At 69.9% G+C, this 46,671-nt stretch carries 57 protein-coding genes, 1 tRNA gene and 2 pseudogenes; 45 read left to right on the top strand and 15 right to left on the bottom strand.

Translation table 11 applies throughout. The annotated features are described in order from the left end of the window. Nucleotides 1–200 precede the first annotated feature (200 nt). The 11 genes and pseudogenes from ACFHYO_RS02610 to rplP all read left to right on the top strand — a co-directional run bounded on the left by ACFHYO_RS02610 (nt 201) and on the right by rplP (nt 5,982). Nucleotides 201–443 (top strand): AbrB/MazE/SpoVT family DNA-binding domain-containing protein, encoded by a 243-nt coding sequence (locus ACFHYO_RS02610; protein ID WP_394318169.1) that lies wholly within the window; start codon nt 201–203, stop codon nt 441–443. Between the two features lie 22 nt (nt 444–465). After that, nucleotides 466–765, top strand: coding sequence for an endoribonuclease MazF (gene mazF / locus ACFHYO_RS02605; RefSeq protein WP_394318167.1), 300 nt, complete (start codon nt 466–468; stop codon nt 763–765). A 230-nt stretch (nt 766–995) separates the two neighbouring features. Next, nucleotides 996–1,304, top strand: a complete 309-nt coding sequence (gene rpsJ / locus ACFHYO_RS02600; RefSeq protein WP_036704922.1) for a 30S ribosomal protein S10 — start codon at nt 996–998, stop codon at nt 1,302–1,304. 10 nt (nt 1,305–1,314) lie between these two features. Further along, a complete protein-coding gene (gene rplC / locus ACFHYO_RS02595) occupies nt 1,315–2,202 on the top strand; it encodes a 50S ribosomal protein L3 (RefSeq protein ID WP_036704921.1) in 888 nt (295 codons plus the stop codon). After that, nucleotides 2,199–2,819 (top strand): 50S ribosomal protein L4, encoded by a 621-nt coding sequence (rplD, locus tag ACFHYO_RS02590; RefSeq protein WP_036704919.1) that lies wholly within the window; start codon nt 2,199–2,201, stop codon nt 2,817–2,819. Before rplC ends, rplD begins: the two co-directional genes overlap by 4 nt. Further along, complete coding sequence (locus tag ACFHYO_RS02585; RefSeq protein ID WP_036704918.1) at nt 2,816–3,130, top strand: 50S ribosomal protein L23; 315 nt, start codon at nt 2,816–2,818, stop codon at nt 3,128–3,130. Before rplD ends, ACFHYO_RS02585 begins: the two co-directional genes overlap by 4 nt. A 91-nt stretch (nt 3,131–3,221) precedes the next feature. Continuing rightward, entirely contained in the window at nt 3,222–4,061 is an 840-nt protein-coding gene (gene rplB / locus ACFHYO_RS02580; protein WP_036704916.1) for a 50S ribosomal protein L2, read from the top strand. Between the two features lie 3 nt (nt 4,062–4,064). Continuing rightward, nucleotides 4,065–4,343 (top strand): 30S ribosomal protein S19, encoded by a 279-nt coding sequence (gene rpsS / locus ACFHYO_RS02575; protein ID WP_036704913.1) that lies wholly within the window; start codon nt 4,065–4,067, stop codon nt 4,341–4,343. 5 nt (nt 4,344–4,348) lie between these two features. Continuing rightward, a pseudogene (gene rplV / locus ACFHYO_RS02570) lies at nt 4,349–4,726 on the top strand (50S ribosomal protein L22); the annotation flags it as partial. A 104-nt stretch (nt 4,727–4,830) separates the two neighbouring features. Continuing rightward, nucleotides 4,831–5,556: a 30S ribosomal protein S3 gene (rpsC, locus tag ACFHYO_RS02565; RefSeq protein ID WP_036704909.1), complete on the top strand. Its 726-nt coding sequence runs from the start codon at nt 4,831–4,833 to the stop codon at nt 5,554–5,556. 12 nt (nt 5,557–5,568) lie between these two features. Beyond that, a complete protein-coding gene (gene rplP, locus ACFHYO_RS02560; RefSeq protein ID WP_036704908.1) occupies nt 5,569–5,982 on the top strand; it encodes a 50S ribosomal protein L16 in 414 nt (137 codons plus the stop codon). A gap of 146 nt (nt 5,983–6,128) precedes the next feature. Here rplP and ACFHYO_RS02555 read toward each other — a convergent pair whose 3' ends face one another. After that, the gene (locus ACFHYO_RS02555; protein WP_394318163.1) at nt 6,129–7,349 is read right to left on the bottom strand and encodes a Hint domain-containing protein; all 1,221 of its coding nucleotides are present in this window, start codon (nt 7,347–7,349) and stop codon (nt 6,129–6,131) included. Between the two features lie 445 nt (nt 7,350–7,794). Between ACFHYO_RS02555 and rpmC the strand changes: the two genes are divergently transcribed. From rpmC to ACFHYO_RS02495, 12 genes are all read left to right on the top strand, one after another. Beyond that, nucleotides 7,795–8,001, top strand: a complete 207-nt coding sequence (gene rpmC / locus ACFHYO_RS02550; RefSeq protein ID WP_036703728.1) for a 50S ribosomal protein L29 — start codon at nt 7,795–7,797, stop codon at nt 7,999–8,001. Nucleotides 8,002–8,013: 12 nt separating this feature from the next. Next, nucleotides 8,014–8,274: a 30S ribosomal protein S17 gene (gene rpsQ, locus ACFHYO_RS02545; RefSeq protein WP_036703726.1), complete on the top strand. Its 261-nt coding sequence runs from the start codon at nt 8,014–8,016 to the stop codon at nt 8,272–8,274. Between the two features lie 102 nt (nt 8,275–8,376). Beyond that, entirely contained in the window at nt 8,377–8,745 is a 369-nt protein-coding gene (gene rplN / locus ACFHYO_RS02540) for a 50S ribosomal protein L14 (RefSeq protein ID WP_036703723.1), read from the top strand. Next, the gene (gene rplX, locus ACFHYO_RS02535) at nt 8,745–9,050 is read left to right on the top strand and encodes a 50S ribosomal protein L24 (protein ID WP_394318160.1); all 306 of its coding nucleotides are present in this window, start codon (nt 8,745–8,747) and stop codon (nt 9,048–9,050) included. Before rplN ends, rplX begins: the two co-directional genes overlap by 1 nt. Continuing rightward, a complete protein-coding gene (gene rplE / locus ACFHYO_RS02530; RefSeq protein ID WP_036703721.1) occupies nt 9,050–9,610 on the top strand; it encodes a 50S ribosomal protein L5 in 561 nt (186 codons plus the stop codon). The genes rplX and rplE overlap by 1 nt, the downstream gene beginning before the upstream one ends. Nucleotides 9,611–9,628: 18 nt before the next feature. Then, on the top strand, nt 9,629–9,934 hold the full coding sequence (gene rpsN / locus ACFHYO_RS02525) for a 30S ribosomal protein S14 (RefSeq protein WP_036703720.1): 306 nt from the start codon (nt 9,629–9,631) through the stop codon (nt 9,932–9,934). A 10-nt stretch (nt 9,935–9,944) separates the two neighbouring features. After that, nucleotides 9,945–10,343, top strand: a complete 399-nt coding sequence (gene rpsH, locus ACFHYO_RS02520) for a 30S ribosomal protein S8 (protein WP_036703719.1) — start codon at nt 9,945–9,947, stop codon at nt 10,341–10,343. Between the two features lie 10 nt (nt 10,344–10,353). Beyond that, nucleotides 10,354–10,887 (top strand): 50S ribosomal protein L6, encoded by a 534-nt coding sequence (gene rplF, locus ACFHYO_RS02515; protein WP_168783893.1) that lies wholly within the window; start codon nt 10,354–10,356, stop codon nt 10,885–10,887. Nucleotides 10,888–10,898: 11 nt separating this feature from the next. Continuing rightward, nucleotides 10,899–11,258 (top strand): 50S ribosomal protein L18, encoded by a 360-nt coding sequence (gene rplR, locus ACFHYO_RS02510; RefSeq protein ID WP_036707527.1) that lies wholly within the window; start codon nt 10,899–10,901, stop codon nt 11,256–11,258. A gap of 118 nt (nt 11,259–11,376) precedes the next feature. Next, nucleotides 11,377–11,994: a 30S ribosomal protein S5 gene (rpsE, locus tag ACFHYO_RS02505; RefSeq protein WP_394318157.1), complete on the top strand. Its 618-nt coding sequence runs from the start codon at nt 11,377–11,379 to the stop codon at nt 11,992–11,994. 4 nt (nt 11,995–11,998) lie between these two features. Beyond that, nucleotides 11,999–12,184, top strand: coding sequence for a 50S ribosomal protein L30 (gene rpmD, locus ACFHYO_RS02500; protein ID WP_036707523.1), 186 nt, complete (start codon nt 11,999–12,001; stop codon nt 12,182–12,184). Between the two features lie 226 nt (nt 12,185–12,410). Next, nucleotides 12,411–12,698 carry an I78 family peptidase inhibitor gene (locus ACFHYO_RS02495; RefSeq protein ID WP_394318155.1) on the top strand — a complete coding sequence of 96 codons (288 nt, stop codon included), beginning with the start codon at nt 12,411–12,413 and terminating at the stop codon, nt 12,696–12,698. A gap of 76 nt (nt 12,699–12,774) precedes the next feature. Here ACFHYO_RS02495 and ACFHYO_RS02490 read toward each other — a convergent pair whose 3' ends face one another. Beyond that, complete coding sequence (locus ACFHYO_RS02490; protein WP_036707519.1) at nt 12,775–13,434, bottom strand: peroxiredoxin; 660 nt, start codon at nt 13,432–13,434, stop codon at nt 12,775–12,777. 215 nt (nt 13,435–13,649) lie between these two features. Between ACFHYO_RS02490 and ACFHYO_RS02485 the strand changes: the two genes are divergently transcribed. Together ACFHYO_RS02485 and ACFHYO_RS02480 are read left to right on the top strand one after the other, a co-directional pair. Next, nucleotides 13,650–15,101, top strand: a complete 1,452-nt coding sequence (locus ACFHYO_RS02485; RefSeq protein ID WP_394318153.1) for an aldehyde dehydrogenase family protein — start codon at nt 13,650–13,652, stop codon at nt 15,099–15,101. 60 nt (nt 15,102–15,161) lie between these two features. Then, a complete protein-coding gene (locus ACFHYO_RS02480) occupies nt 15,162–16,094 on the top strand; it encodes a DMT family transporter (RefSeq protein ID WP_394318151.1) in 933 nt (310 codons plus the stop codon). Here the strand turns inward: ACFHYO_RS02480 and ACFHYO_RS02475 are convergent. After that, nucleotides 16,091–16,258, bottom strand: a complete 168-nt coding sequence (locus tag ACFHYO_RS02475) for a hypothetical protein (RefSeq protein WP_156113502.1) — start codon at nt 16,256–16,258, stop codon at nt 16,091–16,093. The genes ACFHYO_RS02480 and ACFHYO_RS02475 overlap by 4 nt on opposite strands. Further along, nucleotides 16,248–17,978: a long-chain fatty acid--CoA ligase gene (locus ACFHYO_RS02470; RefSeq protein WP_394318149.1), complete on the bottom strand. Its 1,731-nt coding sequence runs from the start codon at nt 17,976–17,978 to the stop codon at nt 16,248–16,250. Before ACFHYO_RS02470 ends, ACFHYO_RS02475 begins: the two co-directional genes overlap by 11 nt. A 204-nt stretch (nt 17,979–18,182) precedes the next feature. On the opposite strand from ACFHYO_RS02470, the gene ACFHYO_RS02465 reads away from it, so the two are divergent. The 3 genes from ACFHYO_RS02465 to ACFHYO_RS02455 all read left to right on the top strand — a co-directional run bounded on the left by ACFHYO_RS02465 (nt 18,183) and on the right by ACFHYO_RS02455 (nt 20,349). Continuing rightward, nucleotides 18,183–19,034, top strand: coding sequence for an ureidoglycolate lyase (locus ACFHYO_RS02465; RefSeq protein ID WP_394318147.1), 852 nt, complete (start codon nt 18,183–18,185; stop codon nt 19,032–19,034). 232 nt (nt 19,035–19,266) lie between these two features. Further along, the gene (locus tag ACFHYO_RS02460; protein ID WP_394318146.1) at nt 19,267–19,767 is read left to right on the top strand and encodes a type 2 periplasmic-binding domain-containing protein; all 501 of its coding nucleotides are present in this window, start codon (nt 19,267–19,269) and stop codon (nt 19,765–19,767) included. A gap of 21 nt (nt 19,768–19,788) precedes the next feature. Next, a complete protein-coding gene (locus ACFHYO_RS02455; RefSeq protein ID WP_394318144.1) occupies nt 19,789–20,349 on the top strand; it encodes a PfkB family carbohydrate kinase in 561 nt (186 codons plus the stop codon). On the opposite strand, the gene ACFHYO_RS02450 is transcribed toward ACFHYO_RS02455, so the two are convergent. The 5 genes from ACFHYO_RS02450 to ACFHYO_RS02430 form a co-directional block, all read right to left on the bottom strand. Next, nucleotides 20,346–21,257 carry a DMT family transporter gene (locus ACFHYO_RS02450; RefSeq protein WP_394318142.1) on the bottom strand — a complete coding sequence of 304 codons (912 nt, stop codon included), beginning with the start codon at nt 21,255–21,257 and terminating at the stop codon, nt 20,346–20,348. The two genes, ACFHYO_RS02455 and ACFHYO_RS02450, sit on opposite strands and share 4 nt — an antisense overlap. Beyond that, nucleotides 21,254–22,258 (bottom strand): tRNA epoxyqueuosine(34) reductase QueG, encoded by a 1,005-nt coding sequence (gene queG / locus ACFHYO_RS02445; protein WP_394318171.1) that lies wholly within the window; start codon nt 22,256–22,258, stop codon nt 21,254–21,256. Before queG ends, ACFHYO_RS02450 begins: the two co-directional genes overlap by 4 nt. 85 nt (nt 22,259–22,343) lie before the next feature. Beyond that, nucleotides 22,344–23,024: an FtsZ-binding protein FzlA gene (gene fzlA / locus ACFHYO_RS02440; protein ID WP_394318140.1), complete on the bottom strand. Its 681-nt coding sequence runs from the start codon at nt 23,022–23,024 to the stop codon at nt 22,344–22,346. A 105-nt stretch (nt 23,025–23,129) separates the two neighbouring features. Beyond that, nucleotides 23,130–23,840: a monofunctional biosynthetic peptidoglycan transglycosylase gene (gene mtgA / locus ACFHYO_RS02435; protein ID WP_394318138.1), complete on the bottom strand. Its 711-nt coding sequence runs from the start codon at nt 23,838–23,840 to the stop codon at nt 23,130–23,132. Between the two features lie 110 nt (nt 23,841–23,950). Continuing rightward, the gene (locus ACFHYO_RS02430) at nt 23,951–24,595 is read right to left on the bottom strand and encodes a DUF1269 domain-containing protein (protein ID WP_081969515.1); all 645 of its coding nucleotides are present in this window, start codon (nt 24,593–24,595) and stop codon (nt 23,951–23,953) included. 181 nt (nt 24,596–24,776) lie between these two features. Here ACFHYO_RS02430 and ACFHYO_RS02425 point away from each other — a divergent pair, with 181 nt between their 5' ends. Next, nucleotides 24,777–25,226: a YaiI/YqxD family protein gene (locus ACFHYO_RS02425; RefSeq protein WP_394318136.1), complete on the top strand. Its 450-nt coding sequence runs from the start codon at nt 24,777–24,779 to the stop codon at nt 25,224–25,226. A gap of 76 nt (nt 25,227–25,302) precedes the next feature. Here the strand turns inward: ACFHYO_RS02425 and ACFHYO_RS02420 are convergent. Next, a tRNA-Leu gene (locus ACFHYO_RS02420) sits at nt 25,303–25,387 on the bottom strand. 243 nt (nt 25,388–25,630) lie between these two features. Between ACFHYO_RS02420 and ACFHYO_RS02415 the strand changes: the two genes are divergently transcribed. The 14 genes from ACFHYO_RS02415 to lptB all read left to right on the top strand — a co-directional run bounded on the left by ACFHYO_RS02415 (nt 25,631) and on the right by lptB (nt 41,209). Further along, on the top strand, nt 25,631–26,617 hold the full coding sequence (locus ACFHYO_RS02415; RefSeq protein WP_043133303.1) for a complex I NDUFA9 subunit family protein: 987 nt from the start codon (nt 25,631–25,633) through the stop codon (nt 26,615–26,617). An 18-nt stretch (nt 26,618–26,635) separates the two neighbouring features. Then, nucleotides 26,636–27,436, top strand: a complete 801-nt coding sequence (locus ACFHYO_RS02410; RefSeq protein WP_394318134.1) for an undecaprenyl-diphosphate phosphatase — start codon at nt 26,636–26,638, stop codon at nt 27,434–27,436. A gap of 181 nt (nt 27,437–27,617) precedes the next feature. Beyond that, nucleotides 27,618–29,177 (top strand): NAD(P)-dependent oxidoreductase, encoded by a 1,560-nt coding sequence (locus ACFHYO_RS02405; RefSeq protein WP_394318132.1) that lies wholly within the window; start codon nt 27,618–27,620, stop codon nt 29,175–29,177. A gap of 47 nt (nt 29,178–29,224) precedes the next feature. Then, on the top strand, nt 29,225–29,965 hold the full coding sequence (locus ACFHYO_RS02400) for a hypothetical protein (RefSeq protein ID WP_394318130.1): 741 nt from the start codon (nt 29,225–29,227) through the stop codon (nt 29,963–29,965). Then, entirely contained in the window at nt 29,958–30,221 is a 264-nt protein-coding gene (locus ACFHYO_RS02395; protein WP_394318128.1) for a DUF1272 domain-containing protein, read from the top strand. The genes ACFHYO_RS02400 and ACFHYO_RS02395 overlap by 8 nt, the downstream gene beginning before the upstream one ends. After that, entirely contained in the window at nt 30,218–30,643 is a 426-nt protein-coding gene (locus ACFHYO_RS02390; RefSeq protein WP_394318126.1) for a GFA family protein, read from the top strand. The genes ACFHYO_RS02395 and ACFHYO_RS02390 overlap by 4 nt, the downstream gene beginning before the upstream one ends. Further along, nucleotides 30,640–35,184, top strand: coding sequence for a glutamate synthase large subunit (gene gltB, locus ACFHYO_RS02385; protein ID WP_394318124.1), 4,545 nt, complete (start codon nt 30,640–30,642; stop codon nt 35,182–35,184). The genes ACFHYO_RS02390 and gltB overlap by 4 nt, the downstream gene beginning before the upstream one ends. A gap of 179 nt (nt 35,185–35,363) precedes the next feature. After that, nucleotides 35,364–36,443 carry an AI-2E family transporter gene (locus tag ACFHYO_RS02380; RefSeq protein WP_394318122.1) on the top strand — a complete coding sequence of 360 codons (1,080 nt, stop codon included), beginning with the start codon at nt 35,364–35,366 and terminating at the stop codon, nt 36,441–36,443. A 90-nt stretch (nt 36,444–36,533) separates the two neighbouring features. After that, on the top strand, nt 36,534–37,457 hold the full coding sequence (locus ACFHYO_RS02375) for an SDR family oxidoreductase (RefSeq protein ID WP_394318120.1): 924 nt from the start codon (nt 36,534–36,536) through the stop codon (nt 37,455–37,457). A gap of 172 nt (nt 37,458–37,629) precedes the next feature. After that, on the top strand, nt 37,630–38,244 hold the full coding sequence (locus tag ACFHYO_RS02370) for a ribonuclease D (RefSeq protein ID WP_036705129.1): 615 nt from the start codon (nt 37,630–37,632) through the stop codon (nt 38,242–38,244). Between the two features lie 9 nt (nt 38,245–38,253). Next, complete coding sequence (locus tag ACFHYO_RS02365) at nt 38,254–39,213, top strand: KpsF/GutQ family sugar-phosphate isomerase (RefSeq protein ID WP_394318118.1); 960 nt, start codon at nt 38,254–38,256, stop codon at nt 39,211–39,213. A 1-nt stretch (nt 39,214) separates the two neighbouring features. Further along, entirely contained in the window at nt 39,215–39,796 is a 582-nt protein-coding gene (locus ACFHYO_RS02360; RefSeq protein ID WP_394318116.1) for a hypothetical protein, read from the top strand. 73 nt (nt 39,797–39,869) lie between these two features. Continuing rightward, a complete protein-coding gene (lptA, locus tag ACFHYO_RS02355) occupies nt 39,870–40,391 on the top strand; it encodes a lipopolysaccharide transport periplasmic protein LptA (RefSeq protein WP_394318114.1) in 522 nt (173 codons plus the stop codon). 71 nt (nt 40,392–40,462) lie between these two features. After that, entirely contained in the window at nt 40,463–41,209 is a 747-nt protein-coding gene (lptB, locus tag ACFHYO_RS02350; RefSeq protein ID WP_036733552.1) for an LPS export ABC transporter ATP-binding protein, read from the top strand. A gap of 67 nt (nt 41,210–41,276) precedes the next feature. On the opposite strand, the gene ACFHYO_RS02345 is transcribed toward lptB, so the two are convergent. Then, nucleotides 41,277–42,233 (bottom strand): hypothetical protein, encoded by a 957-nt coding sequence (locus ACFHYO_RS02345; protein WP_394318112.1) that lies wholly within the window; start codon nt 42,231–42,233, stop codon nt 41,277–41,279. A gap of 289 nt (nt 42,234–42,522) precedes the next feature. Here ACFHYO_RS02345 and hpf point away from each other — a divergent pair, with 289 nt between their 5' ends. Together hpf and ACFHYO_RS02335 are read left to right on the top strand one after the other, a co-directional pair. Further along, nucleotides 42,523–43,104 (top strand): ribosome hibernation-promoting factor, HPF/YfiA family, encoded by a 582-nt coding sequence (hpf, locus tag ACFHYO_RS02340; protein ID WP_036704273.1) that lies wholly within the window; start codon nt 42,523–42,525, stop codon nt 43,102–43,104. Nucleotides 43,105–43,257: 153 nt separating this feature from the next. Next, nucleotides 43,258–43,722 (top strand): PTS sugar transporter subunit IIA, encoded by a 465-nt coding sequence (locus tag ACFHYO_RS02335; RefSeq protein WP_036709739.1) that lies wholly within the window; start codon nt 43,258–43,260, stop codon nt 43,720–43,722. A 3-nt stretch (nt 43,723–43,725) separates the two neighbouring features. Here ACFHYO_RS02335 and ACFHYO_RS02330 read toward each other — a convergent pair whose 3' ends face one another. The 4 genes and pseudogenes from ACFHYO_RS02330 to ACFHYO_RS02315 form a co-directional block, all read right to left on the bottom strand. Further along, nucleotides 43,726–44,451: an SDR family oxidoreductase gene (locus ACFHYO_RS02330; protein ID WP_394318109.1), complete on the bottom strand. Its 726-nt coding sequence runs from the start codon at nt 44,449–44,451 to the stop codon at nt 43,726–43,728. Then, nucleotides 44,439–45,191, bottom strand: a complete 753-nt coding sequence (locus ACFHYO_RS02325; RefSeq protein WP_394318107.1) for a glycerophosphodiester phosphodiesterase family protein — start codon at nt 45,189–45,191, stop codon at nt 44,439–44,441. The genes ACFHYO_RS02330 and ACFHYO_RS02325 overlap by 13 nt, the downstream gene beginning before the upstream one ends. Further along, nucleotides 45,191–45,646 (bottom strand): RidA family protein, encoded by a 456-nt coding sequence (locus tag ACFHYO_RS02320; RefSeq protein ID WP_036704281.1) that lies wholly within the window; start codon nt 45,644–45,646, stop codon nt 45,191–45,193. Before ACFHYO_RS02320 ends, ACFHYO_RS02325 begins: the two co-directional genes overlap by 1 nt. A gap of 137 nt (nt 45,647–45,783) precedes the next feature. Continuing rightward, nucleotides 45,784–46,671: pseudogene (locus ACFHYO_RS02315) on the bottom strand (chromosome segregation protein SMC); the annotation flags it as partial.

Genomic DNA, 46,671 nt, shown 5'->3' with positions numbered 1-46,671 from the left:
CGCCATCCGCGAAGGCGGCCGCACCGTCGGCGCCGGCGTGGTCTCGAAGATCCTCGCGTAAGGGTCGCGGGTCGGGGTGCGTGCGAGCACGCACCCGACGCCGAGCCAACCACACGAAAGCCCGCTCCCGAAAGGGGGCGGGTTTTTCGTTGCAGGAGGAAACGCCGCAGAGTAGATACAGAGTATCTACGGGGGTCGTCATGAACGTCACGGTCAAGAAATGGGGCAACAGCGCGGCGCTGCGCATTCCGGCAGCGTTGCTGGATGCGGCCGGGCTTGCGGTCGATCAGCCGGTCTCGCTTCACGAGGAGAACGGGCGTCTCATCATCGAGGCGATCCGGCCGGAAACCTACGATCTCGAGCAGTTGCTGGCCGGGATCACTTCCGACAACCGACACGAGGGCGTGGAGTTCGGCGCTGCGGTGGGTCGTGAGGCCTTCTGAATTCGTTCCCGATGCCGGCGACGTGGTCTGGCTGCAGTTCTCGCCGCAAGCCGGGCACGAGCAAGCCGGGCACAGGCCCGCCGTCGTGCTGTCGCCCGCCGCCTATAACCGCCACGGCCTGATGCTCTGCTGCCCGCTGACCACCCAGGCCAAGGGCTATCCCTTCGAGGTGGCCCTCGGCGATGAGCGGGGCAGCGTCGCACTGGCCGATCAGGTCAAGTCGGTCGACTGGCGTGCACGACAGGCGCAGGAGAAGGGAAAGGTCGCTGACAAGGTGCTGGCCGAAATTAGGGGAAAGGCGAGGGCACTGATCGGCGGGTGATCGGCGGAGGCGCGACCTGCGGCAAGCGCACCGAGCATCTGCCTTGACACCCAGCCCCCCAGCCGCCATAAGCCCCCATCGCCTCCGGTCACATCGAATCGGAGGCACCCGCGCAGGCCGCCCGCCAAGGGGGCGGCCTTGCGGTTTTTATACTGCCACGGTCCGACGCTGGCCCCGCGTGGTGCGCGGTCAGCCTCTCGACTGAAATCCCCGTCACGAGGGATGCTTTGATGCAAAGCCAGACCATCCGTATCCGGCTCAAGGCGTTTGACTATCGTGTGCTGGACGCCAGCACGCTCGAGATCGTCAACACCGCCAAGCGGACCGGCGCGCAGGTGCGCGGCCCGATCCCGCTGCCGAACAAGATCGAGAAATTCACCGTTCTGCGCGGCCCGCACATCGACAAGAAATCCCGCGACCAGTGGGAGATCCGCACCCACAAGCGCCTGCTGGACATCGTCGATCCGACCCCGCAGACCGTGGACGCCCTGATGAAGCTCGACCTCGCCGCCGGCGTGGACGTCGAGATCAAGGTCTGAGGGGGCGACCATGCTGCGTACTGGTGTTATCGCCAAGAAACTGGGCATGACCCGTCTGTTCCTCGAGGACGGGCGGCAGGTGCCGGTGACCGTGCTGCAACTCGACAACCTCCAGGTCGTCGCGCAGCGCACCAATGAGACCGACGGCTACGTCGCCGTCCAGCTGGGCGCGGGCGAGGCCAAGGCCAAGCGCGTGTCGGCGCCGATGCGTGGCCACTTCGCCAAGGCGAACGTGGCCCCGAAGAAGAAGATCGTCGAGTTCCGCGTCGCCGAGGAAAACCTCATCCCGGTCGGCGAGGAAATCATCGCCGCCCATTACTTTGCCGGTCAGTTCGTGGACATCGCGGGCACCTCGATCGGTAAGGGCTTCGCGGGCGCGATGAAGCGGCACAACTTCGGCGGTCTGCGCGCCTCGCACGGCGTGTCGATCAGCCACCGCTCGCACGGCTCGACCGGCCAGTGCCAGGACCCCGGCAAGGTGTTCAAGGGCAAGAAGATGGCCGGCCACATGGGTGCGGTGCGTGTCACCACCCAGAACCTGCAGGTCGTCAAGACCGACGCCGACCGTGGCCTGATCATGGTCAAGGGTTCGGTGCCGGGCTCGAAGGGCGGCTGGGTCACGATCAAGGACGCGGTGAAGAAGCCGATGTCCGACGCGACCATCTATCCGGCCGCGCTGCGCTCGGCCGAGCGTGAGGCCAAGCGCCTGGCCGAGGAAGCTGCCGCCGCGGCCGCCGCCGAGGAAGAAGCCGCGCGTCTCGCCGCGGCCGAAGCCGAAGCCGCCGCGCAGGAAGCTGCGCTGGCCGAGGCCGCCGCGTCGATCGAGGCCGACAAGGCCGCGGCCGATCCGAACGCCGACGCCGCCCCCGAAGCCCCCGAAGGAGACGAGAGCAAATGAAACTCGACGTGATCTCGCTCGCCTCCGGCAAGGCCGGGGACATCGAGCTGGCCGACGACATCTTCGGCCTCGAGCCGCGGGCGGACATCCTGCACCGCGTGGTCCGCTGGCAGCGCGCCAAGGCGCAGCAGGGCACCCACGCGACGCTGGGCAAGTCCGACGTCAGCTACTCGACCAAGAAGATCTATCGCCAGAAGGGCACGGGCGGCGCTCGCCACGGCTCGCGCAAGGCGCCGATCTTCCGCAAGGGTGGCGTCTACAAGGGTCCGGTTCCGCGCAGCCATGCGTTCGACCTGCCCAAGAAGGTCCGTGCCCTCGGGCTCAAGCACGCGCTGTCGGCGAAAGCCTCGCGCGGGAAGCTGGTGATCCTCGAGAACCTGGATCTCGCCGAAGCCAAGACCTCTGCCGTCGCCAAGGCGCTGGCCGAGAACGGCTGGAAGCGCGTCCTGGTGATCGACGGGGCCGAGGTGAACGAGAACTTCGCCCGCGCCGCCCGCAACCTGGACGGCATCGATGTGCTGCCCTCGATGGGCGCCAACGTCTATGACATCCTCAAGCGCGACACGCTGGTGATCACGCGCGCGGGTGTCGAAGCTCTGGAGGCTCGCCTGAAATGAGCAAGAGTGAAACCAGCGCCAAGCCGGAGCACTATGACGTGATCCGCAAGCCGATCATCACCGAAAAGGCCACGATGGCGGGCGAACTGTCCAACGCCGTGACCTTCGAGGTGGCGAAGTCGGCCAGCAAGCCCGAGATCAAGTCGGCGGTCGAGGCGCTGTTCGGCGTCAAGGTGAAGGCCGTCAACACGACGATCACCAAGGGCAAGGTCAAGCGCTTCCGCGGCCGCCCCGGCGTCCGCTCGGACGTGAAGAAGGCCTATGTGATGCTCGAGGCTGGCAACAGCATCGACGTCAACACCGGCCTCTGATCCCAAGGGGGGCGGTCCCGGCGACGGGCCCGCCCTTCGACAATTCGACTGAAACGGACCTTTGGTCCAAGGCAAACGGAAGACAGAAACCATGGCACTCAAGTCGTATAAACCGACGACGCCTGGCCAGCGCGGGCTGGTACTGATCGACCGTTCGGAGCTTTGGAAAGGCCGCCCCGTCAAGACCCTGACCGAGGGTCTGACCAAGACGGGTGGCCGGAACAACACCGGGCGCGTCACCATGTGGCACAAGGGCGGCGGGGCCAAGCGGCTCTACCGCATCGTCGATTTCCGCCGCACCAAGTTCGACGTCCCGGCGACCGTCGAGCGGATCGAATACGATCCGAACCGCACCGCCTTCATCGCGCTGGTGAAGTACGAGGACGGCGAGCAGGCCTACATCCTCGCGCCGCAGCGCCTGGCGATCGGTGACCGCGTGGTCGCCTCGCAGAAGGCCGACATCAAGCCGGGCAACGCGATGCCGTTCTCGGGGATGCCGATCGGCACGATCGTCCACAACGTCGAGCTGAAGCCCGGCAAGGGCGGCCAGCTGGCCCGTTCGGCCGGTACCTACGCGCAGTTCGTGGGCCGTGACGGCGGCTACGCGCAGATCCGCCTTTCCTCGGGCGAGCTGCGTCTGGTGCGTCAGGAATGCATGGCCACCATCGGTGCCGTGTCGAACCCCGACCACTCGAACCAGAACCTCGGCAAGGCCGGGCGCAAGCGGCACATGGGCGTTCGCCCGACCGTCCGCGGCGTCGCGATGAACCCGATCGACCACCCGCACGGCGGTGGTGAGGGCCGGACCTCGGGCGGCCGTCACCCGGTGACGCCGTGGGGCAAGCCGACCAAGGGCAAGCGCACCCGTTCCAACAAGTCGACCGACAAGTACATCCTGCGGTCGCGCCACGCCAAGAAGAAGGGGCGTTAATCCATGGCACGTTCTATCTGGAAAGGCCCCTTCGTCGACGCCTACGTCCTGAAGAAGGCGGAAAAGGCGCGCGACTCGGGTCGCTCGGACGTCATCAAGATCTGGTCGCGCCGCTCGACCATCCTGCCGCAGTTCGTCGGCCTGACCTTCGGCGTCTACAACGGCCACAAGCACATCCCGGTCAACGTGTCCGAGGAGATGATCGGCCAGAAGTTCGGTGAGTACTCGCCGACGCGGACCTATTATGGTCACGCCGCCGACAAGAAAGCGAAAAGGAAGTAATCGTCATGGGTAAGGAACAAAATCCGCGCCGCGTGGCGGAGAACGAAGCGATGGCGAAGACCAAGATGCTTCGCACCTCGCCGCAGAAGCTGAACCTGGTGGCCGCGATGATCCGCGGCAAGAAGGTGGACAAGGCTCTGGCCGACCTGACCTTCTCGAAGCGCCGCATCGCCGGCGACGTCAAGAAGTGCCTGCAGTCGGCGATCGCCAACGCCGAGAACAACCACAATCTCGACGTGGACAGCCTGATCGTGGCCGAGGCCTGGGTCGGCAAGAACATGGTGATGAAGCGCGGACGTCCGCGGGCGCGTGGCCGGTTCGGCAAGATCATGAAGCCGTTCTCGGAAATCACCATCACGGTGCGCGAGATCGACGTGGCTGCGGCCGAAGCGGCGAAGAAGGCCGCGAAGGCACAGAAGCGCACGGCCTCGAACCGTCAGGCCGAAGCCACCACCACCCCTGAAGCCGCCGCCGAGGAGCTCGCGTAATGGGTCAGAAGGTCAACCCCATCGGGATGCGTCTGCAGGTCAACCGCACCTGGGACAGCCGCTGGTTCGCGGACAGCAAGGACTATGGCAACCTGCTGCTCGAGGATCTGAAGATCCGCGAGTTCATCCACGAGGAAGCCAAGCAGGCCGGCGTGAGCCGCGTCATCATCGAGCGTCCGCACAAGAAGTGCCGCGTGACGATCCATGCCGCCCGCCCGGGCGTCATCATCGGCCGCAAGGGCGCCGACATCGAGACGCTCAAGAAGAAGCTGGCGAACTTCACCGACTCGGAACTGCACCTCAACATCGTCGAGGTCCGCAAGCCCGAGCTGGACGCCCAGCTGGTGGCCGAGTCGATCGCCCAGCAGCTCGAGCGCCGGGTCTCGTTCCGCCGCGCCATGAAGCGCGCGGTGCAGAACGCGATGCGGATGGGTGCGTTGGGGATCCGCGTGAACGTCGCCGGCCGTCTGGGTGGCGCCGAGATCGCCCGGACCGAGTGGTACCGCGAAGGCCGCGTGCCGCTGCACACGCTGCGTGCCGACATCGACTATGCGCTGTCGGAGGCCTCGACCCCCTACGGGATCATCGGCGTGAAGGTCTGGATCTTCAAGGGCGAGATCATGGAACACGACCCGCAGGCGCGGGACCGCAAGGCCGCCGAGGCCCAGGACGGCCCGTCGCCGCGCGGCCCGCGCCGCGATCGCGACGATCGCCACGCGCGCTAAGGAGACAGGGAAATGCTGCAACCGAAACGGACCAAGTTCCGCAAGCAGTTCAAGGGGCGGATTCATGGCGAGGCCAAGGGCGGCTTCAACCTGAACTTCGGCTCCTATGCACTCAAGGCGACGGAACCCGAGCGGGTCACCGCGCGCCAGATCGAGGCGGCCCGCCGCGCGATCACCCGCCACATGAAGCGTCAGGGCCGGGTCTGGATCCGGATCTTCCCGGACGTTCCGGTCTCGTCCAAGCCGACCGAAGTGCGGATGGGTAAGGGCAAGGGCTCGGTCGACTACTGGGCGGCCCGCGTCCACCCCGGCCGGATCATGTTCGAGATCGACGGCGTCGAGGACGACATCGCCCGCGAGGCCCTGCGCCTCGGCGCGCAGAAGCTGCCGGTCCTGACCCGCATCGTGCACCGCGAAGACTGGTAATCCCGGTCCCGGAAGAGACGACGAGAACCCCGCCGGAGACGGCGGGGTTTTTCGTTGCGGTGGGGGTAAGGGGGGCCGCCAGGGGTGAAAACGAGAAGGGGCGGACCGTGCGGCCCGCCCCTTTGATCGTCCTTTCGTCTTTCAGATCAGACGAGCGGCTTGTCGTTCTGCGCGTGGCGCACGGCCAGCTTGCGGCCGAGCCGCCCCGAGGCGAGCACCCGCGCCGGCTCGGGCAGCGCGTCCTCGGCCAGCTCGGGGAACAGCGCGAGGATTTCCTCGCGCGCCTGCGGGCGCAGCGTCTTCAGCGCCTCGGGGCCGGTATAGAGGCTCTCGCTTTCAGCGCCGTTCGCATAGACGATCTCGTGCCGGTCGAAGATGAAGTGGACGTAAACCACCTCGTCCAGGTCATCGGCAATGTCGATCCCGTCGATCTGCAGGAGCTGCTTGGCCGCGACGAGCACCTCGTCGGTGCCGAACATCCGCTGCGCGATGGCCGAGCGGACCAGCATCCGGTGCTGCGGGCTGACCAGCAGATCCGATTCCGGCAGGTTGCCCCCAATAGCGCCGGCGCGAATGCGGACCGGCGCGAGGCGACTGCCCGCCCGCAGTGTGCGGCGGGTCGAGTCGATCCAGCGCACCGGCTGGGCGCCATTGTCGCGGGTCATGACCAGGTCACCGACATTGAGGGTCTCGACGGCGACGTCGCCACGGTTGGTCAGGATCATCGTGCCGGCAGCGAAGCAGAGCGCCGATGACGGAGTGAAGCCGAAGTTCCCAAGGTACACGTTCGACGTGCCGCCCGACGCATGCGTCATGGTAAAGCTATCGACCGGCCCGACAAAGCTGATCAGCGCCGAACTCAATGCCACGTTGTTCGGCTGGTGTGCTGATGTGCCGGTGATGGTTACCGATCCATCATCGTTATAATCAACCTTGTAGCTCGCGGGGCTCGATGCCGTGACGATGATTTCTACGGGTTCGTTCTTCGCGTTGAACGCGCTCAGCGTCACTTGATCGGTGTAGCCCGCGGTGCCCCCGCTGGAATCGATGTCAAAGATTCTGAACGTCAGGTTTTCGACGGTGTTCACCGTGCCTGCCACGGTCGCGTCGTCATTGAACGTAAAGGTCGTGGTGGTCGGTACGCCCTCTTGGCTGTGAGATAATAGCGTTCGTTGAGTAGAAGGAATGCCGGTATACGTCCCGCCGGCAGTGGTCGTGCCAACATATGACGCTTTGTAGTTACCCGGAGACGACGTAACAGTGACAAGCGTTCCGCCCGTGTCGATCGACGTCCCCGAAGGTAGGACGCCTCCGGTGTTGGTAACGTTGGTCCAGTTCAGCGTTTCGTTCGGAAACGTCTCGGCCATTTCTCTTCTCCTATCGCGCCACCCTCGGGCGGACGTTACAGACAGGGATGCCGCTCATGCGGCGTCCGGAACGCTGCCGCTGGGCAGCGGCAACGGGGAAGGGGATCAGGAGAATGTCAAAGGGTTGGCGCAAGGCGCGGCGTCGTGACCTCGGTGACAGACTCGGGATACCCCAAATCGAAAGGTCCGCGCGGCTCGGTGGTCGATGCGCGAAACTGAGGCACTCATACCGCAACCGGGCGCAAAAGGAAACCCGGGCGCTGTCATTTGATAATTCGCCTGCCAAACCGGCGTCCGCGAGCCGCACCCCACGGCCCACCGCCCACAACAGGGTTGCGCCTTGCAGCGTTTGCGCGTATGGGACGGCCTTCATCTCGAACTCCACCGGGAATCAGGGTCTCCCTGCGCGACAGGGGCCCTCCGGTGATGTTGAAAGGACAACGGCATGAAAGCCGCGGAACTGAAAGACAAGACGCCCGAGCAGCTGCGCGAGCAGCTGGTCGCGCTCAAGAAGGAAGCCTTCAACCTGCGCTTCCAGCAGGCCACCGGCCAGATGGAATCGACCGCGCGGATGCGCGCCGTCCGCCGCGACGTCGCCCGCATCAAGACCGTCATGAACCAGAAGGCCGCTGCCGCGGCCGCCGCGAACTAAGGGGGCCGGATCATGCCGAAGCGCATCCTTCAGGGCAAAGTCACCAGCGACAAGAACGAACAGACCGTCACGGTTCTGGTCGAGCGCCGCTTCAAGCACCCGCTGCTGCACAAGACCGTGCGTTCGTCCAAGAAGTACCGGGCGCACGACGAGAACAACCAGTTCAAGGTCGGGGACACCGTCCGCATCATCGAATGCGCGCCGATCTCGAAGACCAAGCGCTGGACCGTCCTCGTGGACGACACCGCCGGCGCCGAAGCCGCGCAGGCCTGACGCCATCCCGGCGGGCCGCCACGATCCGATCGGGCAGCCCGCTGACATATCGAAACCCTGGGGCCGGGACTGCAACCGGTCCCCAAAGGTCGGGAGCATATCATGATCCAGATGCAGACCAATCTGGATGTCGCTGACAACTCCGGCGCACGCCGGGTGCAGTGCATCAAGGTTCTGGGCGGATCGCACCGGCGCTATGCGTCGGTCGGCGACATCATCGTCGTCTCCGTCAAGGAAGCCATTCCGCGCGGTCGCGTGAAGAAGGGCGACGTCCGCAAGGCCGTCGTCGTGCGCACCGCCAAAGAAGTGAAGCGCGAGGATGGCACGTCCATCCGCTTCGACCAGAACGCCGCCGTCATCCTGAACAACCAGGGCGAGCCCGTGGGCACCCGGATCTTCGGGCCGGTCGTGCGCGAGCTGCGTGCGAAGAACTTCATGAAGATCATCTCGCTTGCGCCGGAGGTGCTGTGATGGCCGCCAAGCTCAAGAAGGGTGATACCGTCGTCGTCCTGACCGGCAAGGACAAGGGCAAGACGGGCGAGATCACCGCCGTGTTTCCGAAAGAGAACAAGGCCACCGTCGACGGCGTGAACATCGCGCTGCGCCACACCCGGCAGTCGCAGACCAGCCAGGGCGGCCGCGTGCCCAAGAACATGCCGATCGAACTCTCGAACCTGGCCCTGACCGACAAGAACGGCAAGGCGACCCGGGTCGGCTTCCGCATGGAAGACGGCAAGAAGGTCCGTTTTGCCAAGACCACGGGGGACGTGATCTGATGCTGGACGACGCGAAATACACGCCCCGCCTCAAGGCGGTCTATCAGGACCAGATCCGGGCCGCGCTCAAGGAAGAGTTCGGCTACAAGAACGACATGCAGATCCCGCGTCTGGACAAGATCGTCCTGAACATGGGGATCGGCGAGGCCGTCAAGGACACCAAGAAGGTCAAGCAGGGCGCCGACGAGTTGTCGCTGATCGCCGGGCAGAAGGCCGTCATCACCAAGGCCAAGAAGTCGATCGCCGGCTTCCGGGTCCGTGAAGAGATGCCGCTGGGTGCCAAGGTCACGCTGCGTGGCGACCGGATGTACGAATTCCTCGACCGGCTCATCAACATCGCGCTGCCGCGCGTCCGCGACTTCCGCGGCGTCAAGGGCACGGCGTTCGACGGCCGCGGCAACTATGCCATGGGCCTGAAAGAGCACATCGTTTTCCCCGAAATCAACTTCGACAAGGTCGATGAGGTTCTGGGGATGGACATCATCATCGCGACCACGGCGAACACCGACGCCGAGGCGAAGGCGCTGTTGAAGCACTTCAACATGCCCTTCAACAGCTGATCGCGCGAGGAACCTGATATGGCAAAGAAATCCATGATCGAACGTCAGAAGAAGCGCGAGCGGATGGTGGCGAAATACGCCGCCAAGCGCGCGGCTCTGAACGACGTCATCAACGACCAGTCCAAGCCGATGGAAGAGCGGTTCAAGGCGACGCTGAAGCTTGCCGAACTGCCGCGCAACTCGTCGGCCACCCGGCTGAACAACCGCTGCGAGCTGACCGGGCGTCCGCGCGCCTATTACCGCAAGCTGAAACTGTCGCGGATCATGCTGCGCGAGCTGGGCTCTTTCGGCCAGATCCCCGGCATGGTGAAATCGAGCTGGTAAGGGGGCACTCATGTCGATGAACGATCCGCTCGGCGATATGCTGACCCGCATCCGCAACGCGCAAATGCGCGGCAAATCCACCGTCCGCACCCCGTCGAGCAAGCTGCGCGCCTGGGTTCTGGACGTCCTCAAGGCCGAGGGCTACATCCGCGGCTACGAGGCGGTGACGACCGACGCCGGTCACGCCGAACTGGAAATCTCGCTCAAGTACTTCGAAGGCGCTCCGGTGATCCGCGAGCTGGCCCGGGTCTCGAAACCCGGCCGCCGCGTCTATGCCGGCGCCCGTGAGCTGCCCTCGGTCCGCAACGGCCTGGGCGTCTCCATCGTCTCGACGCCGAAAGGCGTGATGTCGGACGCAGCGGCTCGCAACGCCAATGTCGGCGGCGAAGTCCTCTGCACCGTGTTCTAAGGAGGGCATGATGTCTCGTATTGGCAAGAAGCCGGTCGAACTGCCCTCGGGCGTCACGGCCGAGATCAAGGGCCAGACCATTTCGGTCAAGGGTCCGAAGGGCACCCGGTCGTTCACCGCGACCGACGACGTGGATCTGTTGCTGGACAACGGCGCCGTCACCGTCAAGCCGCGCGGCATGTCGAAGCGCGCCCGCCAGCAGTGGGGGATGTCGCGGTCGATGGTCGCGAACCTCGTCACCGGCGTCACCGAGGGTTTCAAGCGCGAGCTGGAAATCCAGGGCGTCGGCTACCGCGCCTCGATGCAGGGCAAGACGCTGAAGCTCGCGCTCGGCTACTCGCACGACGTGAACTTCGAGGCGCCCGAGGGCGTCACGGTCAACGCCCCCAAGCAGACCGAGATCGTCGTCGAGGGCATCGACCAGCAAGCCGTCGGCCAGACCGCCGCGAACATCCGCGAGTGGAAGAAACCCGAGCCCTACAAGGGCAAGGGCATCCGCTACAAGGGTGAGCAGGTCTTCCGCAAGGAAGGCAAGAAGAAGTAAGGATCACGCACATGGCACTGAACAAACGAGAGCTGTTCCAGAAGCGCCGTCTGCGCGTCCGGAACAAACTGCGCGAGATGGCGAACGGCCGTCCGCGCCTGTCCGTCCACCGTTCGTCCAAGAACATCAGCGTCCAGCTGATCGACGACGCGAACGGGGTGACGCTGGCCTCGGCCTCGACCCTCGAGAAGGATCTGGGCGTCGTCGGCAAGAACAACGTCGAGGCGGCTGCCAAGATCGGTTCGGCGATTGCCGAGCGCGCCAAGGCCAAGGGTGTCGAAGAGGTCGTGTTCGACCGCGGCGGCTTCCTGTTCCACGGCAAGATCAAGGCTCTGGCCGACGCGGCGCGCGAAGGCGGGCTGAAGTTCTGATGATGCGGGCGGCGGGTCCTCTGCCGCCCCGATGATCCGGGGGCTGCCCCTCAGCGGGCGGCCCACCTGGATCGGATCCAACGGGCGCGGACACGCGCCGGATGAAAAGGAATGCCGCATGGCAGAACGTGAACAGCGCCGTGACCGCCGCGACGACCGTCGCCGCGACGAGCGCGAGGAAACCCCGGAATTCGCCGACCGCCTGGTGGCGATCAACCGCGTGTCCAAGACCGTGAAGGGCGGCAAGCGCTTCGGCTTTGCCGCGCTCGTGGTGGTCGGTGACCAGCGCGGCCGCGTCGGATTCGGCAAGGGCAAGGCCAAGGAAGTGCCCGAGGCGATCCGCAAGGCGACCGAGCAGGCCAAGCGCGGCCTGATCCGCGTCCCGCTGCGCGACGGCCGCACCCTGCACCACGACATCGAGGGCCGTCATGGCGCCGGCAAGGTCGTGATGCGGACCGCCGTTCCGGGGACCGGGATCATCGCCGGTGGCCCGATGCGCGCCGTCTTCGAGATGCTGGGCGTGCAGGACGTGGTGGCCAAGTCGCTGGGGTCGCAGAACCCCTACAACATGATCCGCTCCACCATCGACGGCCTCAAGGCCGAGGCTTCGCCGCGTTCGGTCGCCTCGCGCCGCGGCAAGAAGGTCGCCGAGATCCTGCCGGCCCACGACCACAAGCCGGAATCGCAGAAGGGCACGGACGCGACCGTGACCTCGGCGCAGATGCAGGAGGCCTGATCCCATGGCAACCATCGTCGTCAAGCAGATCGGCTCGCCGATCCGCCGGCCCAAGGAACAGCGCGCGACGCTGAAGGGGCTCGGCCTGAACAAGATGCACCGCACCCGCGAGCTCGAGGACACCCCCTCGGTCCGCGGCATGGTGAACGCGATCCCGCACCTGGTGCAGATCGTCGAAGAAAAGAACTGATCCCCTCGGGATCGACGAACGAAGGGCCGGGGCAACCCGGCCCTTTTTTCATGTCCGCCCGCGGGGGCACCGGGGCCGGGGGCCTGCATCGCCCCTCCTCCCGTGCAACTGGCCCTCACACAGCCGCCGCTCGCGGCCATGTGTCTGTCCGGCAAGGGGAAAGGCGGAACCGGGGGCGGTCGATCGTGGTTGCCGGGGCATGAAGCCTGCAACCTAGGAGCCTGCCATGCGCCTTCCCCTGCTCCTCGCCGCTGTCGGCGGCACGACGCTGCTCGCCGCCTGCCAGCCGATGCCGCCCTCGACCACCGTCGTCGTCACCCCGCCCGCCAACGAGTGCATCGCCGACCGCTTCCAGCAGTTCGTGGGCCAGAAGTCGCCCGCCATCACCGTGCCCGCTGGCACCGTCGTGCGCCACTACCGCACCGGCGACCCCGTCACGATGGACCTGAACCCGTCGCGGCTGAACTTCGAATACGACCGCACCGGCAAGCTGGTGAAGGTCACCTGCGGCTGACACCCGCCCCCTTCGGAAACGAGAAACGCCCCGGATCGCTCCGGGGCGTTTTGCATTTGCGCGGGGGCGCTCTCGCTCAGGCGCGCTCGGGCTGCTTGACGTAGCGCAGGTAGGGCAGCTTGCGGTCCACCTTGCCGAACTTCGCCTCGGCCTGCTCGTCCGACAGCGACAGCGCCGCGATCACGTCCTGACCCGGTACCCAGTTGGCGGGGGTGGCGATCGGCACCCCGTCGGTCGCCTGCACCGCGTCCAGCGCGCGCAGGATCTCGGCGAAGTTGCGGCCCACTGACATCGGATAGGTCATCATCAGCCGCACCTTCTTGTCCGGCCCGATGATATAGACGGTCCGCACCGTCGCGCTGTCCGCGGCCGTGCGCCCGTCGGGCATATAGGCGTCCGCCGGCAGCATGTCATAGAGCTTGGCGACCTTGAGGCTTGTGTCGTCCACGATGGCGAAGTTGGCCGGGGTGCCGGCGAACGCCTCGATGTCGCGCTTCCACTTGCGATGCTCGTCGGCGCTGTCCACCGACACGCCCAGCACCTTCACGCCGCGCTTTTCCCACTCGGGGGCGAGCTGCGCCACGGCGCCGAACTCGGTCGTGCAGACGGGGGTGAAGTCCTTGGGGTGGCTGAAGATGATGGCGTAGTTGTCGCCCATCCACTCGTGGAAGCTGATCTCGCCGTCCGAGGTGTCGGCGGTGAAGTCCGGGGCGGTATCGTTGATGCGCAGGGCCATGACATGCTCCTTTGGCTGCCGGTCAGGCGAAAACATAGAGGCGCCGGCGCGGAATGCCACCCCCGGCCGCGGCATGGCGGCCCTGTGCCGCGCCGGCGATCCGCCCGCCGGCCCGGTCGGATCGTCGGCCGCGCCGGCCTTGCAGAGCCTTGCCGCCGGTGCGACCCTGCCCCCGACAGTTCACACCGACCAACGACATGAGGGGGAGCGCGCTGATGGCCGATCTCGCGGACAAGCGGAAATTCTACATCGACGGCGCCTGGGTGCCGCCCGCCACGCCGAACGACCTCGAGGTGATCGACCCGACGACCGAAGAGCCGGTGGCGGTGATCTCGGTCGGCGCGCAGGCCGACACCGACCGCGCCGTGGCCGCCGCCAAGGCGGCCTTTCCGGGCTGGTCCGCGACCCCGCCCGCCGAGCGGCTGAAATACGTCGAGAAGATCCTCGAGATCTACAAGCGCCGCAACGACGACATCGCCGCCGCGATGACGACCGAGATGGGCGCCCCGACCGATATGTCGAAAGAGGACCAGGCAGGGTCCGGCTCGTTCCACATCGAGACCTTCATCGACAGCTTCAGGGACTTCGAGTTCATCCGCCCGCTGGGCGACCACGCCCCCACCAGCATGGTCGCGTGGGAGCCGATCGGCGTCGTCGGCCTCATCACCCCGTGGAACTGGCCGATGAACCAGGTCACGCTCAAGGTGATCCCGGCGATCCTTGCCGGCAACACGGTGGTGCTGAAGCCGTCCGAGATCGCGCCGCTCTCGTCGATGGTCTTTGCCGAGGTGATCGACGAGGCCGGGCTGCCCAAGGGCGTGTTCAACCTCGTGAACGGCGACGGGGCAGGGGTGGGCACGCAGCTCTCGACCCACCCGGATGTCGAGATGATCTCGTTCACCGGCTCGACCCGCGCCGGCATCGCCATCACCAAGGCCGCCGCCGACACGGTGAAGAAGGTCGCGCTGGAGCTCGGCGGGAAGGGCGCGAACCTCGTCTTTGCCGACGCCGACGACAAGGCCGTGGTGCGCGGCATCCGGCACGTGTTCTACAATTCGGGCCAGTCCTGCAACGCCCCGACCCGGATGCTGGTTGAGCGCGGCGCCTATGAGAAGGCCGTCGAGACGGCGAAGAAGGTGGCCGAGGAAACCTCGGTCGGCAGCGCCCATGACGCCGGCAAGCACATCGGCCCGGTCGTCAGCAAGCAGCAGTGGGACAAGATCCAGGACCTGATCCAGAAGGGCATCGACGAGGGCGCGCGGCTGGTCGCCGGCGGCACCGGCCTGCCCGAGGGCGTGAACCGCGGCTACTACGTCCGCCCCACGGTCTTTGCCGACGTGACCAACGACATGACCATCGCCCGGCAAGAGATCTTCGGCCCGGTCGTGGCCCTGATCCCGTTCGAGTCCGAGGAAGAGGCCGTCAGGATCGCCAACGACACGATCTACGGGCTGACCAACTACGTCCAGACCCAGGACGGCGCGCGCCGCAACCGGCTCGCCCGGCAGCTGCGCTCGGGCATGGTCGAGATGAACGGCGTCAGCCGCGGCCGCGGCTCGGCCTTCGGCGGGGTCAAGGCCTCGGGCCGGGCCCGCGAGGGCGGCGTCTGGGGGCTCGAGGAGTTCATGGACTCCAAGCAGATCTCGGGCTGGGACAAGGACGCGTGAGCCGCAGCGCGGTCACCTTTGCCAAACGGACCAGCCGCCCCCGACGGGGCGGCTGACCCCATGCCTGCGCCCGTCCCCGCGGGTCCGGCGCAGGCCGCCCCGGTCCTGCCGCCGCCCGCCATCAGCACGGCGGGCGTGCTGTGGATGCTCGGCAGCCTCACCTCGTTCATCGGCATGGCGGTCGCCTCGCGCCAGCTGTCGACGGCGATGCCGATCGTCCAGATCCTCGTGCTGCGCTCGCTCGTCGGGCTGGCGGTGGCGGCGCTGCTCGCCCCGCGGCTCTGGCCCGAGCTGCGCCGGCACCGCGACTTTCCCCTGTATCTCGCCCGCAACGTCGTCCATTTCGCCGCCCAGTATGCCTGGACGCTGGGGGTGGCGCTGTTGCCGCTGGCGCAGGTCTTCGCGCTCGAGTTCACCATGCCGATCTGGGTCGCGCTCTTCGCCTGGGCCGCGCTGGGGGAGCGGGTGACCCGCCTCCGCATCGCCGCCATCGCGGTCAGCTTTCTGGGGGTGCTGATCGTGCTCAGGCCCGGCGCGGGGATGATCAACCCGGCGGCGCTGCTCGTGCTGGCGTCGGCGGCGGGCTATGGCGCCTCGGCAGTGTTCGTCAAGCGGCTGACGCGCAGCGCCTCGCCCGCGGTGATCGTGGTGTGGATGGTGTTGCTGCAACTGCCGATGGGACTGGCGCTCTTGGCCCTGACCGGCGGCTGGGTGGCGCCGCGGCCCGCGGACCTGCCGTGGATCGCGGTGGTGGGCCTCACCGCCCTCAGCGCGCATTACACCATGGCGCAGGCGTTGCGGGTGATGGACGCCTCGATCGCCATCCCCATCGACTTCCTGCGAGTGCCGCTGATCGCGGTGATCGGCTGGCTCGCCTATGCCGAGCCGATCAGCGCCGCGGTGCTCTTCGGGGCGGTGGTGATCTTCGCCGCCAACTTCACCGCCATGCGGGCCGAGGCGCTGGCCCGGCGCCGCGCCCGCGTGACGGGCTAGATCACCAGCACCGCCACCACCGCCACGGCGAGCATCCCCACGGTCAGCAACCGGAACACGGTCGGGTTCGCCGTCGCCCCGGCGCGGCGCAGGTTGGCCAGCGCCGCGACGGTGGCGACGAGGATCGCCGCCGCCTTCCAGAGCGCCGCGGGATCAGCGCCCATCGGCGTCCGTCGGCCCGGCGGCCGTCTGCCCGGCGGCCGCGTTCGCCGCGCCCTCGGCGGCCAGCGCCGCCTGCTCGGCTTGCAGCTCGGCCATCGCCTCGTCCCACAGCACATCGCCATGCGCCTCGCGCAGCGTCGCCTTGACCACCTTGCCGGTGGCGCCCAGCGGCAGCGTCTCGACGAACACCACCCGGTCGGGCTTCTGCCAGCGCGGCACCTTGCCGTCATACCAGGCCAGCAGCTCGGCCTCGGTCAGGTCCGACTGCGGGCGCTTCTGGCAGCAGATCACCGGGCGCTCGTCCCATTTCGGGTGGCGCGCGGCGATGGCGGCGGCGTTGGCGACCTTGGGGTGCGAGACGGCGATGTTCTCCAGATCGACGGTCGAGATCCACTCGCCCCCCGACTTGATGATGTCCTTGGACCGGTCGCGGATCACCATGTAACCGTCCGGGTCGATGGTGGCGATGTCGCCGGTGTCGAACCAGCCGTCCCAGGTCAGGGCGGGCTTCTCGTGCCCGAAGTAGCTGTCGATGATCCAGTGGCCGCGGATCTGCAGCTCGCCCTCGGTCTGGCCGTCGGACGGCAGCACGAGGCCGTCGGCGCCGACGATCCTCAGCTCGACCCCGTAGGGCGGCCGGCCCTGGCCGTTGCCGATCCGGTCCTGCTCGGCCTCGGGCAGGGCGCCGTGCTTGGCCAGCGGCGCGTTGAGCGTGCCGAGCGGGCTCGTCTCGCTCATCCCCCAGGCGTGGATCAGCTCGACCCCGTAGCGGTCGCGGAACGCCGCCCGCATCGACGGCGGCAGCGCCGAGCCGCCGACCACGGTGCGCTTGAGCGTCACCGGCTTCAGCCCCGAGGTATCCAGCGCGTTCAAAAGCCCCAGCCAGATCGTCGGCACCCCGGCGGCCATCGTCACGCCCTCGTCCACGATCAGATGCGCGAGGCTGTCACCGTCGAGCCGCGGCCCCGGCAGCACCAGCCGCGCCCCCACCGCCGCGGCGGCATAGGGAATGCCCCAGGCGTTGACGTGGAACATCGGCACCACCGGCATCACCGAATCCGCCGCGCCGATGGCCAGCCCGTCGGTGTTGTTCACCGCGAGCCCGTGCAGCAGCGTCGAGCGATGGGTGTAGAGCACGCCCTTGGGGTTCCCCGTCGTCCCCGAGGTATAGCAGAGCGACGAGGGCGTGGTCTCGTCCACATCGGGCCAGGGCGCGTTCGGGTCGCCCTCGGCCAGCAGCTCGTCGTGGAACAGAAGCCCGGGGATCGCGGCCGCGGCCTCCTCGTCCCGGCCGCCCAGCAGCACGATGCCGCGCAGCGTGGTGAGCTGGTCCCTGAGCTTGGCGATCAGCGGCACGAAGGTCTTTTCGATGAACAGCATCCGGTCGCCGGCGTGGTTCACGATATAGGCCATCTGCTCGGGCGAGAGGCGCGGGTTCACCGTGTGGCAGACCATCCCCATGCCGGGGACGCCGAAGTAGAGCTCGAGGTGCCGGCGGTTGTTCCAGGCGAGCGTCCCGATGCGGTCGCCCTTTTCCATCCCCCGCGCGATCAGCGCCGAGCCGATGCGGTGGGCGTTGGCGCCGACCTCGCCCCAGGTGGTGTGCTCGAACCCGCCCTCGGTCAGGGCGGACACGATCTCGGTCCCGGCGTGATAGCGCGCGGCATGGTCGATCAGCGACCCGATCGACAGCGATTGGTGCATCATGCGGCCCAGAAGCATGGCGCCGTCCCTCCCTCATCCGTGTGGTGGGCCATCTTGCGCGCCGCCGGCGGGGCCGCAAGGGCCATGACGTTGCGGCATCGGGGCGCAGCGGGGCAGGCTGGCAGGCGCGCCCGCGCCGCGGGGATTTCTGGTATGCCAGATTGCACCCCGCCCCGCGCTGGCCTATCGTCGCGGGCGACGAGATGCTGGCGAGGAGTCCCGATGAAACTGTTGCGCTATGGCCCCGCGGGGTCCGAGAAACCCGGACTGCTGGACGCCGAGGGCCGGGTCCGCGACCTCAGCGGCCGCGTCGCCGACATCGCCAACGACGCGCTGCTGCCCGAGGGGCTGGCGCGGCTTGCCGCGCTCGACCCCGCCAGCCTGCCGCTGGTCGAGGGCACCCCGCAGGACGGGCTGCGCCTCGGCCCCTGCGTGGGCGAGGTCCGCAAGTTCATCGCCATCGGCCTCAACTACGCCGACCACGCCGCCGAGTCGGGGATGCCGGTCCCGTCCGAGCCGGTGGTGTTCAACAAATGGACGAGCTGCATCGTCGGCCCCGACGACGACATCCGCATCCCCCACGGCTCGACCAAGACCGACTGGGAGGTCGAGCTGGGCGTCGTCATCGGCAAGCCCGCCGCCGGTGTCACGCGCGAGACCGCTCTCGACCACGTCGCCGGCTACTGCGTCGTCAACGACGTGAGCGAGCGGGAATGGCAGCTCGAGCGGACCGCGACCTGGGACAAGGGCAAGGGTTTCGACACCTTCGGCCCCATCGGCCCGTGGCTGGTGACCGCCGACGAGGTGCCCGACCCGCAGGCGCTGTCGATGTGGCTCGAGGTGGATGGCAAGCGCTACCAGGACGGCTCGACCCGGACGATGGTGTTCGGGGTGGCCGAGCTGGTCGCCTATTGCTCGACCTTCATGACGCTGATGCCCGGCGACGTGATCACCACCGGCACGCCGCCCGGCGTCGGCATGGGGCAGAACCCCAAGGTGTTCCTGAAGGGCGGGGAGGTCATGCGGCTGGGGATCGAGGGGCTGGGCACCCAGACCCAGCGCGTCGTGGCCTGACGCTGTCTCGGCTGCCGGCGCGCGAGGCTGCGCGCGGGCAGGCTCTCAGTTCGCGCGAGAGTGACCTGCGCTGAGGGGTTGCTCGCGCGTGTCGCCTTTCCAACCTCACAACTGAACGCCGCACCCTGACAGGCGCGGCATCGGCGTGGGCACCCGTTCCCTGCGCCGAACGGGGTGCGTCTCACACCTTTTCGCCGCGCCATGCTGAGCGCGGCGCAGAGGGATCTCCAAGGTGTCGCTGACGGCGAACGGGGTGTCGCTCTACTATGCGGCGATGAAGGACCCGGCGCTGAAGCCGATCGCGGACGACATCCGCACCACCAACATGCCGATCGGGCCGGTCGGGAAGTCGGTCGAGCTGGCCCAGACCTCGACCGTCTCGATCTTCAACCACTGCAAGTATCCGAACGCGGCCAAGGCCTATCTCGAGTTCATGTTCCGCTCGGACAACTTCAACCGCTGGCTCGAGGGCGCCTCGGCCTATTGCTGCCAGCCGCTCAAGGAGTTCGCGTCGAACCCGGGCTGGACCTCGAACCCGATCCACACGCCCTATTCCAAGGCGTCCGAGTCGCTCAGGGTCAACGGCTACGCCGGGCCGCTGGGGCCGGCGTCGGCGGGGGCGATGGCGGATTACGTGCTGGTGGACATGTTCGCCGAGGCCGTCACCGGCCAGCGCTTGCCCGAAGAGGCGATCGCCAACGCCGAGCGGCGGCTGGCCCGCTACTACCGCTGAGCAAGCGGCTAGGGCCGGCGGGTGACCGCCGGCGCGCTGGACCGGGCGTTCGCCGAGGCCGCCACGCTCTACCTCTCGGGCATCACCGTGGCGATCCTGCCACCCGAAGGCCGCGACCGGCTGGCGGTGGCGCTGGCCCGCGCGTCCGAGGGCGGCGCGCGGGTCGTCTTCGACCCCAACCTGCGGCCCCGGCTGTGGGAGGATGCGGCGACGATGCGCGCCCAGATCACGCGCTTCGCCGGGCTTTCGGACCTGATCCTGCCCAGCTTCGACGACGAGGCCGCACAGTTCGGGGACGAGGGCCCCCCGGCCACCATCGCCCGCTACCTCGACGCGGGCGCGGGCACGGTGGTCGTCAAGGCCGCCGGCGCGCCGGTCCATTACGGCTGGGCCGACGGCGCGGGGGTGGTGGCGGACCTGCCGCGCGCCACGCCGGTCGACAGCACCGCCGCGGGCGACAGCTTCAACGCGGGCTACCTCGCCGCCGCGCTGCAGGGCCAGCCGCCCGAGGCCGCGATCCGCGCCGGCCACACCCTCGCCCTCAGGGTCATCGCCCACCGCGGCGCGCTGGTGCCGCTCTAACGCGGGGTGCCGGCCCGCCGCGCCCGGCTGATGCCCAGCTGCCGCTCGCGCCAGATGATCGCCACGCCGGCGGCGATGATCACCGCCGCGCCCAGCAGCATCCGGGCCGAGGCGCCCTCGCCGAACACGAACCACCCGATCGCCAGCGCCATCAGCATCGAGGCATAGTCGAAGGGCGCCACCAGCGAGGCATCCGCATAGCGATAGGCCGAGGTCAGCATGATCTGCGCCGCCCCGCCCATGATCCCGCAACTGACCAAGAGCGCCGCGGTCCGCGCGTCCGGCACCACCCAGCCGAAGGGCAGGGTGACGAGCGACAGCACCGTGGCGGTGACCGAGAACCAGAACACCACCGCCGCGGTCCGCTCGGTCGCCACCATCTTCGAGATGAAGATCTGCGCCAGCGCCCCGAACGCCGCCCCGGTCAGGGTCAGCATCGCGCCGAGCGACTCGGCCATCGTGACCGACCCGGCGCCGACCGACAGCCGCGGCGACAGTACGATCAGCACGCCCACGAGCCCGATCGCCACCATCGACAGCCGGAAGCCGCGCACCGGCTCGGCCAGAAACATCCCGGCAAAGATCACCGTCAGCAGCGGCATGGCGTATCCCAGCGCCGTCGCCTCGGGGAAGGGCAGGAGCCCGAGCCCCGCGAAGCTCGTCCCCATGGCGATCGAGCCGACGATGCCGCGATAGGCGTGCGCCATCGGGTCGCGGGTCTTGAGGCCGGTCGCCAGCTCGCCCCGCCACGCCAGCCAGGCGAGGATCACCGGAATGGCGAAGAGCGAGCGGAAGAACACCTGCTCGCCCGCGGGCACGGTCGCGGCGGTGGCCTTGAGCACCGCGCCCATGGCGGTGAAGATCATGACGCTGCCCAGCTTGAGCGCGATACCCGTGAGCGGGCTCACGACAGCCGCCCCAAGGCCCAGCGGGCGGCGTCGGCCACGGCCGGATCGGCGTCCTCGCACCGCCCCTGCGCCACCGGCCTGAACGCCGGGATGCTGCTGTTGCCGATGGCATAGAGCGCGTTCCGCACCAGCCGGTCGCGGCCGATCCGCTTCACCGGCGTGCCCGCGAACCGCGCCCGGAACCCAGCGTCGTCCAGCCCCGCCAGTTCGGCCAGCGCCGGCGCCCGGTGCGGCCCGTGATGGCGCAGGTCCGCCGCCGCGACCGCGAACTTGTTCCACGGGCAGACGGCCAGGCAGTCGTCGCAGCCGAACACCCGGTTGCCCATCCGCGCCCGCAGCTCAGGGTCCACCGGCCCGCGATGCTCGATGGTCAGATACGAGATGCAGCGCCGCGCATCGAGCTGGAACGGCGCCGGAAATGCTCCCGTCGGGCAGATGTCGAGACACGCCCGGCACGACCCGCAATGCTCGCCTTCGGGCGCATCGGGGGGCAGCTCGAGCGTGGTGAAGATCGCGCCGAGGAAGAACCAGTTGCCGAGATCCCGGCTCAGCAGGTTGGTGTGCTTGCCCTGCCAGCCGAGCCCCGCGGCCTGCGCCAGCGGCTTCTCCATCACCGGGGCGGTGTCGACGAACACCTTGATCTCGCCCCCGAAGCGCTCGATCATCCAGCGCCCCAGCCGCTTGAGGCGCGGCTTGACGATGTCGTGGTAATCCTTGCCCTGCGCATAGACGCTGATCGCGCCCCGGTCGCGCCGGCCGAGGTCGTCGAGCGGATCGTGCCCCGGCGCATAGCTCTCGGCCAGCATCACCACCGAACGCGCCGCGGGCCACAGCGCCGCCGGATCGCCGCGCCAGCCGGCGCGCTCCTCCAGCCAGCCCATCTGCCCGTGCCGCCCGGCGTCCAGAAACGCCGCAAGCCGCCCCGCCGCCTGCGGGATCGCGTCGGGCGTGGTCACGCCCACCGCCGAAAACCCCTCGTCCCGCGCGCGGTCGAGGACCAGCTTCTTCCTTGCGAAAATATCCCGGGGGGAGTCCGCCGCAGGCGGGCGGGGGGCAGCGCCCCCCGGGCCCCCGCGCGAGGGCGGCTCAGAAGTCGAGCTGCGCATAATGCGGCGCCGGGGCCAGCCCGGACACCTGATCGGCCAGCACGCTGCGGAACGCCGGGCGCGACTTCACTGTGGCATACCACTCCCGCAGCACCGACGAGCGGTCCCAGTCCACGTCCGAGATGTAGTCGAGGCACGACAGATGCGCGGCGGCGGTGAAATCGGCGAGGCTCAGCGTGTTCCCCGCCAGCCATTTGCGCTGCTCGAGCAGCGAGCCCAGATAGTCGATGTGGTCCTTGACCGCCCGCAGCCCCGACTTGACCAGCCGCGAGTCGGGGTAGCCGGCCTTCATCACCTTCTTCCACACCCGCTCGGACAGGATCGGGCGCGTCACCTCGTCGTTGAACTTGTCGTCGAACCACGCGCAGAGGCGGCGCACCTCGTGCCGCTCGATCGGCGTGGTGGGCATCAGCGGGGGCGAGGGGATCGTCTCGTCCAGATATTCGCAGATCGCCTGGCTTTCGGCCAGCAGCCGGCCGTCGATCCGCAGCACCGGGATCTTCCCGGCCGGGTTGCGGCGCAGGATCTCGGACCCCGGCTCCCACCAGCGTTCCTCGACCAGCTCGACCTCGATGCGCTTCTCGCCCAGCACCAGCCGCACCTTGCGGCAATAGGGCGAAAGCGCGGTGTGATAGAGCCGCGGGGTCGAGGGGGTCGTCATCGAACGGGCCTTTCGGGGCAGTCTGGAACGGGCGGGTGAGGTCGGTCGGTGATACGCGGCCCGCCGGCCCGGCACAACCGCCCGAGGGGGCGCGGTTCAGCCCGCCTACCGCTCGAAACAGGCGGCGCGGCCGTCGCGGCGGATCGTCTCGGCGCCGTCGGCGATGGCGCGGGCGCGGCTCGATCCGGGGCGCGCGGCGCGGGACTTCGGCGCCGGCAGCACCGCCGCCAGCGCCGCCGCCTGCGCCGGGCTCAGCCGGTCGGGGGTGGTGCGGAAGTGGTGCGCCGCGGCGGCGTGGACGCCGAACACGCCCGGCCCGAACTCGGCTACGTTGAGATAGACCTCGAGGATGCGCCGCTTGGTCCACACCGCCTCGATCAGCGGGGTGTAGACCGTCTCGAGCGCCTTCCTGACCCAGCTGCGCCCCTGCCAGAGGAACACGTTCTTGGCCGTCTGCTGGCTGAGGGTCGAGGCGCCGCGCGTCTCGCCCCGGGCGATGACACGCCGGATCTCGGTCATGTCGAAGCCCCAGTGCTGGCAGAAATTGGCGTCCTCGGCCGCCACCACGGCGCGCAGCATGACCGGGGCGATGTCGTCGGCCGGGGTCCAGCGGCGGTCGATGCGTGTGCCTTCGGTCAGGATCGTCAGCGTCGTCGGCGGGTTCACCACCCAGCCGTAGAGCAGGACGAGCCCCAGCATCGCGAGCCCCACCCGCCCCGCCAGTCGGCCGGCGTAGCGCACGGCCCAAGCCAGCGGGCTGCGCCGCGGGCGGCCGTCGGCATCGTCCAGCGAGGGGGAGGCGGGCGCCCGGAACATGGGCGTCCTCGTCTCACGCGGCGGGCCGCGCGGTCAAGAAAGCCCGCGCGGCGTGCGGCCTGCGCCCGAGTGGGCGTGGCATCGCTGCCGCGCGGGCCTTGCTCGGTAGTTCAGAGCTTTTCGGGCGGGACCGGGTGATGGCCGGCGCTCGCCACCCCGACGTCGGGCATCGGCCCGGCCTCGGCCGCCACCGTCGCCGCGCCGCCGACCGGCGCGCCCCCGGCAGCCCCCGCCCCGTGCGCCGCGGCACTCGCCGCCGGCCAGCCCGCGGCGCCGAGCGTATGGCGCAGCCGCTCTTCGTCGGCGTTGCTCATCGAGGTCTGGATGACCCGCGCCCGGCTGCCGTATTTCTCGAGCCGCGGCAGAAGCTTGTCGAGGTTGAAGTCCTGCGCGAGGATGAACACCGCGCCGCTGCCCAGCGGCACCGTCTTGCCGATCTGGCGGATGAAATCGTCGGGAATGCCATAGTCGGTGGCCGACCCGGCCAGCGCCCCGGCCCCGGCCCCGATCGCCGCCCCGGCCAGCGGATTGAGGAACAGAAGCCCGATCAGCCCGCCCCAGAACCCGCCGCCGAGCGCCCCGGCCGAGGTCAGGTTCAGCGCCTGGTGCAGCTGGTACTCGCCCTCGGTCGGGCGGGTCACCACGACCGCATCCTCGAGCTTGAGCAGGTATTCCTTCTGCGCCTTGGCAAGCTCGTCGCGCAGGGCAAAGGCGTCCGCCTCGGAATCGAAGCCGATGACGATGAGTTGGGACATGGTGTTCTCCATCTGGTTGACCGGGTGAACTTGGCGGGAAACGCCCGCCCCGCCGCTGCGGTTCAACCGACACCGCGTCGGCCGGGGTGGGCCCACAGGGCGCTCGGACGGCAAGGCGACGCTTGCGCGACCCCCGCGCCGCGGGCAGACCGGGGCCGAGCGAGCAAAGGAGGCCCCGGGAATGACGATCTATGTCGATGCCGACGCCTGCCCGGTGAAGGCCGAGGCCGAGCGGACCGCGACCCGCCACCGGCACAGGCTGGTGATCGTGTCGAACGGCGGCATCCGCCCCTCGGCCAACCCCCTCGTCGAGACGGTGATCGTCCCCGAGGGACCGGACGAGGCCGACAAGTGGATCGCCGCCCGCGCCGGTCCGGGCGACATCGTGATCACCGGCGACATCCCGCTCGCCGCCCGCTGCATCGAAGGGGGCGCGCAGGTGCTCAAGCACGACGGGCAGCGGCTGGATGCGGCGAACATCGGCCCGATCCTTGCCGCCCGCGACCTGATGGCCGACCTGCGCGCGGCCGATCCGTTCCTGCAGGGGCGGGCGCGGGGCTTCGCCAAGGCCGACCGCTCGCGCTTCCTCGAGGCGCTGGACCTCGCCCTGCGCCGCGCCGGGAGGGGCTGAACCGGGGCGAGGGGGGGGCCGGAGGGCGGACAAGGAAAAACCCCGAGGAGTGATCCTCGGGGTTTGTTCATGCGGTTGGTGCCCAGGAGAAGACTCGAACTTCCACGCCTTGCGGCACACGGACCTGAACCGTGCGCGTCTACCAATTCCGCCACCTGGGCAGGTCGCGTGAGGGGGGGATTTAGAGGCGGTCGCGGGGGGTGTCAACGGGCTTTTCGGGGACCGGCCGCGAAAATCTCGACGGGCCGGTGCGGGGCGAGGGCAGGACCGTTGACACAGCGCGGAAACCCCCGCGGCCCGTGCGTCCGACGCGCCCGTTCCGCTTGCTGCGCCGTTGAGGGTTCGCTATCACCCGGAACGGACGGGGAAACCGCCCCGCTCGAGAGTTGGCCCGGAGGGCGCGCATGGCACGGCTGGTCACGATCTATGGGGGTTCTGGCTTCGTTGGGCGCCAGATCGCGCGGCAGATGGCGGCCGCGGGATGGCGCGTTCGGGTCGCCGTGCGGCGTCCGAACCAGGCCGGGGTGGTGCGCACCTATGGCGCGGTGGGCCAGGTCGAGCCGGTGCCCTGCAACGTCCGCGACGACCTGTCGGTGACCGCGGCGATGATGGACGCGGATGCGGTGATCAACTGCGTCGGCATCCTCGTGCGCGAGGGGCGCAACAATTTCGACGCCATCCACGACGAGGCCGCGGGGCGCATCGCCCGCATCTCGGCCGAGCGCGGCGTCACGCATTTCGTGCAGCTGTCCGCGATCGGCGCGGACCCGGCGTCGGACAGCCGCTACGCCGCCTCGAAGGGGCGGGGCGAGGCCGCGGTGCTGGCGCACCGGCCCGACGCGGTGATCCTGCGGCCCTCGGTGATCTTCGGGCCGGACGACAAGTTCTTCAACAAGATCGGCGGGATGATGCGGCTGGGCCCGATCCTGCCGCTGCCGGGCGCCGCGACCGAGCTGCAGCCGGTCTATGTCGAGGACGTGGCCCGCGCCGCGATGATGGGGGCCGAGGGCACCGCCGCGCCGGGCATCTACGAGCTTGGCGGCCCGGACGTGATGACCATGCGCGAGATTGCCCGCATGGTCGCGGTCGTCACCGACCGCCGCCGCGCCATCGTCGGCGTGCCGTCGTTCCTCGCCGTCCTGATGGGCTGGGGCTTCGACGCGGTCCAGTGGGCCAGCGGCGGGCTGGTCACCAACCGTGTGCTGACCCGCGACCAGGTGCGGCAGATGCGCCGCCCGAACCGCGTCGGCACCGGCGTGATGGGCTTCGCCGAGCTGGGGATCGAGCCGTCCTCGGCGGCGGCGGTGGTGCCCGAGTATCTATGGCGCTTCCGCCCCTCGGGGCAGTACGAGTCGATCAAGGCCTCGGCCCGGAACCTGCGCGAAAGCTGAGCCGGCAAAGGGAAATACGTGAGCTATCTCAACGACGTGATCCTCGGGGTGATCGAGGGGATCACCGAGTTCCTGCCGATTTCCAGCACCGGGCACCTGCTTCTGGCCCAGCACTGGCTGGGGGCACGGTCGGACACCTACAACATCGTCATTCAGGCCGGCGCGATCCTCGCGGTGACGCTGATCTACCGCCGGCGGCTGGCCGATCTGGCGACCGGCTGGCGTGATCCGGGCAGCCGCGACTATCTCGCCAAGCTGCTCACCGCCTTCGTGATCACTGCGGTGCTGGGGGTGGTGGTCAAGAAGGCCGGGTTCCAGTTACCCGAGACGGTGACCCCCATCGCCTGGGCGCTGGTGATCGGCGGCGTCTGGATGATCCTGGCCGAGCGTTTCGCGGCGCGGCTGCCCGACAGCGCCGCGATCACCTGGAGGGTGGCGGTCGCGGTCGGGGTGGCGCAGGTCGTGGCCGGGGTGTTTCCGGGTACCTCGCGCTCGGCAGCGACGATCTTCGCGGCGATGCTGCTCGGCACCTCGAACCGCGCGGCGGCGACCGAGTTCGCCTTTCTGGTCGGCATCCCGACGATGTATGCCGCCAGCGCCTATGAGCTGCTGGACCGCATGCGCGGCGGCGGCGCGGCGGCGCCCGAGGACTGGACGGCTCTGGGGATCGCCTTCGTCGTGTCGACCGTGACCGCGTTTGTCTCGGTCAAGTGGCTGCTGGGCTACATCCAGACCAACCGCTTCACGATCTTCGCGGTGTACCGGATCATCTTCGGCGGGCTGCTGTTGGCGCTCGGCTGGTATGGGGTCGTTTCATAGACCAGCGGGGCCAATGGGTTGGCGGACACTAGGTATCGAATCGGTCCTAATTTTCTCGGCAACTCTCACTGCGACGCAACGGCCTGTCGGGAAAACTCCATAATACGTCAACAGAGCTGACTTTTTATCCCCTCATCCCTGCTTTACAGGGGGCTTCGGATGATTCGAGGGGGCGCAGCCGATGGCCACGCAAACGATGCTCAAGTTCGTCACCGTGCCGCGGCAGATGCCCGACAAGCGCACGGCTGCCGAGCGCGCCGAGGACTTTCACGAGATCTACCGCGAGTTCGCCGACGCGAAGGCGAAAGAGCAGGCGAGCCGGTGCAGCCAATGCGGGGTTCCCTACTGCCAGAGCCACTGCCCGCTTCATAACAACATTCCCGACTGGTTGCGCCTGACCGCCGAGGGCCGCACGCAGGAGGCCTATCTGCGCGCGCAGGAGACCAATACCTTCCCAGAGATCTGCGGCCGCATCTGCCCGCAGGACCGGCTGTGCGAGGGCAACTGCGTCATTGAGCAGTCCGGCCACGGCACCGTCACCATCGGCGCGATCGAGAAATACATCACCGACACCGCCTGGGACGAGGGTTGGGTCCAGCCGATCCGCCCCGTGGCCGAGCGGGCCGAGAGCGTCGGCATCATCGGCGCGGGGCCGGGCGGGCTCGCGGCCGCCGACCGGCTGCGGCGGATGGGGTTCCAGGTCACCGTCTACGACCGCCACGACCGCGCCGGCGGGCTGCTGATCTACGGCATCCCCGGCTTCAAGCTGGAAAAGCCGGTGGTCGAGCGCCGCAACCGCCTGCTGGAAGAGGGGGGCGTCGAGTTCGTGCTGGGCGCCGACGTGGGCCAGACGATCAGCTTCGACGCGATCCGCGGCAAGCATGACGCGGTGCTGATCGCGACGGGCGTCTATCAGACCCGCGACCTCGACATCGACAACGCGCCCGAGCGCGGGGTGGTCCGGGCGCTGGACTATCTGACCGCCTCGAACCGGGTGGACCTGGGCGACGAGGTGCCGGATTTCGAGGATGGAGAGCTGAACGCCGCGGGCAAGCGCGTGGTGGTGATCGGCGGCGGTGACACGGCGATGGACTGCGTGCGCACGGCGATCCGGCAGGGGGCCGTCAGCGTCAAGTGCCTCTATCGCCGTGACCGGGCCAACATGCCGGGCAGCCAGCGCGAGGTGCAGAACGCCGAGGAAGAGGGGGTGGAGTTCGTCTGGCTCTCGGCCCCGAACGCCTTTGCCGGCCACGCGCCGGGCGTCGCCCGCAAGGCCGACGAGGGCGCGGTGGCGAACGCCGGCGGCGACCTGTCAGGCGACGGGGTGGGCGACAACCCGACCCTCGCCCCCGCTCATGTGGCCGTCGAAACCCCGAGCCGCGTCAACGGCTTGCGGGTCACGCGGATGCGGCTCGGCGCCCCCGACGTGTCGGGCCGGCAGTCGCCCGAGCCGATCGAGGGCGCCGATTACGACGAGCCCGCCGACCTGGTCATCAAGGCGCTGGGGTTCGAGCCCGAGGACATCCCGCGGCTCTGGGGGGTCGAGGGGCTCGAGGTGACGCGCTGGGGCACGATCAAGGCCGACTTCCGCACCCACCGCACCAGCCTGCCCGGCGTCTGGGCCGTGGGCGACATCGTGCGGGGCGCGAGCCTCGTCGTCTGGGCGATCCGCGACGGGCGCGAGGCCGCCGACGCCATCGCCGCCGAGCTGGCCGGGGCCAGCCGGATGGCCGCTGAGTGAGGCATCTGAAACCCATGCAGCGTTCGTGCAAGGTTCATGCGATGTTCATGCACAGTTCATGCGAACGACCGGCTGAACGCGCCTCCGCCGCGCTGCGGCGGATGGGTCAGGCGGGCTGCCTGATCCTCGGCCTGCCGGGGCTTGCCGCGGCCGGGGTGTTCACCCCGCCGCAGGGCTGCACGCTGACGATGACCGTCCAGCAGCGGTCCTGCACCGTGGCGCAGCACTATACCTGCGCCGCCGACGCGCCGGGCGACCAGTGGGTGACCTATTTCACCCGCGAGGGCGAGGTCTACCGCTCGCGCATCGACGCCGAGACGCGGTGGATGGAATCGACCGACCTCGTGGCCGGCGTCTCCGAGGCGCTGGACAGCGAGGCGGACCCGGCGAGCCTGAGCGCGCTCATCGAGACCGGGCGCGACGACTATGACTTCTGGACCGTCACCGACCGCGGCGAGCGGGTGCGGTTCGTGGGCCACGACGTGCTGGACGGCACGGCCGTCATCGACGGCGTGACGCTGGCCACGACGCGCTTCGAGCTGCGGCTGTTCGCGGAATCGGGCGACCTAATCTCGACCCGGACCGGGGGGCAGTTCGTCGACCGCGAGAGTCGCCGCTTCTACGGCGGGGCCGAGACGACCGTGGACTGGCAGGGCGAGCGCGGCGAGAGCAACGATTCCCCCGTCCGCTTCATCCGCCCCGGCCAGCCCGGCTTCGGCTCGGTCGAGCCGCAATATGACTGCGATGCGCAGATGGTCGGGCGGATCACGGGGGGTAACCATGCTTGAGATGCGTCCCAACTGCGAATGCTGCGACCGGGATCTGCCGCCGGGTGCCGACGCCATGATCTGTTCGTTCGAATGCACATGGTGCCCCGACTGTGCTGCTGCGCTGCCGGGTGGCGTCTGCCCGAACTGCGGCGGTGAGATGCTCGCACGGCCCAAGCGGGCGGCTGAAAAGCTGGCGCGGTTTCCGGTGTCCACGGGACGGGTGTTCAACCCCGATTGCCGTGCGACGCTGACGGCGCAGGGGGGCGGCGCATGATCGAGGGCCATTGCCTGTGCGGCGCGGTCAGCGTCCGCGTCACCGACCACGGGGGCTTTACCGGCGCCTGTCACTGCCGGATGTGCCAGCGCTGGTCGGGGGCGCTGTTCGTTAGCTTCAACGCCCCCGCCGACGCGGTGACGGTGACCGGAGAGGTTACCCGCTATCAGTCCACGCCCTTCGCCGAACGCGCTTTCTGCCCGCGCTGCGGCTCGCATCTGTGGATGCGGAACACCGAGGCGGACGACAGCAGCTATGACCTGATGCCCGGCCTGTTCGACGCCGCCCGCAACATTCCGCTGCAAAGCGAGATCTACACCGACCGGGCGCTGCCGGGCCTCACGCTGGCCGGCGACCATCGCCGCGCCACCCGCGCCCAGTACGAAGCCAGGAACCCCCATCTGGAAGGAGACATGCCATGACCCTCGCCCCCGACTGGATGGACGCCGAGGAAACCCGCCGCGCCTGGATGGACGCCCACAGCCTGTATCGCGCCGAGGACGAGCATTCGTCCTGCGGGGTGGGGCTGGTCGTCTCGATCGAGGGCAAGCCCTCGCGCAAGGTGGTCGAGCACGGGATCGAGGCGCTGAAGGCCGTCTGGCACCGCGGCGCAGTCGACGCGGACGGCAAGACCGGCGACGGGGCGGGCATCCACGTCCAGATCCCGGTGCCGTTCTTCTATGACCAGGTGCGCCGCACCGGGCACGAGCCCGACATGGACAAGCTGATCGCCGTGGGCCAGGTGTTCCTGCCGCGCACCGACTTTGCCGCGCAGGAACGCTGCCGCACGATCGTCGAGACCGAAGTGCTGCGGATGGGGCACTATATCTACGGCTGGCGGCACGTCCCGGTGAACACCGCCGTGCTGGGCGACAAGGCCAACGCCACCCGCCCCGAGATCGAGCAGATCCTGATCCGTTGCGAGAAGGACATCGATGACGAGGCGTTCGAGCGCGAGCTCTACATCATCCGCCGCCGGATCGAGCGCGCCGCCATCGCCGCGCAGATCGCCGGGATGTATCTCTGCACGCTGTCCTGCCGGTCGATCATCTACAAGGGGATGATGCTGGCCGAGCAGGTGGCCGAGTTCTACCCCGACCTCAAGGACGCGCGGTTCGAAAGCGCCTTTGCCATCTATCACCAGCGCTATTCCACCAACACCTTCCCGCAGTGGTGGCTGGCCCAGCCGTTCCGCATGCTCGCCCACAACGGCGAGATCAACACGCTCAAGGGCAACCTCAACTGGCTGAAGAGCCACGAGATCCGCATGGCGTCGGCGACGTTCGGCGACATGGCCGAGGACATCAAGCCGATCGTGCCGGGCGGGTCGTCGGATTCGGCCGCGCTCGACGCGGTGTTCGAGGTGATGGTGCGCTCGGGCCGCTCGGCGCCGATGGTCAAGACGATCATGGTGCCCGAGGCGTGGTCCAAGGCCACGACCGACATGCCGAAGCCCTGGGCGGACATGTACGCCTATTGCAACTCGATCATGGAGCCGTGGGACGGTCCCGCCGCGCTCGCCATGACCGACGGGCGCTGGGTCTGCGGCGGGCTGGACCGCAACGGGCTGCGGCCGATGCGCTATGTGGTGACCGGCGACGGGCTGCTGATCGCGGGGTCCGAGGTCGGCATGGTGCCGGTGGCCGAATCGACGGTGCGCGAAAAGGGCGCGCTGGGGCCGGGGCAGATGATCGCCGTCGACATGCGCGAGGGGCGGCTCTACCACGACCGCGAGATGAAGGACCGCCTGGCCGCCAGCCAGCCCTTCGAGGACTGGGTGGAGAAGGTCGTCGCCCCCGGCAAGATGCTGGAGAACCTGCCCGAGCCGGTGATGTTCACCGGCGCGGCGCTGCGCCGCCGGCAGATCGCGGCGGGCTTCACCGTCGAGGAGATCGAGAACGTCCTCGCCCCCATGGCCGAGGACGGGAAGGAGGCGCTCGCCTCGATGGGCGACGACACGCCGCCCGCGGTGCTGTCGGCCCAGTATCGGCCCTTGAGCCATTTCTTCCGGCAGAACTTCAGCCAGGTGACCAACCCGCCCATCGACAGCTTGCGCGAGACGCGGGTGATGAGCCTCAAGACGCGGTTCGGCAACCTCAAGAACGTGCTCGACGAAAGCTCGAAGCACACCGACATCACGCTGCTCGAGACGCCGTTCCTCGCCACCGGGGAACTCGCCGAGGTCGAGCGGATGTTCGGCGACGCGGTGACGCGGATCGACTGCACCTTCGCGGATGGCGCGGGCCCCGAGGCGATGGGCGAGGCGCTGGCCCGCATCCGCGCCGAGGCCGAGGATGCCGTGCGCTCGGGCGCAGGCCAGCTCGTGCTGACCGACGAGCATCAGGACGAGGGGCGGATCGGGCTGCCGATGATCCTTGCCACCAGCGCGGTGCATTCGTGGCTGACGCGCAAGGGGCTGCGGACCTTCTGCTCGCTCAACGTGCGGTCGGCCGAGTGCATCGACCCGCATTACTTCGCGGTGCTGATCGGCTGCGGGGCGACCACGGTGAACCCGTATCTGGCCCAGGACACCATCGCCGACCGGATCGAGCGCGGCCTGCTGTCGGGCAATCTGGTCGAGGCGATGCGGCGCTACCGCGACGCCATCGACCAGGGGCTGCTCAAGATCATGGCCAAGATGGGGATCTCGGTCCTGTCGTCCTATCGCGGCGGGCTGAACTTCGAGGCGGTGGGCCTGAGCCGGGCGATGGTCGCCGAGTATTTCCCGGGGATGCAAAGCCGCATCTCGGGGATCGGCCTGCACGGGCTGCAGGCGAAGCTGGAAGAGATCCACCACAAGGGCTGGCACACGGACGCCGCCGAGCTGCTGCCGGTGGGCGGGTTCTACAAGGCCCGCCGCTCGGGCGAGAAGCACGCCTGGGAAGCCTCGACCATGCGGCTGCTGCAACTCTCCTGCGAGAAGGCGAGCTACGAGGTGTGGAAGCAGTTTTCGGCTGCGATGCGGGCGAACCCGCCGATCCACATCCGCGACCTGCTGGACATCAAGCCGCTGGGCAAGCCCGTGCCCATCGAAGAGGTGGAAAGCATCACCGCGATCCGCAAGCGCTTCGTGACGCCGGGGATGTCGCTGGGGGCGCTCAGCCCCGAGGCGCACATGACGCTGAACATCGCCATGAACCGGATCGGGGCGAAGTCCGATTCGGGCGAGGGGGGCGAGGACCCGGCGCACTCCCACCCTCTGCCGAACGGCGACAACCCGTGCGCGAAGATCAAGCAGGTCGCCTCGGGCCGGTTCGGGGTGACGGCGGAATATCTGAACGCCTGCGAGGAGCTGGAGATCAAGGTCGCGCAGGGCGCCAAGCCCGGCGAGGGCGGGCAGCTGCCGGGGATGAAGGTCACGAGCCTGATCGCGCGGCTGCGGCACTCCACCCCCGGCGTGACGCTGATCTCGCCGCCGCCGCACCACGACATCTACTCGATCGAGGACCTCGCGCAGCTGATCTATGACCTGAAGCAGATCAACCCGCGCGCCAAGATCACGGTCAAGCTGGTGGCCGGCTCGGGCGTCGGCACCATCGCGGCCGGGGTGGCGAAGGCCAAGGCCGACATCATCCTGATCTCGGGCCACAACGGCGGCACCGGCGCCTCGCCCGCGACGTCGATCAAGTTCGCGGGCCTGCCGTGGGAGATGGGGCTGACCGAGGCCCATCAGGTGCTGGCGATGAACCGCCTGCGCGACCGGGTGACGCTGCGCACCGACGGCGGCCTGCGGACCGGGCGCGACATCGTCATGGCGGCGATGATGGGGGCCGAGGAATACGGCATCGGCACCGCCGCGCTGATCGCCATGGGCTGCATCATGGTGCGCCAGTGCCAGTCGAACACCTGCCCGGTCGGCGTCTGCACGCAGGACGAGCGCCTGCGCGCGATGTTCACCGGCTCGGCCGACAAGGTGGTGAACCTGATCACCTTCTACGCGCAGGAGGTGCGCGAGATCCTCGCGTCCATCGGCGCGCGGTCGCTGGACGAGGTGATCGGGCGGGCGGACCTGCTGACGCAGGTGAGCCGCGGGTCGGCGTTCCTCGACGATCTGGACCTCAACCCGCTGCTCATCACCGTCGATGGGTCGGACAAGATCGTCTACGACCGCTCGAAGCCCCGGAACGCGGTGCTCGACACGCTCGATGCCGAGATCGCCCGCGATGCGGCGCGGTTCTTCGAGGACGGCGAGAAGATGCAGCTGTCCTATGCGGTGCGGAACACCCACCGGACCATCGGCACGCGCACCTCGTCGCTGATCGTGCAGAAGTTCGGGATGCGGAACAGCCTGCAGCCCGATCACCTGACGATCCGGCTGACCGGCTCGGCCGGGCAGTCGCTCGGCGCCTTTGCCGCGCCGGGACTGAAGATCGAGGTGTCGGGCGACGCCAACGACTATGTGGGCAAGGGCCTGTCGGGCGGCGTGATCGTCGTCAAGCCGCCGATGGACAGCCCGCTGGTCGCGGCCGACAACACGATCATCGGCAACACGGTCCTCTACGGCGCGACGGCGGGGCATCTGTTCGCCGCCGGCCGCGCGGGCGAGCGCTTCGCGGTCCGCAACTCGGGCGCCACCGTGGTGATCGAGGGCTGCGGCACCAACGGCTGCGAATACATGACCGGCGGGGTTGCGGTGATCCTCGGCCGCATCGGCGCCAATTTCGGCGCCGGGATGACCGGGGGGATGGCGTATCTCTATGACCCCGAGGGCGTGGCGCTCGACTATGTGAACGCCGAGACGCTGGTCTCCTGCCCGGTCACGACGCCGCACTGGGAATCGCAGCTCAAGGGCCTGATCGAGCGGCACGCGGCCGAGACCGGCTCGCGCCGGGCGGCCGACATCCTGGCCGACTGGGACCGCGAGCGGGCGCATTTCGTCCAGCTCTGCCCGCGCGAGATGCTGCCGCATCTCAAGCACCCGCTGGCCGAGACGGGCGACCTCGCGGCAGTGCCGGCCGAGTGAGGCGGCGCGTCGCCCCGGCAACGGGGCGGCGGCGCGGCCGGTCCGATGGGTCTTGGGGCCAGAGAGACGCCGGGCGGGCCGGTCGGGGGTGACCCCTCGCGGCCCCGGTCCCCCCCCGGTCCCCCGTTGCCCGGCCCGAGGCGCTGGGCTAGCGTTCCGCCGATCCGAGGGGGCGTCAGATGCTGGTGATGGTCAGGCCGCGCACGATCTGGGCGATCCTCGGGATCGCCCTTCTCGTCTGGCTGGTCGGCCGGGTGAGCGGCGTGCTGACCCCCTTCGTGCTGGGCACCGCCATCGCCTATTTCCTCGACCCCGTGGCCGACCGGCTCGAACGGCTGGGCTTCGGGCGGCGCTGGGCGGTGGGGGTGATCGCGCTGACCATCTTCGCGGCGCTGGCGGCGGCCGCGCTGTGGCTCTTGCCCGCGCTACTCATCCAGCTGCGCCAGGCGGTCGAGGCGCTGCCGCACACGGTGCGGATGGGGTTCGATCTGCTCAACGAGCGCTTCCCCGAGCTGATGGAGGACGGCAGCTTCCTCAGGATCATCATCACCGACGCGTTCGAGCGGCTGCGCCAGACGGCGCTGGGGATGCTGGGCGGGACGCTGTCCACCGTCATCAGCGCCGTGGGGACGATCTTCGTCTTCATCGCCACGCCGGCGGTGGCGATCTATCTGCTCTATGACTGGGACCGGCTGGTGGCCGGGGTCAACCGCCGCCTGCCGCCCGAGCGGGCGCCGACCATCCGCCGCATCGCCCGCGACATCGACGACGTGCTGACCGGCTTCGTGCGCGGGCAGATGATCGTGGGGGCGCTGCTGGCGACGTTCTATTCCACGGTGCTGATGGCCATGGGGCTGAACTACGGGCTGTTGATCGGCATCACCTCGGGGGTACTGAACTTCATCCCCTATCTCGGCTCGTTCTCGGGGTTCCTGCTGGCGACCGGGGTGGCGGTGGTGCAGTTCTGGGGCGACTGGTGGCGGGTCGCGGGGGTCGCGGTGGTGTTCGTCCTCGGCCAGCTGATCGAGGGCAACATCGTCACCCCCCGGATCGTCGGCGACAGCGTCAAGCTGCATCCAGTGGGGCTGCTGCTGGCGCTCGCGGTGGGTGGCGCGCTCTTCGGCTTCGCCGGGCTGCTGCTCGCGGTGCCGCTGGCGGCGGCGCTGGGGGTGGTGGTGCGCTACTTCGACGCCGAGTACCGTGCCGCGATCCGCCGCCGCCGCACCCCCGCCACCCCGCCCCCGCCGCGGGTGGACTGAGGCGCGCCTGACAAAGGTTGGCCTGCGGAACGGGGCCGGGGCGGGGGCGTTGGCCCGGCGCAACCGACCCACCGCGAAAGGATCGCCGCCATGTCCTCTGACGACGCAAAGCCCGTTCTGCCGCCGCATCGCTCGGGCGCGATCCGCGACCCGCGGCTGCCGCTCAACCCCTATTCCGACGACCAGCAGCCCTGGCCGGGGCTTGTCGAGAAGATGGACCCGCTGCCCGACCACGGCGAGACGAGCTACACGGGCCACGGCCGCCTGACCGGCAAGCGGGCGCTGCTCACCGGCGCCGACAGCGGCATCGGCCGGGCCGCGGCGATCGCCTTCGCGCGCGAGGGCGCGGACGTGGCGATCAGCTATCACCCGGACGAGGAGTCCGACGCGCAATCGGTCATCGCGCTGATCGAGGCCGAGGGGCGCAAGGCGCTGGCCCTGCCCGCCGACCTCCGCGACGAAACCGCCGCCCGCAAGGTGGTCGATGACGCGGTGAAGGGGCTCGGCGGGCTCGAGGTGCTGGTCCTGAACGCCGGCCGCCAGCAGGCCGAGGAGTCGATCGCCGACATCACCTCGGACGCCTTCGACGCCACGATCAAGACCAACATCTACGCGCCGTTCTGGATGGCCCAGCAGGCGCTGCCGTCGCTGAAGCGCGGGGCCTCGATCATCATCACCTCGTCGGTGCAGGCGTTCTCGCCCTCGGCGCATCTCTTCGACTATGCCCAGACCAAGGCCGCCAACCGCGCCTTTGCGCAGGCGCTGGCCAAGCAGCTCGCCCCCAAGGGCATCCGGGTGAACGCCGTGGCGCCGGGGCCGTTCTGGACCGCGCTGCAGGTCTCGGGCGGGCAGTTCAAGGAGAAGCTGCCCGAGTTCGGCGCCGACAGCCCGCTCGGCCGCCCCGGCCAGCCGGTCGAGATCGCGCCGATCTACGTGCTGCTCGCCTCGGACGAGGCCAGCTACATCACCGGCGAGTGCTACGCCGCCACCGGCGGCAGCGGCACCGGGGGCTGAGGAGGCTCTCCGTAGGGTGGCTCGGCCGGAAGGACGTCACCGCGTCCTTCCGGCCCGGCTACTCCGGCCCGGCGGCGCCCTGCCCATGACGGCGTCCGGGGGGCGGGCCCGAGTTGACGCGGGGCCCTCGCGGGGGCAAACGCGGGGCTTGAGCGCTGCGAGGGACGCCCCCATGACCATCCATCTCTATCACCGCGACCTGCCGGACGGGCTCGACCTCGGGCCGGTGGTCGCCATCGACACCGAGACGATGGGCCTCGACCCGCGGCGCGACCGGCTGTGCCTCGTGCAGATGAGCGGCGGCGACGGGGACGCGCATCTGGTGCAGATCGCGCAGGGGCAGACCGAGGCGCCGAACCTGACCCGGATGCTGGCCGATCCGGCGGTGCTCAAGCTCTTTCACTTCGCCCGCTTCGACATCGCGGCGCTCGAGCGTGCGTTCGGCGTCTCGACGGCGCCGGTGTGGTGCACCAAGGTCGCGTCCAAGCTGGTGCGGACCTTCACCGACCGGCACGGGCTGAAATACCTGCTGAACGACCTCGTGGGCGTCGATGTCAGCAAGCAGCAGCAGACGAGCGACTGGGGCGCCGAGGTGCTGACGCAGGCGCAGCTCGACTATGCCGCGTCGGACGTGCTGCACCTGCACCCCCTCAAGGCCGCGCTCGAGGCGCGGCTGGCGCGCGAGGGGCGCAGCGAGCTGGCGCAGGCCTGTTTCGACTTCCTTCCCACCCGGGCGCGGCTGGACCTGCTGGGCTGGGGGGATGAACGCGACATCTTCCATCACTAGATCGGGCCGATGGAAACGCATCTCGATACCGCCCGGCGGGTGATCCGCACCGAGGCCGCCGGGCTCGCCGCCCTCGAGGCGGCGCTGACCGGCCCGCTCGCCGCGCCCTTCGACGCGGCGCTGCGGCTGATCCTGGATGCCACCGGCCGGGTGGTGGTCTCGGGCATGGGCAAGTCGGGCCACGTCGGGCGCAAGATCGCGGCGACGCTCGCCTCGACCGGGACACCGGCGCAGTTCGTCCACCCCGCCGAGGCGAGCCACGGCGACCTGGGGATGGTGACGCGCGGCGACGTGGTGCTGGTGCTGTCGAACTCGGGCGAGACGCCCGAGATCGCCGACATCGTGGCCCACACCCGCCGCTTCCAGATCCCGCTGATCGGGGTGGCCGGGCGCGACGGCTCGACCCTGCTGCGCCAGTCGGACGTGGCGCTGCTGCTGCCCGCGGCCGAGGAGGCCTGCGGCACCGGCATCGTGCCCACCACCTCGACCACCATGACGCTGGCGCTGGGCGACGCGCTGGCGGTGGCGCTGATGGCGCACCGCAAGTTCACGCCCGAGCATTTCCGCAATTTCCACCCCGGCGGCAAGCTGGGGGCGCGGCTGGCGCGGGTGGGCGACCTGATGCACGACGACATGCCGCTGGTCCCCGAAGCGGCGCCGATGGCCGAGGCGCTACTGACGATCAGCGCCCGCGGCTTCGGCGTCACCGGGGTGACCGGCCCGGACGGGCGGCTGGTGGGGATCATCACCGACGGCGACCTGCGGCGGCACATGGACGGGCTGCTGACCCATTCCGCGGCCGAGGTGATGACCCGGGCGCCGCGCACCATCGCCCCCGGCGCGCTGGCCGAGGCGGCGCTGGCCGAGATGCAGGCGCGCAAGATCACCTGCCTCTTCGCGGTCGAGGAGGACGGCCGCCCGGCCGGCATCCTGCACATCCACGACTGCCTGCGCGCCGGGATGGTCTGAGATGCCCGGCGCGCTGGGCCGCCGCACCCGGATCGTCCGCTGGCTGCGGGTGATCCTGCCGCTGGTGGCGCTGGCGATCCTGTCGGTGCTGTTCCTGCTCGGCCGCTCGCCCGACCCCGAGGCGCGCATCCCCTATGCCGAGGGCCGGATCGAGGATCTGGCCCGCAGCCCCGGCATCACCGCGCCCGAGTATTCCACCGTCACCCCGGACGGGGCGACGGTCACGGTGACCGCCGCGCGCGCCGACCCCTCGGGCTCGGACGGGCGGGCGCAGCAGGTGGCGCTGGACTGGCGGGCACGGGACGGGGTCGAGGCGCGGGTGACCGCCGCCGAGGCCGCGCAGGAGGGCCAAGCCATTACGCTGTCGGGCGACGTGGACATGGCGCTGTCCTCGGGCTGGCGGCTGACCGCGCCGCGGATCGCCGCAGACACCGGCGCCAGCCGGGTGGTGGCCGACGAGGGCGTGGCCGTGACCGCGCCCTTCGGCGAGCTGACCGCCGGCGGGATGGTCTATGCCGCCGACCCGCAGGACCGACAGGTTCTTGAATTGAACCGGGGCGTGCGTCTGCTATACCGCCCCTGACCCCGCCTGCGCGCGCCCGTGCGAGCGTCCCGCCCGCGCAGGCCGCCGCACCCCGGGGCTTCGGGAGACACGAATGTTGCCAGTCCTGCCCCGCCGCGCCCTCGTTTCCCGTCGTGCCTCGCTGCTCGGCGTCGTGCTGGGCGCCACCCTCGGCGCGCTGCCCGCGGTTGCCCAGACGGTGGCCTTCGGCGGCATCAAGGCCGATACCTCGGCCCCGGTCGAGGTCACCGCCGACAGCCTGCGCGTCGACCAGTCCACCGGGCAGGCCACGTTCGCCGGCAACGTGCTGATCGGGCAGGGCGAGATGCGGCTTTCGGCCGAGACGGTCACGGTGACCTATGCGGCGGGCGGGCAGCAGAAGATCCAGTCGCTGAACGCCAAGGGCAAGGTCACGCTCGTCAACGGCCCCGACGCCGCCGAGGCCGCCGAGGCGGTCTATGACGTCCCCTCGGGCAACATCGTGCTGACCGGCAACGCCATCGTGACCCAGGGCCAGAGCGTGCTCGCCGGCGACCGGATCGAGGTCAACCTGACCGATGGCACCGCGAATGTCGCGGGCCGCGTGCGCTCGGTCCTGCAACCCGGCGGCAACTGATGCAGGGTGCGACGCTGGCGCCGCGGGACACGCAGTCGGGCGCGCAGTCCGCCGGGCAGTCGGGCGCGCGGATGACGCCCCGCGACGGGCGGCAGGACGGGCTCGACGTCGAGGGGCTGCGCAAGTCCTATCGCAACAAGCCGGTGATCCGCGACGTGTCGCTGCGGCTGGCGCGGGGCGAGGTGGTGGCGCTGCTCGGGCCGAACGGCTCGGGCAAGACGACCTGCTTCTATTGCATCGCCGGGCTGGTCATGCCCGACGCGGGACGGGTGCTGATCGACGGGCGCGACGCTTCGGCGCTGCCGATGTTCCGGCGCGCGCAGCTCGGGATCGGCTACCTGCCGCAGGAGATGTCGATCTTCCGCGGCCTGACGGTCGAGCAGAACATCCTCGCCGTGCTCGAAGTGGCGATGCCGGACCGGCACCGCCGCCGTGACCGGCTCGAGGAACTGCTCGGGGATTTCTCGATCGGCCATCTGCGGCAGGCCCCGGCGCTGGCGCTTTCGGGCGGTGAGCGGCGCCGGGTCGAGATCGCCCGCTGCCTCGCCGCGGACCCGGCCTTCCTGCTGCTGGATGAGCCCTTCGCCGGGGTCGATCCGATCGCCGTGGGCGAGATCCGGGGGCTGGTGCACGACCTCAAGACCCGCGGGATCGGCGTGCTGATCACCGATCACAACGTCCGCGAGACGCTGGGGATCGTGGACCGGGCCTATATCCTGCACGACGGCGCGGTGCTGATGTCGGGCACCACCTCCGAGATCGTGGCCGACCCGCGGGTCCGCGAGGTCTATCTGGGCGAAGGATTCTCGATGGGCTGACGCGGGGGAACGCGGGTGCCGTGGCGCCCGCGTCCGTGACGGCGCCGCCCCGGCGGGCGGCGCCCGGTCAGAGGCCCAACAGCTTGCGCGTGGCGTCGGCGCGCTGCCCGTCCGGGATCGCCCCGGCCTCGGCCTTCTCCTTCAGCAGCGTCAGGAACGCCCGGCTTTCCGCGTCCGTCAGCGTGACGTCGCGCAGCGGCAGGGCCGACATCATCGCGGTCACAGTCTGGGCGGTGAACCCGTGGCCCAACCCCTCGGTCACGTCGGTAACGCAGGCGGTCAGGCCCGCGGCGTCCGTCACCGCCTCGCACTGGCGGCGCACCGCCGCGGTCACGCGGTCGTGCAGCAGCCGCGCCTCGTTGCGGTCGGGGCCGTCGGCCTCGTCAAGCTGGTCGGCGCGGCTGCCGATGGCACGGTAGCAGGCGGCATCGAAGGGCGTGTCCTTCATCGCCGCATCGGCGTCGCGGGCGAGGTTGGCGTAGAGAGTGGTCACCGCCTGGTCCGGGACCAGCCCGTCCTTGGCGAGGCCCAGCACCTTGTCGATCTGCGCCTGCTGGGCGTCGATGACGCCGAGGGCGGGGCAGGTCGCGGCGGTGGGCTCGGTGGTGGGCGTTGCGGAGGCGGTGTCGGCGGGGGCGGGCGGCGCGGCGTCGGTGGCCGGGGTGGCAGCCTCTGGCGCGGTCGCGTCGGCCGGGGCGGGCGGGGTTCCGTCCGTGGCCGCTTCGGTCGAAGTGGCCGGGGCTGTCGCATCGGGCGCGGGCGCCTCGGTCGCAGGGGTGTCGGTCGTCGCGGCGGATGCCTCGGGTGCAGGGGTTGCGGCCGCACCGGAGGCCGCGCTGCCGCCGGGCGCCGGGGCCGGAAGGGTCACGGCGGGCGGCGCGGTGTCACCCGCCGCAGCGCCCGGCGCGGCGGTCTGCGCGCCGGCGAGGCCGGGCAGCAGCAGGCCCGACAGCAGGACCGGCAGCGCCAGCCGGGCGGGTTGGCGGGGTGTGAACGGGCGGCGGTTCGGCGCGGAGGGGGTCATCCGAGGGACTCCTGTCGTAGCGGGCGGGGGCGGCGCGCGTCCCCGCGGCGTGGCAGCGTGGCGCGCGCCCCAAGGGGCCTGCGCCCGGACGGGCGGACCCGTCGCATCAGGGGAAAAACCGCCCGCCGCGCGGCGGGGTTCCGAACCGCCCCCGCGCCGGCGGTTTCCTGCCGGGCGTTGACTTGATCCCGGGGCTGTCCCCAAATGAAGGAAGGGGGCGGGTATTTCCCCGCGCCTCCGACGGCCGGCCGCCGCCGGTCGCCATTCGGGAACCCGAAAGGAAAAACTCATGCGTTATCAGATCAGTGGCAAGCAGATCGACGTGGGCGAAGCGCTCATGACCCACGTCAAGGCCGAGCTGGAGGAGGTGTTCGAGAAATACCAGCAGCGGCCCACCGACGCCACGGTCATCTTTTCGCGTGACGCCCACAACCTCGCCTGCGACGGGGTCGTGCATCTCTCGACCGGGTTGACGGTGCAGGCCCGCGCCGCCGACCCCGACAACATCTACGCGGCCTTCGAGAAGTGCCGCGAGAAGATGGACAAGCAGCTGCGCCGCTACAAGCGCCGGCTCAAGGACCACCACAAGGACCGGACCGAGCCGGTCGTCTTCGCCGCCGCCCCGAGCTACGTCCTCTCTGCCGACGAGGACGCGTGGGAGGATCAGGCCGAGGACGGGCTGCAGCCGCTGATCGTGGCCGAGACCGAACTCAGGGTGCCCACCCTCTCGGTCGGTGACGCGGTCATGCAGATGGAGCTGGCGGGCGCGCCGATGCTGGTCTTCCGCAACGAGAAGCACGGCGGGGTGAACGTGGTCCACCGCCGCGACGACGGCAACGTGGGCTGGATCGACCCGCGCAACCTCGCCTGACGGCGCGCCGGGGGGCGCGGCGGGGGCGGCATCGTTCCCCGCCGCGCCGCCCGCGGCGCAGGGGCGGCTGGCGCAGCAGGGCGCTGCGATGCTAGACCGCCGCGGATGACGGTCCGGCGGATGGGCCGGACGACACGAGGCAGGCGTTGACCGATGCGGATCGCTGACATTCTTTCCACCGCGGCGGTCCGGTCGCAGGCGCAGGCGACCTCGAAGAAGCGGCTGTTCCACGACCTCGCCGACATGGCCGCGCAGGCCTATGGGGTCAGCGCGCCGCAGACGCTCGACGCGCTGCAGGAACGCGAGAGCCTGGGGGCGACCGGCGTCGGGCAGGGGGTGGCGCTGCCGCACGCGCGGATCGCCGGGCTCGAGCGGGTGGCGGGGCTGTTCCTGCGGCTGGAAAAGCCGCTCGACTTCGACGCGGTGGACCGCCAGCCCGTCGATCTGGTGTTTGCGCTGCTCGCCCCCGAAAGCCCGGGGGTCGAGCATCTCAAGGCGCTGGCGCTGGTCAGCCGCACGCTGCGCGACCCCGAGCTGCGGGCCAAGCTGCGCGCCAACGACGACCCCGTGGCGCTGCACGCGGTGCTGGCCGCGGGGCTCGACACCGCCGCCGGCTGAGGCTCAGCGCGCCCCGGCCACGTCGAGGATCGCCCCCGAGACATAGCTCGCCGCGTCCGAGATCAGCCAGGTGATCGCGGCCGCGACCTCCTCGGCCTGACCGGCGCGGCCGAAGGGCAGGCGGGCGCCGACCTGGGCCACGCGGTCGGGCTCGCCCCCGTCGGCGTGGATCTCGGTGTCGATGATGCCGGGGCGGACGCCGTTCACGCGGATGCGGCGCGGGGCGAGTTCCTGCGAAAGCCCGATGGTCAGTGTGTCCACCCCGCCCTTGGTCGCGGCGTAGTCCACGTATTTCCCGGCCGAGCCGAGCCGTGCCGCCACCGACGAGACGAAGACGATCGTGCCGCCGTCGGGCAGCCGCCGCGCCGCCTCGCGCGCCTGGTAGAGCGCGCCGGTCAGGTTCACCTGCACCATGCGCGCGATCCGGTCGGGGTCCATCTCGGCCAGCGGCATCACCGGGAAGACGATGCCCGCGTTGACCACCACCGCGTCGAGCCCGCCCATCGCGGCCGTGGCCTCGTCGAAGAGCCGCGCGACCTCGCCCGCGTCGGCCACGTTGGCGGCGAAGGCCGCGCCGGTGCCGCCCGCGGCCCGGACCGCCTCCAGCGTCGCCTCGGCCGCCTCGGCGTTGCCGCGATAGCCGAGCGCGACCGGCCAGCCGCGGGCGGCGCAGTCAAGCGCCGTTGCCCGGCCGATGCCACGGGTGCCGCCGGTGATCAGGGTGCGCATGGGGTATAGCCCTCGAATGTGATGTTGGCGGCGACGCGGCGCGCCGCCTGTTCCTGTTCGGCCGAGCGGACGGTCCAGCAGAGCACCGGCACCCCGCGCGCGGACAACCCGGTCACGGCCGGGTTCGCAAGGTCCGCGCGGTCGTGCGAGACGAAACACGCGCCCGCCCGGTCGAAATCCTCGAGCCGCGCCAGCGCCGCCCGCCGCCCGGCCGGCACGCCCGGCCAGTCGTCGGCCGGAAACGCGCAGCTCGTCAGCCCGACGGCCACGCCGGGGGCGGCGCGGTGGACCATCTCGGCGGCGTGGGGGTTGAAGGACATGACCGCCAGCGGCCCGGCATAGCCGGCCGCCAGCGCCGCCACGGCCAGCGGCAGCTCGCCCATGTCGGGGCCGAGATCGCCGGACTGGTCCTTGATTTCGATGAGCACCGGCACCCGGCCCGCGACCAGCGCCAGCACCGCCGCGAGCGTCGGGATGCCCTCGTCCGTGCCCAGAAGCCGCCGCCCCGCCGCCTCGGCGACCGAGAGCGCCGCGACCACGCCACCGTCGCCGGTCAGCCGGGTCAGCTCGTAGTCGTGGAACACCAGCGGCGTGCCGTCCTCGGCGGGCTGGACATCGAGTTCGATCCCCCAGCCGCCGGCGATGGCGGCGTGAAAGGCGGCCAGCGAATTCTCGGGCACGCCCGGCCCGTGCAGCCCACGATGGGCGAGCGGGCGGGTCAGGAAGTCGGGGTGCAGCATCAGCCGAGCTCGAAGATCGCCTCGATCTCGACGGCGACCCCGCGCGGCAGCGCCGCGGCCGAGACGGCGGCGCGGGCGTGGCGGCCGCGGTCGCCGAAGACCTCGACCATCAGGTCCGAGCAGCCGTTGATGACCTCGGGCTGGTCGGTGAACTCAGGCGTCGAGGCGACGAAGCCGGTCAGCTTCACCACCCGCGCGATCCGGTCGAGCGATCCCGCGGCCGCCCGCGCCTGCGCCAGCAGCGCCAGCCCGCAGGCCCGCGCGGCCGCCGCGCCCGCGGCCACGTCCATGTCCTCGCCCAGCCGGCCGCGGATCAGCCCGTCCGGGCCCGCGGAAATCTGCCCCGAGACGAACAGCAGGTTGCCCGACTGGACATGGGGCACATAGTTCGCCGCGGGCGCAGGCGCGTCGGGCAGGGTCAGGCCGAGTTCGGTCAGGCGGGCGTCGATGGACATCGCGGGCTCCTCCGGTTTGGGTCGGCGCGAGCCTAGCAAGCCGCCGCCCGGGATGCCATTGCCGCGCGCCCCCTCGGGCTGGACCCAAATATCCCCGCCGGAGGCTCCCCACGCCGCCACAAGCGCCACCGGCCGGGTCAGGCGACCAGCGCCTCGGCCCGGCGCAAATCCACGCTGACGAGCTGGCTCACCCCCTGTTCCACCATCGTCACCCCGAACAGCCGGTCCATCCGGCTCATGGTCACGGCGTGGTGGGTGATGATCAGGAAGCGGGTGTCGGTGCGCCGGGTCATCTCGTCCAGCAGGTCGCAGAACCGGCCCACGTTGGCGTCGTCGAGCGGTGCGTCCACCTCGTCCAGGACGCAGATCGGGGCGGGGGTGGCCAGGAACACCGCGAAGATCAGCGCCAGCGCGGTCAGCGTCTGCTCGCCCCCCGACAGCAGGCTGAGGGTGGACAGCTTCTTGCCCGGCGGCTGGGCGAGGATCTCGAGCCCGGCTTCGAGCGGGTCGTCGGATTCGACCAGCACCAGCCGCGCCTCGCCGCCGCCGAAGAGATGGGTGAAGAGCGTGGCGAAGTTGGCGTTGACGGTGTCGAAGGCCGCCAGCAGCCGCGCCCGGCCCTCGCGGTTCAGCCCGCCGATGGCGGCGCGCAGCTTGTGGATCGCGGCGGTGAGGTCGTCCTTTTCCGCCGCCAGCGCCGCCCGCTCGGCCTCGAGCGCGCGCTTGTCCTCGTCGGCGCGCAGGTTGACGGGGCCGAGCCCATCGCGGGCGGCGCGCAGCCGGGCGATCTCGGCCTCGAGCGCCGCCGCGGCGGGCAGGGCCTCGGTGTCACCAAGCGCTTCGGCCAGCGCCTCGGGCGTCTCGCCGGTATCCTCGGTGATGCGCGCGGTGGCCTGGGCGGCGGTCTCGCGCGCGGCCTCGACACGGGCCTCGGCCACGGCGCGGGTCTCGCGCGCGTCCGAGGTGGCGCGCTCGGCCTCGCGCTCGGCGGCGCGGGCCTCGAGCTCGCGGGCGGCCTCGCCGCG

This window comes from Paracoccus panacisoli (assembly GCF_042435015.1).
In the GTDB taxonomy this organism is placed as follows: Bacteria; Pseudomonadota; Alphaproteobacteria; order Rhodobacterales; family Rhodobacteraceae; genus Paracoccus; species Paracoccus panacisoli.
Note: the sequence above shows the minus strand (reverse complement) of the source record. Positions and strands in the feature narration are given on the sequence as shown.

Coding starts and splice junctions, on each gene's coding strand:
- rpsQ (WP_036703726.1), top strand. CDS start 8,014: ATGCCGAAGCGCATCCTTCAGGGCAAAGTCACCAGCGACAAGAACGAA.
- ACFHYO_RS02475 (WP_156113502.1), bottom strand. CDS start 16,258: ATGGGCGCTGATCCCGCGGCGCTCTGGAAGGCGGCGGCGATCCTCGTC.
- rplB (WP_036704916.1), top strand. CDS start 3,222: ATGGCACTCAAGTCGTATAAACCGACGACGCCTGGCCAGCGCGGGCTG.
- rpsE (WP_394318157.1), top strand. CDS start 11,377: ATGGCAGAACGTGAACAGCGCCGTGACCGCCGCGACGACCGTCGCCGC.
- ACFHYO_RS02370 (WP_036705129.1), top strand. CDS start 37,630: ATGACCATCCATCTCTATCACCGCGACCTGCCGGACGGGCTCGACCTC.
- lptB (WP_036733552.1), top strand. CDS start 40,463: ATGACGCCCCGCGACGGGCGGCAGGACGGGCTCGACGTCGAGGGGCTG.
- ACFHYO_RS02400 (WP_394318130.1), top strand. CDS start 29,225: ATGCACAGTTCATGCGAACGACCGGCTGAACGCGCCTCCGCCGCGCTG.
- ACFHYO_RS02405 (WP_394318132.1), top strand. CDS start 27,618: ATGGCCACGCAAACGATGCTCAAGTTCGTCACCGTGCCGCGGCAGATG.
- fzlA (WP_394318140.1), bottom strand. CDS start 23,024: ATGACGACCCCCTCGACCCCGCGGCTCTATCACACCGCGCTTTCGCCC.
- rpsC (WP_036704909.1), top strand. CDS start 4,831: ATGGGTCAGAAGGTCAACCCCATCGGGATGCGTCTGCAGGTCAACCGC.
- rpsH (WP_036703719.1), top strand. CDS start 9,945: ATGTCGATGAACGATCCGCTCGGCGATATGCTGACCCGCATCCGCAAC.
- rplC (WP_036704921.1), top strand. CDS start 1,315: ATGCTGCGTACTGGTGTTATCGCCAAGAAACTGGGCATGACCCGTCTG.
- ACFHYO_RS02470 (WP_394318149.1), bottom strand. CDS start 17,978: ATGCTTCTGGGCCGCATGATGCACCAATCGCTGTCGATCGGGTCGCTG.
- ACFHYO_RS02495 (WP_394318155.1), top strand. CDS start 12,411: ATGCGCCTTCCCCTGCTCCTCGCCGCTGTCGGCGGCACGACGCTGCTC.
- ACFHYO_RS02320 (WP_036704281.1), bottom strand. CDS start 45,646: ATGTCCATCGACGCCCGCCTGACCGAACTCGGCCTGACCCTGCCCGAC.
- ACFHYO_RS02380 (WP_394318122.1), top strand. CDS start 35,364: ATGCTGGTGATGGTCAGGCCGCGCACGATCTGGGCGATCCTCGGGATC.
- rpsN (WP_036703720.1), top strand. CDS start 9,629: ATGGCAAAGAAATCCATGATCGAACGTCAGAAGAAGCGCGAGCGGATG.
- rplF (WP_168783893.1), top strand. CDS start 10,354: ATGTCTCGTATTGGCAAGAAGCCGGTCGAACTGCCCTCGGGCGTCACG.
- rplN (WP_036703723.1), top strand. CDS start 8,377: ATGATCCAGATGCAGACCAATCTGGATGTCGCTGACAACTCCGGCGCA.
- rpsS (WP_036704913.1), top strand. CDS start 4,065: ATGGCACGTTCTATCTGGAAAGGCCCCTTCGTCGACGCCTACGTCCTG.
- ACFHYO_RS02610 (WP_394318169.1), top strand. CDS start 201: ATGAACGTCACGGTCAAGAAATGGGGCAACAGCGCGGCGCTGCGCATT.
- ACFHYO_RS02330 (WP_394318109.1), bottom strand. CDS start 44,451: ATGCGCACCCTGATCACCGGCGGCACCCGTGGCATCGGCCGGGCAACG.
- ACFHYO_RS02390 (WP_394318126.1), top strand. CDS start 30,218: ATGATCGAGGGCCATTGCCTGTGCGGCGCGGTCAGCGTCCGCGTCACC.
- ACFHYO_RS02375 (WP_394318120.1), top strand. CDS start 36,534: ATGTCCTCTGACGACGCAAAGCCCGTTCTGCCGCCGCATCGCTCGGGC.
- ACFHYO_RS02335 (WP_036709739.1), top strand. CDS start 43,258: ATGCGGATCGCTGACATTCTTTCCACCGCGGCGGTCCGGTCGCAGGCG.
- ACFHYO_RS02325 (WP_394318107.1), bottom strand. CDS start 45,191: ATGCTGCACCCCGACTTCCTGACCCGCCCGCTCGCCCATCGTGGGCTG.
- ACFHYO_RS02490 (WP_036707519.1), bottom strand. CDS start 13,434: ATGGCCCTGCGCATCAACGATACCGCCCCGGACTTCACCGCCGACACC.
- rplE (WP_036703721.1), top strand. CDS start 9,050: ATGCTGGACGACGCGAAATACACGCCCCGCCTCAAGGCGGTCTATCAG.
- ACFHYO_RS02415 (WP_043133303.1), top strand. CDS start 25,631: ATGGCACGGCTGGTCACGATCTATGGGGGTTCTGGCTTCGTTGGGCGC.
- ACFHYO_RS02480 (WP_394318151.1), top strand. CDS start 15,162: ATGCCTGCGCCCGTCCCCGCGGGTCCGGCGCAGGCCGCCCCGGTCCTG.
- ACFHYO_RS02360 (WP_394318116.1), top strand. CDS start 39,215: ATGCCCGGCGCGCTGGGCCGCCGCACCCGGATCGTCCGCTGGCTGCGG.
- rplR (WP_036707527.1), top strand. CDS start 10,899: ATGGCACTGAACAAACGAGAGCTGTTCCAGAAGCGCCGTCTGCGCGTC.
- ACFHYO_RS02395 (WP_394318128.1), top strand. CDS start 29,958: ATGCTTGAGATGCGTCCCAACTGCGAATGCTGCGACCGGGATCTGCCG.
- hpf (WP_036704273.1), top strand. CDS start 42,523: ATGCGTTATCAGATCAGTGGCAAGCAGATCGACGTGGGCGAAGCGCTC.
- ACFHYO_RS02345 (WP_394318112.1), bottom strand. CDS start 42,233: ATGACCCCCTCCGCGCCGAACCGCCGCCCGTTCACACCCCGCCAACCC.
- rpmC (WP_036703728.1), top strand. CDS start 7,795: ATGAAAGCCGCGGAACTGAAAGACAAGACGCCCGAGCAGCTGCGCGAG.
- lptA (WP_394318114.1), top strand. CDS start 39,870: ATGTTGCCAGTCCTGCCCCGCCGCGCCCTCGTTTCCCGTCGTGCCTCG.
- rplP (WP_036704908.1), top strand. CDS start 5,569: ATGCTGCAACCGAAACGGACCAAGTTCCGCAAGCAGTTCAAGGGGCGG.
- ACFHYO_RS02430 (WP_081969515.1), bottom strand. CDS start 24,595: ATGTCCCAACTCATCGTCATCGGCTTCGATTCCGAGGCGGACGCCTTT.
- ACFHYO_RS02425 (WP_394318136.1), top strand. CDS start 24,777: ATGACGATCTATGTCGATGCCGACGCCTGCCCGGTGAAGGCCGAGGCC.
- ACFHYO_RS02465 (WP_394318147.1), top strand. CDS start 18,183: ATGAAACTGTTGCGCTATGGCCCCGCGGGGTCCGAGAAACCCGGACTG.
- mtgA (WP_394318138.1), bottom strand. CDS start 23,840: ATGTTCCGGGCGCCCGCCTCCCCCTCGCTGGACGATGCCGACGGCCGC.
- ACFHYO_RS02365 (WP_394318118.1), top strand. CDS start 38,254: ATGGAAACGCATCTCGATACCGCCCGGCGGGTGATCCGCACCGAGGCC.
- rplD (WP_036704919.1), top strand. CDS start 2,199: ATGAAACTCGACGTGATCTCGCTCGCCTCCGGCAAGGCCGGGGACATC.
- ACFHYO_RS02485 (WP_394318153.1), top strand. CDS start 13,650: ATGGCCGATCTCGCGGACAAGCGGAAATTCTACATCGACGGCGCCTGG.
- rplX (WP_394318160.1), top strand. CDS start 8,745: ATGGCCGCCAAGCTCAAGAAGGGTGATACCGTCGTCGTCCTGACCGGC.
- ACFHYO_RS02585 (WP_036704918.1), top strand. CDS start 2,816: ATGAGCAAGAGTGAAACCAGCGCCAAGCCGGAGCACTATGACGTGATC.
- gltB (WP_394318124.1), top strand. CDS start 30,640: ATGACCCTCGCCCCCGACTGGATGGACGCCGAGGAAACCCGCCGCGCC.
- rpsJ (WP_036704922.1), top strand. CDS start 996: ATGCAAAGCCAGACCATCCGTATCCGGCTCAAGGCGTTTGACTATCGT.
- rpmD (WP_036707523.1), top strand. CDS start 11,999: ATGGCAACCATCGTCGTCAAGCAGATCGGCTCGCCGATCCGCCGGCCC.
- ACFHYO_RS02555 (WP_394318163.1), bottom strand. CDS start 7,349: ATGGCCGAGACGTTTCCGAACGAAACGCTGAACTGGACCAACGTTACC.